56 protein-coding genes and 2 pseudogenes (2 of these 58 only partly in view) are annotated in these 56,324 nt (G+C 72.5%); 23 read left to right on the plus strand and 35 right to left on the minus strand.

Annotated features, from left to right (window positions below; translation table 11 throughout):
• From urtA to AB0H52_RS02295, 3 genes are all read right to left on the minus strand, one after another.
• Positions 1-335: the 5' end (the start) of an urea ABC transporter substrate-binding protein gene (gene urtA / locus AB0H52_RS02285; RefSeq protein ID WP_357944679.1), read on the minus strand. Its footprint begins 910 nt before the window's first position; 335 of the gene's 1,245 nt are visible here — the first part of the coding sequence; its start codon is at positions 333-335; its stop codon lies off the left edge, out of view.
• 165 nt (positions 336-500) lie between these two features.
• Positions 501-683, minus strand: coding sequence for a hypothetical protein (locus AB0H52_RS02290; RefSeq protein ID WP_151491355.1), 183 nt, complete (start codon positions 681-683; stop codon positions 501-503).
• Between the two features lie 64 nt (positions 684-747).
• Entirely contained in the window at positions 748-1,830 is a 1,083-nt protein-coding gene (locus tag AB0H52_RS02295; RefSeq protein ID WP_357944683.1) for a substrate-binding domain-containing protein, read from the minus strand.
• Between the two features lie 96 nt (positions 1,831-1,926).
• Here AB0H52_RS02295 and AB0H52_RS02300 point away from each other — a divergent pair, with 96 nt between their 5' ends.
• Positions 1,927-2,391 (plus strand): MarR family transcriptional regulator, encoded by a 465-nt coding sequence (locus AB0H52_RS02300; protein WP_357944686.1) that lies wholly within the window; start codon positions 1,927-1,929, stop codon positions 2,389-2,391.
• Between the two features lie 174 nt (positions 2,392-2,565).
• Here AB0H52_RS02300 and AB0H52_RS02305 read toward each other — a convergent pair whose 3' ends face one another.
• The 6 genes from AB0H52_RS02305 to AB0H52_RS02330 are packed head-to-tail and all read right to left on the minus strand — an operon-like array spanning position 2,566 to position 7,110.
• On the minus strand, positions 2,566-3,282 hold the full coding sequence (locus tag AB0H52_RS02305) for an urease accessory protein UreD (protein WP_151491358.1): 717 nt from the start codon (positions 3,280-3,282) through the stop codon (positions 2,566-2,568).
• Positions 3,282-4,067, minus strand: a complete 786-nt coding sequence (gene ureG, locus AB0H52_RS02310) for an urease accessory protein UreG (protein WP_225854642.1) — start codon at positions 4,065-4,067, stop codon at positions 3,282-3,284. Before ureG ends, AB0H52_RS02305 begins: the two co-directional genes overlap by 1 nt.
• Positions 4,057-4,773, minus strand: coding sequence for an urease accessory UreF family protein (locus AB0H52_RS02315; RefSeq protein WP_357944690.1), 717 nt, complete (start codon positions 4,771-4,773; stop codon positions 4,057-4,059). Before AB0H52_RS02315 ends, ureG begins: the two co-directional genes overlap by 11 nt.
• A complete protein-coding gene (locus tag AB0H52_RS02320) occupies positions 4,773-6,476 on the minus strand; it encodes an urease subunit alpha (RefSeq protein WP_357944693.1) in 1,704 nt (567 codons plus the stop codon). Before AB0H52_RS02320 ends, AB0H52_RS02315 begins: the two co-directional genes overlap by 1 nt.
• Positions 6,473-6,811, minus strand: coding sequence for an urease subunit beta (locus tag AB0H52_RS02325; protein ID WP_151491364.1), 339 nt, complete (start codon positions 6,809-6,811; stop codon positions 6,473-6,475). The genes AB0H52_RS02320 and AB0H52_RS02325 overlap by 4 nt, the downstream gene beginning before the upstream one ends.
• A complete protein-coding gene (locus AB0H52_RS02330; RefSeq protein WP_357944696.1) occupies positions 6,808-7,110 on the minus strand; it encodes an urease subunit gamma in 303 nt (100 codons plus the stop codon). Before AB0H52_RS02330 ends, AB0H52_RS02325 begins: the two co-directional genes overlap by 4 nt.
• 291 nt (positions 7,111-7,401) lie before the next feature.
• Here AB0H52_RS02330 and AB0H52_RS02335 point away from each other — a divergent pair, with 291 nt between their 5' ends.
• Positions 7,402-7,806 carry a hypothetical protein gene (locus tag AB0H52_RS02335; RefSeq protein ID WP_151491368.1) on the plus strand — a complete coding sequence of 135 codons (405 nt, stop codon included), beginning with the start codon at positions 7,402-7,404 and terminating at the stop codon, positions 7,804-7,806.
• Positions 7,807-7,864: 58 nt separating this feature from the next.
• Here the strand turns inward: AB0H52_RS02335 and AB0H52_RS02340 are convergent, their stop codons facing one another.
• Complete coding sequence (locus tag AB0H52_RS02340) at positions 7,865-8,932, minus strand: LLM class flavin-dependent oxidoreductase (RefSeq protein ID WP_357944699.1); 1,068 nt, start codon at positions 8,930-8,932, stop codon at positions 7,865-7,867.
• Between AB0H52_RS02340 and AB0H52_RS02345 the strand changes: the two genes are divergently transcribed.
• The 5 genes and pseudogenes from AB0H52_RS02345 (at position 8,883) to AB0H52_RS02365 (ending at position 12,869) form a co-directional block, all read left to right on the plus strand.
• Positions 8,883-9,659: an aliphatic sulfonate ABC transporter substrate-binding protein gene (locus tag AB0H52_RS02345; protein ID WP_225854644.1), complete on the plus strand. Its 777-nt coding sequence runs from the start codon at positions 8,883-8,885 to the stop codon at positions 9,657-9,659. The genes AB0H52_RS02340 and AB0H52_RS02345 overlap by 50 nt on opposite strands.
• Positions 9,656-10,474 carry an ABC transporter permease gene (locus tag AB0H52_RS02350; protein WP_151491369.1) on the plus strand — a complete coding sequence of 273 codons (819 nt, stop codon included), beginning with the start codon at positions 9,656-9,658 and terminating at the stop codon, positions 10,472-10,474. Before AB0H52_RS02345 ends, AB0H52_RS02350 begins: the two co-directional genes overlap by 4 nt.
• Positions 10,447-11,151, plus strand: a pseudogene (locus AB0H52_RS02355) (ABC transporter ATP-binding protein); the annotation flags it as partial. The gene AB0H52_RS02350 and the pseudogene AB0H52_RS02355, both read left to right, overlap by 28 nt.
• 411 nt (positions 11,152-11,562) lie before the next feature.
• Positions 11,563-11,856, plus strand: coding sequence for a hypothetical protein (locus AB0H52_RS02360; protein WP_357944702.1), 294 nt, complete (start codon positions 11,563-11,565; stop codon positions 11,854-11,856).
• A complete protein-coding gene (locus AB0H52_RS02365; protein WP_151491373.1) occupies positions 11,853-12,869 on the plus strand; it encodes a methyltransferase in 1,017 nt (338 codons plus the stop codon). Before AB0H52_RS02360 ends, AB0H52_RS02365 begins: the two co-directional genes overlap by 4 nt.
• An 89-nt stretch (positions 12,870-12,958) precedes the next feature.
• Here the strand turns inward: AB0H52_RS02365 and AB0H52_RS02370 are convergent, their stop codons facing one another.
• A complete protein-coding gene (locus tag AB0H52_RS02370; protein ID WP_151491375.1) occupies positions 12,959-13,810 on the minus strand; it encodes an alpha/beta hydrolase in 852 nt (283 codons plus the stop codon).
• A gap of 178 nt (positions 13,811-13,988) precedes the next feature.
• On the opposite strand from AB0H52_RS02370, the gene AB0H52_RS02375 reads away from it, so the two are divergent.
• From AB0H52_RS02375 to AB0H52_RS02385, 3 genes are all read left to right on the plus strand, one after another.
• Entirely contained in the window at positions 13,989-14,309 is a 321-nt protein-coding gene (locus AB0H52_RS02375) for a hypothetical protein (RefSeq protein ID WP_357944706.1), read from the plus strand.
• A gap of 17 nt (positions 14,310-14,326) precedes the next feature.
• Entirely contained in the window at positions 14,327-14,596 is a 270-nt protein-coding gene (locus AB0H52_RS02380; RefSeq protein ID WP_357944709.1) for a hypothetical protein, read from the plus strand.
• Between the two features lie 68 nt (positions 14,597-14,664).
• Positions 14,665-15,537: a metallophosphoesterase gene (locus tag AB0H52_RS02385; RefSeq protein ID WP_151491378.1), complete on the plus strand. Its 873-nt coding sequence runs from the start codon at positions 14,665-14,667 to the stop codon at positions 15,535-15,537.
• Here the strand turns inward: AB0H52_RS02385 and AB0H52_RS02390 are convergent.
• The 11 genes from AB0H52_RS02390 to AB0H52_RS02440 form a co-directional block, all read right to left on the minus strand.
• Positions 15,527-16,804 (minus strand): helix-turn-helix domain-containing protein, encoded by a 1,278-nt coding sequence (locus AB0H52_RS02390; protein WP_357944712.1) that lies wholly within the window; start codon positions 16,802-16,804, stop codon positions 15,527-15,529. The genes AB0H52_RS02385 and AB0H52_RS02390 overlap by 11 nt on opposite strands.
• Entirely contained in the window at positions 16,791-16,952 is a 162-nt protein-coding gene (locus AB0H52_RS02395; RefSeq protein WP_192580483.1) for a hypothetical protein, read from the minus strand. Before AB0H52_RS02395 ends, AB0H52_RS02390 begins: the two co-directional genes overlap by 14 nt.
• 113 nt (positions 16,953-17,065) lie before the next feature.
• The gene (locus AB0H52_RS02400) at positions 17,066-18,208 is read right to left on the minus strand and encodes a helix-turn-helix domain-containing protein (RefSeq protein WP_151492719.1); all 1,143 of its coding nucleotides are present in this window, start codon (positions 18,206-18,208) and stop codon (positions 17,066-17,068) included.
• Positions 18,209-18,632: 424 nt separating this feature from the next.
• A complete protein-coding gene (locus tag AB0H52_RS02405; protein WP_357944717.1) occupies positions 18,633-19,532 on the minus strand; it encodes a discoidin domain-containing protein in 900 nt (299 codons plus the stop codon).
• Positions 19,433-21,010 (minus strand): discoidin domain-containing protein, encoded by a 1,578-nt coding sequence (locus tag AB0H52_RS02410; RefSeq protein WP_357944720.1) that lies wholly within the window; start codon positions 21,008-21,010, stop codon positions 19,433-19,435. Before AB0H52_RS02410 ends, AB0H52_RS02405 begins: the two co-directional genes overlap by 100 nt.
• Before the next feature lie 160 nt (positions 21,011-21,170).
• On the minus strand, positions 21,171-22,439 hold the full coding sequence (locus AB0H52_RS02415) for a putative sulfate exporter family transporter (RefSeq protein ID WP_225854793.1): 1,269 nt from the start codon (positions 22,437-22,439) through the stop codon (positions 21,171-21,173).
• The gene (locus AB0H52_RS02420) at positions 22,439-22,585 is read right to left on the minus strand and encodes a hypothetical protein (RefSeq protein ID WP_192580484.1); all 147 of its coding nucleotides are present in this window, start codon (positions 22,583-22,585) and stop codon (positions 22,439-22,441) included. The genes AB0H52_RS02415 and AB0H52_RS02420 overlap by 1 nt, the downstream gene beginning before the upstream one ends.
• 372 nt (positions 22,586-22,957) lie before the next feature.
• Entirely contained in the window at positions 22,958-24,811 is a 1,854-nt protein-coding gene (locus AB0H52_RS02425) for an adenylyl cyclase (protein WP_357944724.1), read from the minus strand.
• Between the two features lie 164 nt (positions 24,812-24,975).
• On the minus strand, positions 24,976-25,452 hold the full coding sequence (locus AB0H52_RS02430; protein ID WP_151492722.1) for an inositol monophosphatase family protein: 477 nt from the start codon (positions 25,450-25,452) through the stop codon (positions 24,976-24,978).
• 80 nt (positions 25,453-25,532) lie between these two features.
• Positions 25,533-25,805 (minus strand): GlsB/YeaQ/YmgE family stress response membrane protein, encoded by a 273-nt coding sequence (locus AB0H52_RS02435; RefSeq protein WP_151492723.1) that lies wholly within the window; start codon positions 25,803-25,805, stop codon positions 25,533-25,535.
• Between the two features lie 239 nt (positions 25,806-26,044).
• Positions 26,045-26,800, minus strand: a complete 756-nt coding sequence (locus AB0H52_RS02440) for an alpha/beta hydrolase (RefSeq protein ID WP_151489866.1) — start codon at positions 26,798-26,800, stop codon at positions 26,045-26,047.
• A gap of 59 nt (positions 26,801-26,859) precedes the next feature.
• Here AB0H52_RS02440 and AB0H52_RS02445 point away from each other — a divergent pair, with 59 nt between their 5' ends.
• The gene (locus tag AB0H52_RS02445) at positions 26,860-29,901 is read left to right on the plus strand and encodes a BTAD domain-containing putative transcriptional regulator (protein ID WP_357944729.1); all 3,042 of its coding nucleotides are present in this window, start codon (positions 26,860-26,862) and stop codon (positions 29,899-29,901) included.
• Between the two features lie 7 nt (positions 29,902-29,908).
• On the opposite strand, the gene AB0H52_RS02450 is transcribed toward AB0H52_RS02445, so the two are convergent.
• The 5 genes from AB0H52_RS02450 to AB0H52_RS02470 form a co-directional block, all read right to left on the minus strand.
• The gene (locus AB0H52_RS02450) at positions 29,909-30,463 is read right to left on the minus strand and encodes a dihydrofolate reductase family protein (RefSeq protein ID WP_151489869.1); all 555 of its coding nucleotides are present in this window, start codon (positions 30,461-30,463) and stop codon (positions 29,909-29,911) included.
• Between the two features lie 73 nt (positions 30,464-30,536).
• The gene (locus AB0H52_RS02455) at positions 30,537-31,079 is read right to left on the minus strand and encodes a hypothetical protein (RefSeq protein ID WP_225854480.1); all 543 of its coding nucleotides are present in this window, start codon (positions 31,077-31,079) and stop codon (positions 30,537-30,539) included.
• A gap of 17 nt (positions 31,080-31,096) precedes the next feature.
• Complete coding sequence (locus AB0H52_RS02460; protein WP_357944733.1) at positions 31,097-32,944, minus strand: prolyl oligopeptidase family serine peptidase; 1,848 nt, start codon at positions 32,942-32,944, stop codon at positions 31,097-31,099.
• The gene (locus AB0H52_RS02465; RefSeq protein WP_357944736.1) at positions 32,945-34,723 is read right to left on the minus strand and encodes an N-acetylglutaminylglutamine amidotransferase; all 1,779 of its coding nucleotides are present in this window, start codon (positions 34,721-34,723) and stop codon (positions 32,945-32,947) included.
• Positions 34,724-34,822: 99 nt separating this feature from the next.
• Positions 34,823-37,492: a carboxylate--amine ligase/circularly permuted type 2 ATP-grasp protein gene (locus AB0H52_RS02470; protein WP_357944739.1), complete on the minus strand. Its 2,670-nt coding sequence runs from the start codon at positions 37,490-37,492 to the stop codon at positions 34,823-34,825.
• A 197-nt stretch (positions 37,493-37,689) separates the two neighbouring features.
• Here AB0H52_RS02470 and AB0H52_RS02475 point away from each other — a divergent pair, with 197 nt between their 5' ends.
• Entirely contained in the window at positions 37,690-38,343 is a 654-nt protein-coding gene (locus tag AB0H52_RS02475) for a GNAT family N-acetyltransferase (protein WP_357944742.1), read from the plus strand.
• A gap of 9 nt (positions 38,344-38,352) precedes the next feature.
• Here AB0H52_RS02475 and AB0H52_RS02480 read toward each other — a convergent pair whose 3' ends face one another.
• The 3 genes from AB0H52_RS02480 to AB0H52_RS02490 all read right to left on the minus strand — a co-directional run bounded on the left by AB0H52_RS02480 (position 38,353) and on the right by AB0H52_RS02490 (position 40,444).
• Entirely contained in the window at positions 38,353-39,216 is an 864-nt protein-coding gene (locus tag AB0H52_RS02480) for a hypothetical protein (protein ID WP_151489862.1), read from the minus strand.
• A gap of 114 nt (positions 39,217-39,330) precedes the next feature.
• On the minus strand, positions 39,331-39,933 hold the full coding sequence (locus AB0H52_RS02485; protein WP_151489861.1) for a dihydrofolate reductase family protein: 603 nt from the start codon (positions 39,931-39,933) through the stop codon (positions 39,331-39,333).
• 58 nt (positions 39,934-39,991) lie between these two features.
• Complete coding sequence (locus AB0H52_RS02490) at positions 39,992-40,444, minus strand: GNAT family N-acetyltransferase (RefSeq protein ID WP_151489860.1); 453 nt, start codon at positions 40,442-40,444, stop codon at positions 39,992-39,994.
• 300 nt (positions 40,445-40,744) lie between these two features.
• Here AB0H52_RS02490 and AB0H52_RS02495 point away from each other — a divergent pair, with 300 nt between their 5' ends.
• Complete coding sequence (locus AB0H52_RS02495) at positions 40,745-41,722, plus strand: aldo/keto reductase (RefSeq protein WP_151489859.1); 978 nt, start codon at positions 40,745-40,747, stop codon at positions 41,720-41,722.
• Here AB0H52_RS02495 and AB0H52_RS02500 read toward each other — a convergent pair.
• The gene (locus AB0H52_RS02500) at positions 41,716-42,480 is read right to left on the minus strand and encodes a DUF2071 domain-containing protein (RefSeq protein ID WP_357944748.1); all 765 of its coding nucleotides are present in this window, start codon (positions 42,478-42,480) and stop codon (positions 41,716-41,718) included. The two genes, AB0H52_RS02495 and AB0H52_RS02500, sit on opposite strands and share 7 nt — an antisense overlap.
• Positions 42,481-42,629: 149 nt before the next feature.
• Between AB0H52_RS02500 and AB0H52_RS02505 the strand changes: the two genes are divergently transcribed.
• The 3 genes from AB0H52_RS02505 (at position 42,630) to AB0H52_RS02515 (ending at position 45,129) form a co-directional block, all read left to right on the plus strand.
• On the plus strand, positions 42,630-43,553 hold the full coding sequence (locus AB0H52_RS02505) for a sigma-70 family RNA polymerase sigma factor (protein ID WP_151489858.1): 924 nt from the start codon (positions 42,630-42,632) through the stop codon (positions 43,551-43,553).
• A 113-nt stretch (positions 43,554-43,666) separates the two neighbouring features.
• The gene (locus tag AB0H52_RS02510) at positions 43,667-44,551 is read left to right on the plus strand and encodes an alpha/beta hydrolase (protein WP_151489857.1); all 885 of its coding nucleotides are present in this window, start codon (positions 43,667-43,669) and stop codon (positions 44,549-44,551) included.
• A gap of 119 nt (positions 44,552-44,670) precedes the next feature.
• Positions 44,671-45,129 (plus strand): DUF5709 domain-containing protein, encoded by a 459-nt coding sequence (locus tag AB0H52_RS02515; RefSeq protein ID WP_225854470.1) that lies wholly within the window; start codon positions 44,671-44,673, stop codon positions 45,127-45,129.
• A gap of 60 nt (positions 45,130-45,189) precedes the next feature.
• Here AB0H52_RS02515 and AB0H52_RS02520 read toward each other — a convergent pair whose 3' ends face one another.
• Positions 45,190-46,770: a DHA2 family efflux MFS transporter permease subunit gene (locus tag AB0H52_RS02520; protein WP_151489856.1), complete on the minus strand. Its 1,581-nt coding sequence runs from the start codon at positions 46,768-46,770 to the stop codon at positions 45,190-45,192.
• A 296-nt stretch (positions 46,771-47,066) separates the two neighbouring features.
• On the opposite strand from AB0H52_RS02520, the pseudogene AB0H52_RS02525 reads away from it, so the two are divergent.
• Positions 47,067-47,174, plus strand: a pseudogene (locus tag AB0H52_RS02525) (transcriptional regulator); the annotation flags it as partial.
• 165 nt (positions 47,175-47,339) lie between these two features.
• Here the strand turns inward: AB0H52_RS02525 and AB0H52_RS02530 are convergent.
• Positions 47,340-48,143: an AraC family transcriptional regulator gene (locus AB0H52_RS02530; protein WP_151489855.1), complete on the minus strand. Its 804-nt coding sequence runs from the start codon at positions 48,141-48,143 to the stop codon at positions 47,340-47,342.
• 50 nt (positions 48,144-48,193) lie between these two features.
• Between AB0H52_RS02530 and AB0H52_RS02535 the strand changes: the two genes are divergently transcribed.
• Positions 48,194-48,616: a DUF2000 domain-containing protein gene (locus AB0H52_RS02535; RefSeq protein WP_151489854.1), complete on the plus strand. Its 423-nt coding sequence runs from the start codon at positions 48,194-48,196 to the stop codon at positions 48,614-48,616.
• A gap of 8 nt (positions 48,617-48,624) precedes the next feature.
• Positions 48,625-48,891: a hypothetical protein gene (locus tag AB0H52_RS02540; protein WP_225854468.1), complete on the plus strand. Its 267-nt coding sequence runs from the start codon at positions 48,625-48,627 to the stop codon at positions 48,889-48,891.
• A gap of 51 nt (positions 48,892-48,942) precedes the next feature.
• Here the strand turns inward: AB0H52_RS02540 and AB0H52_RS02545 are convergent, their stop codons facing one another.
• Positions 48,943-51,474, minus strand: coding sequence for an ABC transporter permease (locus tag AB0H52_RS02545; RefSeq protein WP_357944755.1), 2,532 nt, complete (start codon positions 51,472-51,474; stop codon positions 48,943-48,945).
• Entirely contained in the window at positions 51,471-52,229 is a 759-nt protein-coding gene (locus tag AB0H52_RS02550) for an ABC transporter ATP-binding protein (protein WP_357944758.1), read from the minus strand. The genes AB0H52_RS02545 and AB0H52_RS02550 overlap by 4 nt, the downstream gene beginning before the upstream one ends.
• A gap of 145 nt (positions 52,230-52,374) precedes the next feature.
• Between AB0H52_RS02550 and AB0H52_RS02555 the strand changes: the two genes are divergently transcribed.
• The 4 genes in view from AB0H52_RS02555 to sthA are tightly spaced (at most 58 nt apart) and all read left to right on the plus strand, a layout consistent with a single transcriptional unit that may run on beyond the window.
• Positions 52,375-53,565 carry a histidine kinase gene (locus tag AB0H52_RS02555; RefSeq protein ID WP_151489851.1) on the plus strand — a complete coding sequence of 397 codons (1,191 nt, stop codon included), beginning with the start codon at positions 52,375-52,377 and terminating at the stop codon, positions 53,563-53,565.
• Positions 53,562-54,200, plus strand: coding sequence for a response regulator transcription factor (locus AB0H52_RS02560; protein WP_151489850.1), 639 nt, complete (start codon positions 53,562-53,564; stop codon positions 54,198-54,200). The genes AB0H52_RS02555 and AB0H52_RS02560 overlap by 4 nt, the downstream gene beginning before the upstream one ends.
• 58 nt (positions 54,201-54,258) lie before the next feature.
• Complete coding sequence (locus AB0H52_RS02565; RefSeq protein ID WP_192580260.1) at positions 54,259-55,029, plus strand: fibronectin type III domain-containing protein; 771 nt, start codon at positions 54,259-54,261, stop codon at positions 55,027-55,029.
• A 53-nt stretch (positions 55,030-55,082) separates the two neighbouring features.
• Positions 55,083-56,324, plus strand: partial view of a Si-specific NAD(P)(+) transhydrogenase gene (sthA, locus tag AB0H52_RS02570; protein ID WP_151489848.1) — the 5' portion only. Its footprint extends 162 nt past the window's final position; 1,242 of the gene's 1,404 nt are visible here — the first part of the coding sequence; it begins with the start codon at positions 55,083-55,085; its stop codon lies off the right edge, out of view.

Genomic DNA, 56,324 nt, shown 5'->3' on the forward strand with positions numbered 1-56,324 from the left:
TCGGAGATGAGTTTCTCGGCCTTCTCCGCGAAGGTGGGCCAGTCCGAGGCGCCGTCCTCACCGACCGGCTGGATCTTCTTGCCGAGCACTCCGCCGGCCGCGTTGATCTCCTCGACGGCGAGCATGATGGAGTCGCGGACGGTGACCTCGCTGATCGCCATGGTGCCCGAGAGCGAGTTGAGCAGGCCCACCTTGACGGTGTCGCCGGAGACGTCGGCGCTGACGCCGGCGGCGCTGCTCTCGTCGGTGGTCTTGCTGCCGCACGCGGTCATCGCGGCCGCGGCGATGAGGGTCATGGCACCCGCCAGGATGCGGCGGCCCCGGAACAGTGACATCTATTCTCCCTGCGGTGCACTCACGTGACGTTTGGACGGTCGGTGCGGTCCGGTGGAGCGGATGTGGCGATGCCGGGGTCGACGGGTGGACGCCGCCCGGGCATCGCATCGGATACGGGCAGGCAAAGCGTCGACCGACATCATCGCGCTCGTGTTTCCCGGTCCTTAATTGACTGTTTCCCGCACCACCGCGACGCGCACGCCAAAGACGGCCGACACCGTCGCGGATAGACGGTGCCGACCGTTGGAGAAATCTCGGGGAAAATTGCCACCACAATGGTCGGCGAACGATTTCGCCGACCATGGACGCGCATTGGTCGCATCCGACCCGGAGGGCAGATACTTCACGCAGGAAGTATCTTAGGGCCGCGTCGGGTGCGGCTGTCAAGGGTCCGACCCACCGGGCCGCTCCTCAGAGCTGCGCGAGCACCGTGAAGTCGAGCCCGTCGGCCTCGGCGAGGTAGATGCGCTGCCGCACGTGCCGGCGCCGTAGCCGCAACCGCCCGCGCGGCCCGTGGTACGCCACGGTGTCCGCGGCCGTCTCGATCGCCCGTACGTCGAGCGTGCGGGCCTGCCCGATCAGCGCGGCGAGCAGCATGACGCCCTCGTAGCAGGACTCCCCCAGGCTGCCCAGAGGCGGCGCCTCCACCCCGAACCGGCGGGCGAACTCGCCGTGGAAGTCGAGGTTCTCCTGGGTCACCAGGCCGGCGAAGAAACCGGCCGGGCTGTACAGCCGACGGGTCGCGCCGGCACCGCTGGCCAGCAGCATGTTCTCGTCCATCAGCGTGCTCAGCCGCAGACACCGCTGGTCCAGACCACTGCGGGCGAACGCCCGGTTGAACCGCACCGCGTCCGCGCCGACCAGGAGCATCACCACGGCATCGGCCTCGCTGCGCTCGATGCGGCCCAACACCTCGTCGAAGTCGTGCGTCTCCAACGGCAGGAACGCCTGACCCACCACCCGTCCACCGCCGCGCAGCGCGTACCGCTGGGCGGCCCGGGCCGTACGCCGGGGCCACACGTAGTCGTTGCCGACCACGAACCAGCGACGCACCGCCTGCTCCCCGGCGAGCAGCCGCATCGCCGGCCACAGCTGGGCGTCCGGCGTCTCGCTGGTCAGATAGACCCCCTCGGTACGCTCACCACCCTCGTACAGGGCCGTGTAGACGTACGGCACGCGGTGCGCCACCCGGGGGGCCAGCGCCTGCCGCACCGAGGAGATGTGCCAGCCGGTCACCCCCTGCACGGCCCCGACCGACACCAGCGCCTCGACCTGCGCGGCGACCTCGGCGGGTGGGGCGCCGCCGTCGACCGGCACGAGGCGTACCTCCCGGCCGAGCACCCCGCCACACCGGTTGATCTCCTCGACCGCGAGCTGGGCGCAGAGCTCGCAGGTGGGCCCGAACATCCCCGCCGGCCCCCGCATCGGGTAGACCAGCGCGATGCTGACCACGGCCCGGTCGACGGTGAGCCACGGGGGTGCCGGCTCGGACATGAGCACATGATTGCCCGGCCCACGACGGAAGACCAGAGCTCACCACGGACCGGGACGACTCGCTACGATGACAGCGCCACCGGACCAGGGAGCTCCATGTCAGACGTGCCCGGGGCGCCAGCCGACCTGCTGCGCTCGCTCACCCGCGCCGAACGGCTGCTCTCCCGCCGTCTGGGCGTCGTACTGGCCGACGACGGGCTGACCATCGAGGCGTGGCGGGTGCTGTGCCTGCTCGCCGACGGGCAGGGCCACCCGATGAGCGAGGTGTCCGCCGAGGCGTCGTTGCCACCGGGCACCCTCACCAAGATGGTCGACCAACTCGTCGACCGTAACCTCGTGTTCCGCCGGATCGATCCGCTCGACCGTCGACGGATCCGCGCGTACCTGACCGCTCGGGGCCGCCGCGAGCACGCCCGCCTGGACGAGCGGGTCCGGGCCAGCCTCGCCGAGTTGGGTGTGCCCCAGGCCGCTGACCTCGTCGTTCAGCTCGACAACCTGATCGCTCGGCTCGACCCGGCCCGCCAACGGGGGCACGCCGACGCGGTCGGTCCAAAGCGCTGACCTGCCGCCCGGCTCGCCCGGGTCTCCCGGCGCGACCTTGGACCTCGAGCGTGATGCCTGTGAGTCATCTTGATGACTCACAGGCATCACGCTCGACAGCAAGACCCGCCGCACGTGCGGCGCGGGTGGCCGAGGTCAGCGCCCAGCACCACGCCAGACCAGCAGGATGGCTTCCTAGACGGTGAGGTGGGCGCGCAAGGTGTGCGCGTCGGGGGCGGTGGCGGTCCACAGTGTCGCCGGACCGCCGGCCAGCGGCAGCCGGGCGACGCTGCCGTCGGCCGTCGCCGCTTCGGGGGGCCGGGACGGGTCGACCACCAGCAGCGACCCGGTGGCCGGCGCGCCGCCGAGCACCGCGGGTCCGGCCCAGCCCGGCGCGTGCGGTCCCACGGCCAGGGACTGGCGCAGCAGCGGCCGGCCCGCGTAGTCGACCTGGGTGTGCACGACCGCGCCGCCGGGCGCCTCGCCGTACCGGCCGCAGATCAGCTCGTCACGCCAGCGCAGGCTCGCCCCGGCGGCCAGCTCGACGCGCGACTCGGCGAGGTGTGCGCAGCCGGCCGCCGCCACCAGCTGCTCGGGCAGCCAGTGCAGCGCCGCCCCGCCGTGCACCACGGCCCGCACCGCCATCCGCGACACGGCGCCGGGCCGGCCGGGGAGGGCCACCGACGCGGCGACGGAGTGCACCCGGACGGCGGCCCCCGGCCCCACCTCGATGTCCAGCCGCAGGTCGTCGCCGGCGAGCGGGCCGGCCGCCCCGCCGACGACGTGCACCGTGGCGACACCACCCTCGCTCGGCGTCTGGCGCAGCAACAGCGGCGTCTCACCGTGCAGCTCCACCAGGACCGTGCCGCCCTGACCGTCGGCGCGGGCCACCAGCCGGGCGAGTGCCCGCATCAGGCCGGGCCGTGCGGCGCGGCGAGCGGATGCAGGGCGGCGTGGTGAGCCAGCTCGTGCCGGATCCACTCCGCGACGCGACCCGCCGTCGGATCGGCCACGATGGACAAGAAGATGGTCGGCAGGTCACCGCGCCGGGCGCGCGCGTCCCGGTCCATCACCCCCAGGTCGGCGCCGACCATGGGGGCCAGGTCAGTCTTGTTGATCACGAGCAGGTCGGCGGCGGTGACCCCCGGCCCGCCCTTGCGGGGCACCTTGTCCCCGCCCGCGACGTCGACCACGAAGATCTGCCGGTCGACCAGACCTCGACTGAAGGTCGCGGTGAGGTTGTCCCCGCCGCTCTCCACCAGCACCAGGTCCAGCGGGCCGACCGTCTCGGCCAGCTCGTCCACGGCGTCGAGGTTGGCGCCGATGTCGTCGCGGATGGCGGTGTGCGGGCAGCAGCCGGTCTCCACGGCGCGGATCCGGGCGGGGTCCAGCACGCCGGCCCGCCGCAGGAAATCGGCGTCCTCGGTCGTGTAGATGTCGTTGGTCACCACCCCGAGCCGCAACTCACCGGCGAAGGCCCGACAGAGCGCCGCCACCAGGGCGGTCTTGCCGGACCCGACCGGGCCGCCGATGCCGACCCGCAGCGCCCGGCCAGCCCGCGCCAGCGGCGGATGCGGGTCCACCCCCGGCTCCGGATGGGTGTGCGGAACGCTCTCGTCGTGCGGCAGAGCGGGCGTTGGCGGTGGGGTCGGGTCGGTCGTGGGCACAGCGGTCGGCACAACAGTGTCAGGACGCAAAGAGACGCACCTCCCAGGTGGCATGAACTTCGGCATGGATGTCGGCGAGCGGAGCGGCGGCGGCCGGGAGCCGCTCCGGAGGGTCGTCGGCGGCCCGGGCCGCGTCGGCGGCGGTGCCGTCGCAGGCGTCGGCGAGCCCGACCAGCAGGGCCTGGACCCGGTACGGGTCGAGGCCGAGCAGGCGTACGCCGGCACTGGCCGCACCGGTCACCGTCGCGTACGCGGAGACCGTGGCGGTCTCGGTGCGGCTCAGCCCGGCGGCCGCGCAGAGCAATCCGAGCACCAGCGGCTGGTGTGCTCCCCCGGGCCCGGTGGGCAGGTCGCCGAACGGGGCGTGCGGCCAGATCTCCCGCCCCGCGCGCAGCAGGGCACGGCCCTGCCGACGGGAGACCGCCCGCAGGGTCGGTGCGGCCGTCCGGGCATCCAGTTCGGCGTCGAGCCGGGCCAGCGCGCGCGATCGTGCGGCGGACCGGGCCGGGTCGGCCGGGTCGACGGCACCGGCGAGCGCCGCCCGGTGCGCCGCCGCCGCGAACGCCGCGCCGACCAGCCCGGCGGTGGCCAGCCGGCCGACCAGGAACGCCTCCAACGACGCCAGGTCGGTGACCCGGCCGGCGGCGACGGCCGCCTCCAGGCCGCCGGAGTGGGCGTGCGCGCCGGCCGGGAAACGCCCGTCGGCCAGCAGCAGGAGCAGGCTGGACGCCGCCATCAGAAGAGGAAGTACCGCTGGGCCATCGGCAGCCGGGTCACCGGATCCGGTTCCACCACCTGGCCGTCGATCCGGACGGTGAACGTGTCCGGGTCCACCTCGATCCGCGGCATCGCGTTGTTCTCCGGCAGGTCGGCCTTGCCCCGCGACCGCACGTCGCTCACCGGCACCACCCGCCGTCGCACGTCCAGGCGCAGCCCGGCGTCCAGGGCCGCCGGCGCCACGAACGCCAGGCTGGTCGCGGCCGCCGCGGCGCCGTACGCGCCGAACATCGGGCGCGGCAGCATCGGCTGCGGTGTGGGGATCGACGCGTTCGCGTCACCCATCTGGGCGTACGCGATCATCCCGCCCTTGAGCACCAGGTGCGGTCGTACGCCGAAGAACGCCGGATCCCAGAGCACCAGGTCGGCGAGCTTGCCCGGCTCGACCGAGCCGATCTCCCGTTCCAGCCCGTTGGCCATCGCCGCGCAGATCGTGTACTTCGCCACGTACCGCCGGGCCCGGTGGTTGTCGGCGGCCCCGTCGCCCGGCAGCGCGCCCACCCGGTCCTTCATCACGTGGGCGCTCTGCCAGGTCCGCAGGATCACCTCGCCGACCCGGCCCATCGCCTGCGCGTCGGAGCCGATGATGGAGATCGCGCCGAGGTCGTGCAGCAGGTCCTCGGCGGCCATGGTGGACGGTCGGATCCGGCTCTCGGCGAAGGCCAGGTCCTCCGGCACGGACGGGTTGAGGTGGTGGCAGACCATCAGCATGTCCAGGTGCTCGGCGAGGGTGTTGGCGGTGTAGGGCCGGGTCGGGTTCGTCGACGACGGGAGCACGTTCGGTTCGCTGGCCACCGTGATGATGTCCGGCGCGTGCCCGCCACCGGCCCCCTCGGTGTGGTACGAGTGGATGGCCCGGCCGCCGATCGCGCGCAGGGTGTCGGCCACGAAACCGGCCTCGTTGAGGGTGTCGGTGTGGATCGACACCTGGACGCCGGACGCGTCGGCCACCCGCAGGCACGCGTCGATCGCCGCCGGCGTGGTGCCCCAGTCCTCGTGCAGCTTGAAACCGCCCGCACCGGCGCGCAACTGCTCCCACAGCGCCTCGCTGGACACGGTGTTGCCCTTGCCGAGCAGCAGCACGTTCACCGGCAGGGTGTCCAGCGCCTCGTGCATGCGGGCCAGGTGCCAGGCGTTCGGGGTGACCGTGGTGGCCCGCGTCCCCTCGGCCGGCCCGGTGCCGCCGCCGACCAGGGTGGTGATGCCGCTGGCCAGCGCCTCGGTGACGATCTGTGGGCAGATGAAGTGCACGTGGGTGTCGACCGCCCCGGCGGTGAGGATCCGACCGTTGCCGGCGATCACCTCGGTGGCCGGGCCGATGACCAGGTCGGGGTGGACACCGGGCATGGTGTCCGGGTTGCCGGCGCGGCCCAGGGCCACGATCCGTCCGTCGCGCAGCCCCACGTCGGCCTTGACCACGCCCCAGTGGTCGAGCACCACGGCGCCGGTGATGACGGTGTCCAGCGCCCCCTCGGCGCGGGTGGCGCGGGACTGCCCCATCGACTCGCGGATCACCTTCCCGCCGCCGAAGACGACCTCGTCGCCACCCACGCAGTGGTCGGTCTCGACCTCGATGAGCAGGTTGGTGTCGGCCAGCCGGATCCGGTCACCGGTGGTGGGCCCGTACAGGTCGATGTAGCGGTCGCGCCGCACGGCGCTCACCGCGCCGGCCCGTCGGCCGTCGGCGCGTCGTCCAGTGGGCCGGCGCACTCCCCGCGCAGCCCCGGCACGATGCGTGCGCCACCGAGCGGTACGAGGTCCACGCTGCGGCTGACCCCCGGCTCGAACCGCACCGAGGTGCCCGCCGGCACCGCGAGGCGCTGCCCCCGGGCGGCGACCCGGTCGAACGACAGCGCCGGGTTGGTCTCGGCGAAGTGGTAGTGCGAACCCACCTGCACCGGCCGGTCGGCGGTGTTGACCACGACCAGGGTCGTGACCGGCCGACCCACGTTGATCTCGACGGGGTCGGCGGCCGGCAGGATCTCCCCCGGAATCACGGGATCGGGTGGTGCACCGTCACCAGCTTGGTGCCGTCCGGGAACGTCGCCTCCACCTCCACCTCCCTCAGCAGCTCGGGGATGCCGTCCTGGACGTCGTCGCGGCCGAGCACGGCCCGGCCGGCCGACATGAGGTCGACCACGGACCGGCCGTCGCGGGCCCCTTCGAGCAGGAAGGCGGTGATCACCGCGACGGCTTCGGGGTAGTTGAGGCGCAGGCCGCGCGCGCGGCGGGCGCGGGCGACATCGGCCGCGACGTGGACGAGCAGGCGGTCCTGCTCGTGCGGGCTGAGGAACACGGGCTCTCCCGGTGGGGATCGGCGTGCCCGGCTCGCCGTCGGCTCCGCACGGAGCCGCGCCGGGCAGCATCACCCGGGGTACGAGCTGGAGTCACACGACCGCCGGGCTCGCCGCCGACGGGGCGTCCCGGGACTCCACCATCCCGGCCCGCGCGACGAGCACCCGGCGGTGTCCGGTCGGATGCGGACCGCACCGCCCACCGCTTGAGCAGACCGTAGAGGATCGCCGCCGGCCGGGGCAACAGGCCGGCCCCCATTCCGGTACGCGGAAACGCGAGGGATGATCGCCGGATGACGGCGACGAGGGGTACGCGCGCACTGCTCGGTGTTCTGTTCCTGGCGGCTGCCACGGTCGGGGCGTGGATCCTCTGGCTGGGCTGGGACACCCGGTACACGGTCGACGCGCAGACCGGTGCGAGCAGCGGCCCGTACGAGCCGTGGCAGGTGGTCGGCTGTGTGGTGACGCTCGTGCTGCTGGCCGCGCTCGCCGGGACGCGGCTCAGCCCGTGGCTGGTGGCGCCGGTGATGACGGTGGCGTTCACGGCGGTGTGGTCGTGGCGGGCCGCAGGGACCGACGACAGCGGCCTGTGGGCGGTCGGGGCGATTCTGGTGCTGGTCGGGATGGCGGTCGGTAGCGCCCTGGTGAGCCTCGCCGGGCGGCGGATCGGCCGGCGGATGGCCGGCCGAGCCGCCTAGGAGCCGATGCGGCGATCGTTGGCAGCTCAGCAGCGCTGCGGGCGGCGTGTCGAGTAGCTCAGCTGCCGACGATCACGGATGCGTGTCGCGGGCGAGGCGTCGGTGTGCCGGCGAACGGGACGTCGACCTGGTTCGCCGTGCCCTGCGGGCCGTCGGGGTGCCGCCACAGCCCTCGGTCCCGCAGGATCGGCAGCACACCCTCGCCGAACCAGTACGCCTCCTCCAGGTGTGGACAGCCGGAGAGGATGAACTCGTCGATGCCGAGCGCGTGGTACTCGGCGATCCGGTCGGCGACCTCCGCGTGGCTGCCGACGAGGGCGGTGCCGGCTCCGCCCCGCACCAGCCCGACCCCGGCCCACAGGTTCGGCGCGACCTCCAGCCCGTCGCGGGAGCCGCCGTGCAGGTCGAGCATCCGGCGCTGCCCCTCGGACTCGCTGCGCCGCAGCCCCTCCTGGACCGCCCGGATGTCGGCCTCGGCGATGCCGTCGAGCAGGCGGCGCGCCTGCGTCCACGCCTGCTCGGCGGTGTCCCGGGGGATGACGTGCAGCCGGATGCCGAAGCGCAGTTCGCGTCCGGCCTCGGCGGCAAGCGCGCGGACCCGGTCCAGCTTGTCGGCGACCAGGGCCGGCGGCTCGCCCCAGGTGAGGTAGACGTCGCTGTGCCGCACCGCCACCGGCAAGGCCGCGGCGGACGACCCACCGAAGTAGACCGGCGGCACCGGATCGGGCAGCCGGTGCAGGCGTGCCTGCTCGACGCGCAGATGGGTGCCGGTGTGGTCGACGGTCTCACCCCGCCACAGCGCGCGCACCACGTGCAGGAACTCGTCGGCTCGCGCGTAGCGGGCGTCCTTGTCCAGAAAGTCACCGTACGCCCGCTGCTCGTGTGACTCGCCGCCGGTGACCACGTTGAGCAGCAGGCGACCGCGGGACAGCCGTTGGAAGGTCGAGGCCATCTGTGCGGCGAGGGTGGGTGCCAGCAGTCCGGGTCGGAAGGCGACCAGGAACTTGAGGCGTTCGGTCACCTCGGTGAGCATCGCCGTACTCAACCAGGCGTCTTCGCACCAGGCACCGGTCGGGGTGAGCGCGCCGACGAAGCCGAGCTGCTCGGCGCTCACCGAGGCGCTCAAGGCCGGCTCCATCGACATCGGACAGGTCGGCGAGGCGCCACCCGTCTTCGCCGCGGCCGGCAAGATCCCGTTCTCCATCATCGGCACCTCGGCGCCCATCCCGCAGGGCGAGGCCGTGCTGGTCAAGGCCGACCGTGGCTTCCGCAGCTTCGCCGACCTCAAGGGCAGGACGGTCGCCCTGAACAAGGGGTCCAACGTGCACTGGCTGCTGGTCCGGCTGCTCGAGGCGAACAACATGACCCTGAAGGACATCCAGGTCAAGTACCTCAAACCCGCGGAGGGGCGGCCCGCGTTCGACAGCGGCCAGGTCGACGCCTGGGTGATCTGGGACCCGTACTTCGCCCTGGCCGAGCAGCCGGGGGTCCAGGTGCTCGCCGACGCCACCGGCCTGGCCAGCAACCGCGAGTACGTCCTGGCCGCCCCCGACGCGGTCAGCAAGCGGTCGGACGACGTCAAGGCCTTCCTTCAGCGCTACCGCGAGGTGACCGACTGGGGCATCGCCAACCCCGAGCAGCGGGCCAGCACCCTCGCACCGGAGTTGAAGATTCCGCAGGACGTCACCAGCCGCGCCCTGGCCCGAAGCGCCAAACCCCTCGCACCGGTCACCCCGGCGATCGGTGACGAACTCCAGGCGATCACCGACAGCTTCATCGCCCTGGACCTCATCCCCGGGCCGGTCGACATCCGATCCCGGGTCGACGACCGGTTCAGTGCGGTCTTCCAGTGAGCCGTACGACATTGGCCGAGGCCCCCGGCGCGGTCGCCGCGCCCCGGCGACCGCGGCCGGCCCGGCGATGGCTGCGGCTGGTCAGCCCGGTGACGCTGGTCCTGGGCTGGGAGTTGGCCGCCCGGACCGGATTGCTCGCGCCGGAGAAGCTGCCGGCGCCGACCGACGTCCTGGCCACCGGTTGGCGGCTGACCCGGGACGGGACGCTCGCCATCCACCTGCTCGACTCCCTCACCCGCGCCGGGGCGGGACTGCTGATCGGTGGCCTCCTGGCCCTCGTCCTGGGCACCGTGGCCGGGCTGCTGCGGCTCGGCGACGACCTGGTCGACCCGCCGGTGCAGATGGCCCGGATGCTGCCGCACCTCGGCCTCGTCCCACTGCTGATCATCTGGGTCGGGATCGGGGAATCGCTCAAGATCAGCCTGGTGGCCCTGGGCGCGTTCTTCCCCATCTACTTCAACACCTACGCCGGCATCCGGGACATCGACGAGCGCCTGGTGGAGGCGGCCCGTACCTGCGGCCTGGGACAGGCCGCGCGGCTGCGCCACGTGGTGCTGCCCGGCGCGTTGCCATCCCTCTTCCTCGGGCTGCGGCTGGCGATCGGGGCGGCCTGGCTCAGCCTGGTCGTCGGCGAACAGGTCAACGCCCAGACCGGAATCGGCTTTCTGATGATGGAGGCGCGCGAGTTCAGCCAGACCGACGTGGTGGTGCTCGGCCTGCTCGTCTACGCCCTGCTCGGGCTGATATCCGACCTTGCGTTGCGGGTGGTGGAGAGGAGGATGTTGACATGGCGTCGCGGACTGCGGGCCACCTGAACCGCGCGGCTCCGGTGCTCACCGCCCACGCGGTGCGCCGGGCGTTCGGGCCGACGGTCGTGCTGGCCGGGGTCGACCTGAGCATCGCCCGCGCCGAGGTCGTCGCCCTGCTCGGCGGCAGCGGTTCCGGCAAGAGCACCCTCCTGCGGATCCTCGCCGGGCTGGACGGCGAGGCCAGCGGCTCGACCGTCCTGCACGGCACCGCCGCGGTCGTCTTCCAGGAGCACCGGCTGCTGCCCTGGAAACGCGTGGCCGACAACGTCGGGCTGGGGCTGTCCGGTACGGACGTCGCCGGGCGGGTCCGGCGTGCACTGGCCGAGGTCGGGCTCTCCGAACGGCACCGCGCCTGGCCCGCCGAGTTGTCCGGCGGGCAGGCGCAACGGGTGGCCGTGGCGCGGGCCCTGGTCCGCGAACCGGACCTGCTGCTGCTCGACGAACCGTTCGGCGCGCTCGACGCGCTGACCCGACTGCGGATGCAGATCCTGCTGCGCCGGCTCCGCGCCGAGCACGGTTTCGCCGCCCTGCTGGTCACCCACGACGTGGAGGAGGCGCTGCTGCTCGCCGACCGCATCCTGCTCCTCGACGAGGGCCGCATCGTCGCGGACCTGCCCGTCGACCTGGCCCCCACCCGTACGCCGGACGATCCGGCCTTCGGCGCGCTGCGCCGCCACCTGGTCGGCGGGGTGCTGCTGGTCGCGTTCGGCCTGTGGCGCCTGCTCTCCGAGCGACACTTCCGTTGGGCGGGGATGCGGCTGTCCGCGGCGCAGCTCGCCGGCTGGTCCTTCCTCATGTCGTCGGCGCACGGCGCGGGGCTGATGCTGCTGCCGGCGCTGGTGGCCGAGCCGGTGCCCGGAGGCCACTCCGGGCACCTGGCCGCCGCCCCGGTGGGTGCGCTGTCCGGGCTCGCCGCGGCCGGGGTGCACACCGTGGCGATGCTCGGCACCGCCCTGGCCGTGGCGATGCTGGTCTACCAGGTGCTCGGGGTCGGGGTGCTGCGTCGGGCGTGGTTCAACGTGGATCGGCTCTGGGCTGGCGTACTGGTGGCCGCCGGGTTGGTGACGCTGATCCGGGCCTGACTGTGGTCGCGGATGTGGGACGGGCAGTACCAGACACAGCGCTACATCGTCGACGCGCTCGCCGACGACGACGACAACGAGTTCGAGGTGTCGGTCGCCACCGGTGCCTGTATCGCGACGGCGACTGCGGCGATCGTGCGCTGGGCCGAAAGCGGTGGCATCGAAGATCTCGACGCTCTGATGGCCGCAGCGCTGCGCACTGTCACGCAATCACCCGACGGGGGTCACCATGGTGAGCGACCGTCCGCTGGCAGATGGGACACGCCTCTGTGGACGGTCCAGGTCTGTGCTTCCATGTCGGCATGATCACTCCGACTCCTCTCATGCGCCTGGTCGCCGGTGTGTGGGGGTTCAAGACTCTCGCCGTCGGCGTCGAACTCGGCCTGTTCACCAGGTTGGCCGGCGGACGGACGATCACCGTCGAGGAGGTCGCCGCCGAGTTCGGGCTGCCCGACCGGCCCGCGGACCTGTTGCTGGCCGCCAGTGCCTCGCTCGGCCTGTTGGAGAAGGCCGGCGACGGCTACCGCAACTCCGAGTTGGCCGAGCAGTTCCTGGTCGAGGGTCGCCCGTACTACTTCGGTGCGCAGGTGCGCTACTCGGATCTGCGCACCTACCTGCCCTGGCACCGCATCGGCGAGGCCCTGCGCACGGATCGGCCGCTGACCTGGGACCCGGAATCCCAACAGTCGATGTTCGACACCGCCGACCCGGAGATGTTGGCGCAGTTCTGGGACGCGATGTTCTCCACGTCCAGCTTCACCGCCAGCGCGCTGGCCGACGCGTACGACTTCTCGGCGCACCGCCGGCTGCTCGACGTCGGCGGCGGGGCCGGCGCGTTCCCGATCGAGTTCTGTCGGCGGCTGCCCGAGCTGCGGGCGACCGTCCTGGACCTGCCGCACGTCTGCGTCCGCGCTCGGGAGCGGATCGCGGAGGCCGGGCTGTCCGGTCGGGTCGACGCGGTGGCCGGTGACTTCCTCGCCGACCCGGCGCTACCGGACGGGCACGACGTCATCCTGCTCAGCATGATCCTGCACGACTGGGACGAGCCGACGAACCGGGCGCTGTTGGCCCGTTGCCACGCGGCGCTGCCGCCGGGCGGGGCGATCGTCGTCTGCGAGCTGCTGCTCAACGACGAGCGCACCGGGCCGCCGGAGGCGGCGCTGATGGGCATGAACATGCTCGTCGAAACCGAGGGAGGGCGGAACTACTCGGGCGCCGAGTACGCGGCCTGGCTCAGCGACGCCGGTTTCGTGGACGTGCGTACCGTGCCGTTCGACGCGCCCGGGGCCAACGGCGCGGTGGTGGCCCGCCGGGCCTGACAGCCGGCGACACCCGGCCCCGGTGCGAACCGCGGGCCGGGTGTCGCAGCGCCGCACGGCGCTGGCGTCCGATCGGCTACCGGTACGGGTCAGGCGCGAGCCTTCGCCGGCTGCTTCATGAAGTCCATGATCGCCTTGTTGACGTCGTCGGCGTGCGTCCACGGGATGCCGTGCGGAGCGCCCTTGAGCGTGATCAGCTGGCCGGTGGGCATCATCGGCCCGAGCCGCTGGCCGGTCACCGGGTAGGGCAGCACGTTGTCCTTGTCACCCTGCACGATCAGCAGCGGCACATCGACCTTCGGCAGGTCGGGGCGGAAGTCCTCCTGCCAGGCGTCCACGCTGTCGTGGGTGCCCTTCGCGGAGGCCATCGCACCAATCTGCCAGTGCGCCCGGTACGCCTCCTCGCTGACCAGCTTGCCCTTGTTCTCGCTGTAGTTGAAGAACGCGTCGCAGAACTGGGTCACGTAGGCGAAGCGGTCCTTGATGATGGCCTGCTGGAAGCCCTTGAAAAGGCTCGTGTCCACGCCCTCCGGGTTGTCCGGGGCCTTGGCCAGCATCGGTTGCAACGGACTGAGCACCACAGCCCGACTGACCCGCTGCGATCCGTAGTTGCCCAGGTAGCGGATGACCTCGCCGGTGCCCATCGAGTGACCGACCAGGGTCGCGTCGCGCAGGTCCAGTTCGGTCATCAGCACGTCGAGATCCGCGGCGAACGTGTTGTAGTCGTACCCGAACGTCGGCTGGGCGGAGTTGCCGTACCCACGCCGATCGTAGGTGATCGTCCGGTATCCGGCGTTGAGCAGCTGGTTGGTCACCTTTTCCCAGGTCGCCCCGTTGAACGGGAAGCCGTGGATCAGCACCACCGGCTTGCCGGATCCGTGATCCTCGTAGTACAGGTCGATGGGCGCGGAGTTTTCCGTCCCCACGGTGACGAAAGGCATGTTTGTCTCCTGCTCCGGTTTCGGGCTGTCGGACGCCACGCGCTTTCCCGTCGGGTTGCCGGATATGCGGGCGGCCGACGTCGCCCGGTCCCAGGCCAGCCGCGCCAGGACCATCGACATTTATCGACCTCGTCGGGAGGGTTGGCGGTAGGAAAGTTTCGGCACCTCGGAGGTGGGCATGCCCCGTCCAATCCGCACCGGGATCGCTGTGTTGGCCGCCGGAGCGGCCACCGCCGCCCTGGGCGCCACGCCGGCCCAGGCCGACCCGGTGGTGCCACGGCACGCCATCGTGGTCTGCCAGAGCGCCAGCTTCTACGCCAACTACGACTCCGCCGGCGGCCCCACCGGCCTGAAGCGCACCCTCGAATACGGCAACAAGATCGGCCACACGCCGGGCGCGCACCCGGTCTACAACGGGTGGGCGGCGTCCTTCGACTTCGGCCCGAACGACTGGGGTTACCTCCGCGCCGAGTGCATCGGCGGGTACGACTCATGGTGAGCCGGCGGAGCACCCGGGTGACCACCTGCCTACTGGCCGGAGTCCTCGCCGCGACGCTCGCCCCGCCGACCCCGGCGCAGGCGGCCAACGGCACGATCGGCGAGCGGGAGACGGTGTGCGCGAGCGACCTGTTCGTCCGCACCCAGCCCAACGGCGCCTGGATGGGCACCCTTTACCAGGGTCAGACGTTCCTCGTCGAGGGTCCGCGCAGCGGCGGCTACGTCTACGGTTTCGCCTACGGGTACATCAACCGGCGCGGCTGGGTGCAGGACGGGTGGTTCTGCTGACGACGCCCGTTGGCGCGGCGAGACGGCAGGACAGAGGGTGTCCCTACCGGGCGACGACGGCCTAACCTCTGAGCGTGAGTCTTCCGCCCCGGCTGCGGGCCGTCAGCGACCTGCACATCAGCCATCCGGAGAACCGCGCGTTCCTTCAGGAGCTGCGCCCGGAGCACGACGGCGACTGGCTGCTCGTGGCCGGCGACGTGGCCGATCGGTACGCCGACATCGAATGGGCGCTCGGGCTGTTGAGCAGCCGGTTCGCGAAGGTCGTCTGGGCGCCGGGCAACCACGAGCTGTGGACGCCGCCGGGCGACCCGGTGGAGCTGCGCGGCGAGGCGCGCTACCGGGAGCTGGTGGGGATGTGCCGGCGGCTGGGGGTGGTCACCCCGGAGGATCCGTACCCGGTGTGGGACGGCGACGGCGGGCCGGCCACCATCGCCCCGCTGTTCGTGCTGTACGACTACACGTTCCGGATGCCCGAGGCGAGCACGAAGCAGGAGTCGCTGGACCTGGCGTACGCGGCCGGAGTGGTGTGCACGGACGAGGCGCTGCTGCACCCCGACCCGTACCCGAGCCGCGAGGCGTGGTGCGACGCCCGGATCGCCGAGACCGAGCGTCGGTTGGCCGAGCGTGATCCGGCCCTGCCGACCGTGCTGGTCAACCACTACCCGCTGGTGCGGGAGCCCACCGACGTGCTGTGGTATCCGCAGTTCGCCCAGTGGTGCGGCACCGTACGCACCCGCGACTGGCACCTGCGTTTCGGTGCGTCGACCGTGGTCTACGGGCACCTGCACATCCCGCGCACCACGTTCTACGACGGGGTGCGGTTCGAGGAGGTCTCGCTGGGCTACCCGCGCGAGTGGCGACGGCGCGGCTCGGTGCCGGACCCGGTGCGCACCATCAACCCGGCAGACGACCTGCGCCGGGGCGCGTCCGTCAGCGGGTGAGGCCAACCAGCGTCGCCAGTCGCGCCACGCCGGCCGGCGCCGGGTTCGCGCGGGCTACATCGGCGATGAGAGTACGCGCCAACGGCCGCCACCGGACCTCGGCGGGCGCGACGCTGTCCGCGTCGACCAGGGCGCGAGCCGCGCCGCGCAGGTCCCCCACGTGCAGGTACGCCCGCGCGACGTCCACCAGGTACGCGCCCCGATACTCGGCCGGCAGCCGTCGCCACGCCTCCCGCCGAACGACGCTTACATGCCGTCGCACCGCCTCGCTCGCGTCACCCCGCTGCGCTGCCAACAGCACCCGCGTCAGCTCGACGGCGACCGACCCGAAGCTGGTGCGGTACTCATCGTCGTACCCTCGCAAGCCGGTGGCGATGCCCGCCGCCCGGTCGGCCAGCTCCTCGGCGCGACGATGCTCGCCACATCCGGCGGCAGCCAGCGCAGCCTGCACCAGCAACGTCCCGCCCACGGCCCACTCCCCCGCCCCCAACCCCCAAGCCCTCCCACCCCCACCCCCACCCGCGCCTTGGTGATCATGAGGTTGACGGGTCATTTGATCTCCCCACGGCCCGTCAACCTCATGATCACCGACCCGGAATGGGGCCACGTCGGTCGGCGGCGGGAGGATGCGGTTCGCGGCGGCGAGCGTCGCGGCCAGGGCGAGGCAGTCGCGGCCCGACGCGCGCAGCGCCTGGCCGACGGAGATAGCCGCTGTCGCCGCGAGAGGCGGATCGTCACCCGCCACTGCCATCGCTCGATCGGCGCTCAGCCACCCGAGGTCGGCCTCACCGAGTTTGACCAGCAACGCGGAGGCGAGCCGGTATGTCTGCACCCGCAACTCCAGTGCCCTTACGCCCTGCACGACATCGAGCAGACTCGGCAACACCCGCACCAACTGCGCGTAGTGCGCATGCTGGTAGGTCAGCCAGGCGTATCCGACCTGCCGTCTCACCTCTTCCGCCGTCTGCTGCGTGACTTCCGGGGTGTCGTAGCGGGCGAGAGCGGCCCGGATGTCGTCCATCCCGTCGAGAGCACCGACCGGCGTCTTCTGCGACTGCTGGCCGAGCAGCACCTCCGGGTCGATCCGCAGCACCTCGGCCAGATCCTGGATCACCGAGTACCGGTCCAGGGCACGCACACCCCGCTCGACCTTGTCCACCCAGCTCTTCGACCTGCACAGCCGGTCGGCGAGCTGCTGCTGCGTCATCGACCGCCGCACCCGCCAGCTCGCCACGCGGCGGCCGATCGGAAGGTCATCGCTGGTCACGCCGCCACCGCCGGTCCGGGACCGCACGGGTCGTGTCCTCCACCGGTACGCGTTCCGCCTCCGCCTGCGCCAGGAGGCGCTGCTTGGCAGCCTCCCGCTCGGCCGCCTCGGCCTGCTCACCCTTGCTCGCCGTCCCATCGCCGCGCATGCCACCTCCGTCAGGCAGTGGGCGCGACGTAGGTCTCCGAACAGCTCTTATCGCCGTCACCCACGGTCATCGTCGGCGCGACAATGGGTGGCCGACCAGGCGAAGCGCGTCCGTTACGGCGTAGCGGACAGCCCAAGCAGATGGACGGCTTCGATGACTTTGTGAGCGAGGTCTTGGGATGCGGTGGCTATGGCGATCGCGTCTGCCATCGCCAGCGTCTCGCGAGCCGCCGCGGTGTCTCCGGCCTGCGCCTGGGCAACGGCCAGGTGGATCAGGTTGTGACCGTGCCACTCCGCGCCGTTGGCCTCCTCGTTGACGCCGGCGACGCCGGCCATCAGCAATCCCAGCGCTCGGTCGTTGGCACGGCTGTCCGTTGCACCGAGATGCCGCAACACACTGCCCTGCTGGATGGCGAAGAACGACGGCGTGTACCAGTAGCCCCACGGAGACAACGGTTCCTCCGCAGCCTGCGCCGACAGGTCCGACGCCTCCGAAAGACACCCGAGCACCGCAGTTGACTCCGCACCGGCCATGGCAAGACCCCTCGCCTCTTGCCCTGCGCAATAGGCCCGCAGAGCGGCAGTCACCGTGTGATCCCTTCTCGACTCCCGCGAAAGCCGAATCATGGTCGGGAGATCACGTCGGCACTCGGCCTGATACCCCTGAAACGACACGACGGTGGCGACCAGATCCGCGTTGCCGGCCTCGCTGGCCCACTGCAACGCCCTCGCGTTCCACACCGTGGCGGCACGCTCCTCGCCCCGCGCGATACTGAGCCAGCCCGCGAACTGTGCCCACTGCCCGGCCAGATCGACCATCCGAGGGCGCACGTCGTCGGGAGCGTCCCTCAGCAGGCTGGTCACGGTACCGAGGTGATCCCGTACCGGCCGCATGATCGGCCCTGATCCGATGGCATCCTCCAACCGACGGTAGCCCGCGAGGAGACCGGCGAGCGCCTCTGCTGTGGCGCGATCGGCCCGCCCTTGATGCGCCCGCACGTAGGCCAGACGATCGCCACCCTGCGGCGCTTCGACGACCAGCGCCGCCAACACGCCGTTTGCGTGCAACGCGTCGTCGAGCCGAACCGTCACGTCGACCGTCGGCTTCGTCTGCCCAGCCTCCAGTTGGTGAATAAGGCTCTTGCCGTGGTTGACAGCGGCGGCAAGTTGCCGCAGCGACAGTCCCCGTGCTTCCCGGAGTCGCCGCAGCTCAGTCGGAAAACGTGGGTCAACGAGTGTGGTCGCGCGTGGGGGCATGGCAGCACTCCTACCTCACGGCTTGACGGCGGCAATAGCGGCAGCCGCCAGTCCTGCAACCATCGACGGTACTCCCGGCCTTATGGTCCGACCTAGCACATCGCTCGCAGCGACAGGCCGCTCGCCCGCGCGGGACCTCCGTCCAGGTCACTTCGATGACGCCAGCGAACGAGCTTCAGATGAGGGCTACTCGTGCTGCTCGGGCGCGGCGGGCCGGGTGGAATTGAAGCAGGTGACCCGGCGGGCCCGTATCGGCCAACGAGGAACGCACCCACCGGGCGGTCAATGAGCTGCTGGGCCAGTAGCTTCCGCCAGTAATGTTGAGGACATCGGGCCAGCCGTTGCCTGCCTGCCGCCCACCAGCTGAGAGCGCGGTGGGATGGGCGGCCGCCGGCCGGCATCCGGCGGCCGTCCCACGCCCGGGTCAGCTGCCGTACACCTCCAGGGTCGACAGCTGACCGGCCGGCCAGCCGGTGTTACCGGTCACGGTGATCCGCACGTAGCGGGTCTGCGCGGCGCTGAAGGTCAGCGTCACCTGGTTACCCGTCGACGGGTCGAACGTCCGCCCCGCCGAACCGACCAGTGTGCCGAAGCTGCCTCCGTCGGTGCTGCCCTGCACGGCGATGGTCTGCGTCCGGGTGGCCCAGGCCGATGACGGCGGCAGCTTCAGCACCACCCGCCCGACCGTGCGGGTCGCGCCCAGGTCGACCTGGACCCACTGGGGGAACGCGTTGTTGGCGCTCTCCCAGTAGCTGTTCGCGTCGCCGTCGACCACGTTGCCCGACCCGTAGCTCTGGACGTGGCTGCTCTCACTGGTGGATCGCCCCCGGGCGAGGTCGGTGTTGGCCGGGGCGTCGGTGGTGACGGTGACCGCGTTCGAGGCCGCCGAGGTGTTGCCGGCGGCGTCGCGTGCGGTGACGGTGAAGGTGTACGAGGTGGACGCGCTGAGCCCACTCACGGTCGCCGTGGTGCCGGTGACGGTGGCGACCACCATGCCGCCCTGGCGTACCTGGTAGCCGGTCACGCCGTTGTCGTCGGTGGACGCCGTCCAGGCCAGGGACACGCTGCTCGCCGTACGGCCGGTCGCCGTGAGGCCGCTCGGCGCGGTCGGCGGGTTGTCCGTGGTGCCGCCGGCGGCGTACACCTCGACCTGGGCGAGCTGGCCCGCCGGCCAGCCGGTGTTGCCGGCGATGCTCAGCCGGATGTGGCGGGCCGTGGTGGTCGTCAGCGTGCGGGTGACGGTGTTGCCGGTCGCCGGGTCGAAGGTGAACGCGGAGGCCCCGGCGATGGTGGAGAAGGAACTGCCGTCGACGCTGCCCTGCACGGTGATGGCCTGGTACGCGCGCCCCAGCCGGACGGCAGTCGCAGCACGAGCCGGTTGACCGGGTGGCTGGCGCCGAGGTCGACCTGCCACCAGTGCGGGAACGCGCCGCCGCCGCTCTCCCAGTAGCTGTTGGCATCGGAGTCGACCGCGTTCGACGCCGGGAACGGGCCGTTCTGACTGCTCGCCGAGGCGGCCCGTCCGGCGGCCAGGTTGCCACCGGTCGGGGGCGGGGTCCCGACCATCGGCGGTGTGGGGCGGACGGGGGTGAGGGCGAGCTGCCCCTTGAGCATCCGGCCGCCGTCGCCGGTGATCCGCAGGTAGTAGTCGGCGGAGCAGGCCACGCCGTCCTCGTCCAGCGCCCGGATGTTCGCACCGGCCGGGGTGGTGGCCTGGGTCTCGGACGTCTTGGCGATCTGGTTGCCCTCGTTGTACTCGTCGAACATGGACACGTAGAGGCCCTGCGAGCCGAGGCGGACCATGTTGTAGATGTGCCGCCAGTAGAAGTCGCCGTGCTTGCGGTGCCCACCGGCGAGGTCACCGGGCATCACGCAGGGCAGGTAGTCGATGCCGCGGGCCGCGCAGTCGGCCATGTCGCCGACGTTGACGTTGTTGTAGTAGGAGTCCAGCTCCTCGACGGTCCTGGCCCGGTAGACCATCCACGGCGAGATCGCGTGGAACGCGTGGTAGACGTCGAGGAAGCCGGGCCGGGAGTCCTCGATCCCCTGGCGCCACCAGGTGGGCACGCCACCGATGACGTAGCAGCCCTGCGCCTTGAACCAGTTGACGACCTCCAGGCAGGGCCCGGGGGTGAAGGGCCGGCTGGGTTCGCTGAAGCCGAAGCCCCAGATGCAGACGACCGGCTTGCCGTTCTGCCGGGCGTACGCGCTGGACGCGGTGTGCGCGGACATCTTCGTCGTCCAGTCGGTCTTGATCTCCGACTGCATGGACAGCCAGTCGGTGACGTCGTACATGATGTAGAACTTGCGGCCGTAGCGTTCGGCGGCCGAGCGGACCTTCTGCGTCATGGCGTCGCGGGTCGGTCCCTCGTCGCCCATCGGGTTGAACCGTTGCAGCGCGGCGGTGTCGCAGCCGTACTCCTGCATCCACCGGAAGTGGGTGTCCACCGTCTGCTGGTCGTAGGACGAGAAGAGGGTGGCCGGCGAGCCGTTGCCGAGGTTGGGGTACGCGGTGGGATAGCTGCGCGTGTACTCCCGCATGTCCGGCCAGGACACGATGGTGGTGTTGGCGGGCGAGGGCGGCTGGAAACGGTCGCGGCTCCAGTGCCACCAGCCGCCGATCGGCGCGGAGTCGCCGGGGGCGCTGAACCAGCCCTGGTAGCCGACCGTCACCTTGCCGACCACGTCCCCGGGAGGGCTCGCGGCGTGCGCGGGGCTGGCGAGGAGTCTGGTGGTGGAGGCGGCGGCGAGGGCGGAGGACGCCAGCACCGACGTGACGAATGTGCGGCGGGAGACCGCCATGGGGACCACTCCTTCGGGACGGAAGGCATTGACGGCCATCGTGGCAGCAGTGGTCGCCGCCCCGCAAGAGTTCGACTGATCGATGAAATTATTCGCCTGCTGCCCGGAAGGAGTCGAGCGCCCCGCCCCGCGCGGACACGGGACGGGGCGCGACGGCGGCTCAGGCCGAGAAGTTGCGGAACAGCAGGGACGCCAGGCCGAGCGCCAGCGCCAGGTTGAACACGGTGGCGCTGGCGAAGACCGCCACGGGCCGCCAGCCGGCCTCCCGCAGCGATGCCACCCGGACCTCCAGGCCGATGCTGACGAAGGCCAGGATGAGGAACCAGACGCGCAGGTCGTTGACGATGGCGATGGTGGCCTTGCCGTCCGCGCCCGCCGCGTCGAGGTACCAGGTGGCGATCACCGAGGCGGCGATGAAGCCCAGGACGAACTTGGGAAACCGCGTCCACAGCTCGCCGAGACCCGGTCGGGCGGCGCCGGGCCGCCGCTCCACCCGCAGGGTGAAGTACGCGGTGAGCGCCACCGCCACCACGCCCATCAACGCGTTCTGGGTGACCTTGACGATGCTGGCGATCTGGAGCGCCTCCTCGCCGGCGAGCGCCCCGGCGGCGGTGACCGCGGCCGTGGTGTCGATGTTGCCGCCGATCCAGGCGCCGGCCACCGCGTCGGAGAGCCCGAACACGTCGGCCAGCCAGGGCAGGATGAAGATGGACGGCAACGCGAAGACGATGACCAGACTCGCCGTGTACGCCAACTGCTCCCGGCGCGCCCGGACGGCCCCCGCGGCGGCGATCGCCGCGCTGACACCGCAGATCGACACCGCCGAGGCGAGCAACGCCCGCAGCTTGTCGTCGAGCCCGAACCTGCCGGCCAGCCACCAGGTGAACAGGAAGACCCCGCTGATCAGCAGGATCGCCTGGGCGATGGCCGGGCCGGCGGCGCTGGCGATGACGGCCAGGTTGATCGACGCCCCGAGCAGCACCAGGCCGGTCTTGATGAAGAACTCGGTCCGGAAGGCGGCGGCGATCCGGTCGCGCCACCCGAGCAGCGTGACGGCGGCGTTGCCGAGCAGGCCGAGCAGGATCGCGTAGACCGGGTATTCGATGGCGGCCCCGATGTCCTCCACGGCGGTGCCCTCGGCCCACGTCGGGACGTTCTGCTCCAGGTAGCGGGTGAGCGCCGCGAGACCGAGCACGACCAGCAGGCCCAGGGCGGTCCAGGCCCAGAACGCGCCACCACGTGCCGCGCTGGTGGGAGCGGTGGGAACGGCGGAATCGGCGGGGTCGGCGGGGTCAGCAGGATCGGCGGTGGTCGACGAACTGCTGGACTCGACCACGTCGGCGGGCGCGTCGTCGACTCCGGTGGCGTCGACTCGGGTGGCGTCGGTCGTGCCGGGCTCGTTGCCCGTGCGGGTCGCGTCGGCGGCCATCAGGGCACCAGCCCGGCGGGGATGGCACCGAGCAGGACCAGAGCGAGCAGGGCCAGGCCGAGGATGGTCGCCACCCAGTCCTCGTTGAACGCGAGCCGGGACTCCCCGGCCGTCGGTGGGGTGGACGATGGCTGGTCGGATGTCATGGCGTACCTCCATGGTTGTGAACCGATCCGGCGGTGCCGGATCGGTCGGAAGGTGCGGTGGCGAGCGGGCCGAGCCGAGCCGGTGAGCACGGGTCACGGGTCGACGCGCGATCCAGCAGTGGGGCCGGAGGAGGAGTGCGGCGGCGAGGCGTTCAGTCGGTGGCCGGTGCCCCCGGACAGAGCTCGCTGGCGGTCCGCATCAGGTCGACGACCCGACGCGAGGTGAGGAGCGGACCAACCGGCATTCACGTACTTTCCTACCAGGACGATAGGAATTCAAGACCGTCGACGCGAAATCTCATCGGACCCGCGCCACGGCCGGCGGGGCCGGAGCCATCACCGGCTCCGGCCCCGTCGGTACGCCCGCGATCCCTACGAGGTCGGGTATCGGGTCAGGTAGACGGGAGCGCCGACCTTGGTCATGTCGGCCGCCTCGCCGACGCCGTTGACCACGTGGTCGATCGTGCCGGCGCTGAGGTTGACGGCCATGATGTGGTGCAGCCGCACACCCGGTCGGTTCGGGACCTCGAAGCCGTTCTCGGTGTGGATCGACGGGTTGTTCTGGTTGAAGACGTAGACCCCACCGCCGTACAGGGTGTGGTGGCGCACCCGGTCACCGACCTTGTACCCGGCCCAACCCTCGACCGCGCCGTTCATCCAGTCGGCCTGCGTCGGCGGGTCGTACGGCAGCTCGTTCTGGTACAGGATCGTGGTGCCGTACTCGCCGTTCCAGACGGTGTTGTACCGCTGGAAGTGCTCGACGAACAGGCCGGTGGCGGTCACGTGGTCGCCGTTGATGACGGCGCCGTAGCGACCGGTGTTGGTGCGCCAGCGGTCGGTGTCACCGTTGACGCCCTCGGTGAAGCCCTCCACGCCGTGGTCGCCACGCCACACCCAGGTGTGGTCGATGAGCACGTTGTCGCTGTTGACCTCCAGGGCGGTGTTCGTCCGGCCGATGTGCGGGCCGCCGACCCGGAAGTACACGTCGGACAGCGTGGTCGGGTTGGTGGGGCTGCTCGCGTCGCGGCCGTGCTGGCGCCCCACCCGCAGCAGCACCGGCGATTCGACGAGGCCCGCGTCGATCGTGACGCCGGCGACGATCACACCGGGGACACCGGCAACGTCCAGCGGGATGGCACCGTCGACCGCGGTGAGCGTCGCGTGCCCGATGCCGAGCACGACGGTGTCGGGCCGGCGCACCTCGATGCTGCGGGCGATGTCGTACGTGCCGGGGGTGAGCAGCAGGTGCTTGCCGCGCGCCAGTTGGCTGTTGATGACACGCACCGGATCGGAGGGCTTGGCGATGAAGAAGTCACCGATCGGAATGGTCCGCCCCGGGGTGATGCCGTCGGCCCAGGAGACGCCCCGGCTGTCGCGCTGGGCGGCGGGCACCCGCACGTTGTAGTGGCCCTTGCCGTCGACGAAGAGGTACGGCTTCTCCCGGCTCACCGGGGTCGCCTCCAGGGTGGTGTACGGCGGGTCGGGGAACGTGGCGTCGTCCGGTGCGCCCTCGACGCCGGCGAAGACCTGGTTCCACACCGCGTTGGACCAGCCGGCGACCTCGCTGTTGCGGGTCAGCCACTGTTGCTGCGAGCCGTTGGTGGTGGCCGGCAGCCGGGAGTCGGCGATGAACCCGCCGCTGGCGTACTGCGGGCCGGCGGTGCAGTAGTCCATCAGCGACAGCCCGCCGCCGGTGATGTCCAGCCGGCGCATCGACACCGCCTGGGACACCGCCCAGAAGTTCGCCGACGACCGGCAGCCGTCCTGGCCGGCGGCGTTGATGGTGAGCGAGAGGTTGGACAGGGTGCGCCAGAAGTTGACCAGCGCGAGGCAGTTGCCGGTGCCGCCGTCGGCCAGGCACCGGTTGTAGACCTCGAGCTTGCCGTTGACGGTGACGTCGGTGGGCGAGGCGCCCAGGCCGGCGACCTCGGTGTAGTAGCCCACCTTGGCCTGCAACGGCTCTTCGGCCGCGCCGTAGGCGCCCGGCTTGAACAGGTAGGCGTGCCGCTCGGTGCCCATCTCGTTGTCGACCTGCCGGGCGTGCGCGGCGTCGAGGGTCTGCTGGATCTCGCCGACCGGCATCGTCGGGTCGAAGATCGTCACGTTCGGGCCGAAGTCGGGTGCGCCGTACGTGGGGCGGCCGGCGGTGGCCGCCGTGCTGGTCGTCGTGACGGCGGTGGTCACCAGAAGGGCGAGGATGAGGATACGACGGGACGGGGTTGTCATGCGGTTCGTCCTCTCCGCTGGCCGGCGGCGTACTCCCGGCACAGCTGGGGCGGTGAGAGCGCTCTCTGATCCCTGCGGCCGAAGGTGGGTCGCGCCGAAGGGGTTGACATGTTTCTACCCGCTGAGCCGGTCGCGCGCCATGACCACGGACGGCGAACTTCGGCTCAGTCCGGCACCGGCGCCACATCGGGGCCGTCCGTACGGACCCGGCAACCCCGGCCACGGCCCGCGTAGATGATCTGCCGGGCCACCGGCTGGTTGATCACGGCGAGAGCCACGCCGTGCTGGTCTTCGAGGGCGAGGTTCGTACCGAAGATGGGGATGCGGTAGGCGAAATACCTGGTGCCGTCAATCGGGTCGATGACCCAGCGCCTGCCCGACGTGCCAGCCGTGGCGCCGGTCTCCTCTCCGCATATCCCGTCGGCGGGGAACCGGTCTGTCAGCTCACCGCGGATCAGCGCCTCGACGGCGAGGTCAGCCTCGGTCACCTCGGTCTCGTCCGCCTTGATCGCGGGCGCGAAGTCCGCCGCGAAGAACCGCTCGGCGACCAGGCTGCCCGCGCGCTCGGACAGGCCGATCGCGAACTCCAACAGATTGTCGTCGAGCCGGGGCGCATCCATCATGCACGGTAGCCGCGTCACCGACCGGTCCACTGTGGCCCAACGGTGCGCCGAGGCCCGCCCTCCTCCGGAGTGCGGGCCTCGGCGATGGTGTGGCGGGGTCAGCGCACCGAACGGCGGCCGTAGGTGCCGGCGACGATCGCCACGCCGACGGCGGCGAAGGCGACCTGCAGGATCAGCTCGATCCAGTCGATCCCGCTGGTGTCGTCGACACCGACGGCGCTGGCGACGAGCGTGCCGAGGATCGCCGCGACCACACCGATGGCCAGTGTCAGCCAGATCGGGATGTTCTGCTTGCCCGGCACGACCAGCCGGCCCAGCACGCCGACGACCAGTCCGATGATGATGGCGGCGAAGAAGCCGGTAATTTCCACGAAAGCCGTCCTTCAGGAGGGGATGTCGTCAACCCGTTGATTGCCCCAAGCAACCATCCGCGAAACACCCTCCGAACCCGGCACGCAAGGCGTGCACCCGAATCCCTCCCCGCTTCGTCGATCATGGAGTTGTGGTGGTGTACGAAACGGCCTTTCGTTGCCAAAACGGCCACCACAAGTCCATGATCGACGCGGTGTGAGGGCGGGGCGGGGTGGGGTGGGGTGGAGCGGGGTGGGCGCTACAGGTCGGTTAGGAACTCGTCGATCATTGGGGCCAGCCAGTCGGCGCGCTGCGGGATCGACGTGTGCGTGGTGCCGGGCAGGACGGCCAACCGGCAGGACGGCAGACCGGTCAGGTCGCCGGGCACCGCGCCGCCGAGCAGCCGGAACATCCGTACCGCGTGCTCGGGCTGGATGATGTCCGCGTCCGCCAGCACGATCATGGTGGGCGCGGCCAGAGCGCGGATCTGCTCGGGTGTCCAGCGCGGCAGGTTCGCGTCCAGCACCTTCATCTTCGTGACCAGGTTGGCCCAGCCCGCCGGGTCCGGCGCGGTCCGCAGGTACTCCTCGTGGAACTCGGAGCCGTGCAGGTGCTCCGGTTGCAGATCCTGGATCCCGTCGAGCAGTCCGGGGTGCAGGCCGTCGTCGTCGAAACTCACCGAGGCGAGCACGAGGCGACCCACCCGGTCGGCGTGGTGGGTGCCGAGGCGCAGCGCGACCGCCGCGCCCATGCTCCAGCCGTACACGTCCGCGCGCGCGACGCCGAGCCGGTCGAGCAGCTCGACGACGTCGGCGGCGAAGTGCTCCACGGTCAGTGGACGGTCCACGTCGGGGGTGTGGCCGTGAGCCTGCAACTCGACGGCGATCACCCGCCGGGTCTTCGCCAGGAACGGCAGGATCGTGCCGAACGAGGTGCCGATGCCGGAGAGCGCGCCGTGGATCAGCACCAGCGGGCGACCCTCAGCATTGCCGTGCGCTTCGTGATAGATGTCCATGCCCCCACGCTGCGCCGACGCGCTTACGGTCCTCTTCAGGTCGCCTTACCGGCGATAGGATGTCCGCCGTGCAGTTCGGGGTGCTCGGGCCGCTCGCCGTGACCACGGACGCCGGCGAGCCGGTGGTGGTGCCCGGCACCAAGGTGCGTGCCCTGCTGGCCGACCTGCTGACCAACCGCAACCAGGTGGTGTCGGCGGACCGGCTCATCGACGACCTGTGGGGTGACGACTCCCCCGCCAACCCGGCCGGCGCCCTCCAGGTGCGGGTGTCCCAGTTGCGCAAGGCGCTCAACGACGCCGAGCCGGGTGCCCGCGAGCTGGTCGAGTCCCGGCCGCCCGGCTACCTGCTGCGGGCCGACGCCGTCGACGCGGACCGGTTCGCCGAGCTGACCCGCAGCACCGACGTCGACCGGTTGACCGACGCCCTCGCGCTGTGGCGTGGTGAGGCGTACGCCGACGTGGCGGACGCCGAGTTCGTCCGCGCCGAGGCGACCCGACTGGCCGAGCAGCGCCTCGCCGCGCACGAGCGGCTGGCCGAGGCGCGGGTGGCCCGGGGTGAGCACGACCTGGTCGCCGCCGACCTGGCGGAGCTGGTCGCCCGGCATCCGCTGCGCGAGGGTCTGCGGGCGGTGCAGTTGCGCGCGCTGTACGCGGCCGGCCGGCAGTCCGAGGCGTTGGACAGCTACGCCGAGCTGCGCGACCGGCTCGCTGACGAGCTGGGCCTCGACCCCGGCCCCGAGCTGGTCGCGCTGCACCGCAGGATCCTCGAACAGGACGCCGGTCTGAGCGCGCCGCCGAAGGCCGCGATCATCCGCAACAGCCTGCCGGCCCAGCTCGACGAACTGGTCGGGCGGGCCGAGGCGGTGGCCGAGCTGCGGGCGTTGCTGCCGCGGCAGCGCCTGGTCACGCTGGTCGGGCCGGGCGGCGTCGGCAAGACCCGGCTGGCCACCGAGGCGGCCCGCACGCGGTCCTGCCCGGACGGCGTACACCTGGTGGAGCTGGCCCCGCTGGCGGCCGGTGACGCGGGCATCGCCGAGCAGGTGCTCGGCGTGCTGGACGCCCGGGAGGCCGCCGGCTCGGCCCTGCCCGCGGTCGACCGTCTCGTCGCTGCGCTGCGGCACCGACACCTGCTGCTGGTGCTGGACAACTGCGAACACGTCATCGAGCCGGTGGCCGCGCTGGTCGCCCGGCTGCTGCGCGACGCGCCCGAGGTGAGCGTGCTGGCCACCAGCCGGGAGCCGCTCGGCCTGACCGGCGAGCTGCTCTGGGAGGTACCCCCGCTGACCGTGCCGGACGGCGGTGACCTGGACACGGTCCGGCGCTCGGCGGCGGCGCGGTTGTTCGCCGCGCGCGCCGCCGCGCAGCACCGCGGTTTCCGCCTCGACGGGCGGACCGCGCCCGCGGTGGCGCAGCTGTGCCGCCGCCTCGACGGCCTGCCGCTGGCGTTGGAGCTGGCCGCGACGCGGGTCCGCGCGCTGGGTCTGCGGGGCGTGGTGGACCGGCTCGACGACCGGTTCCGGCTGCTCAGCACATCGCAGCGGGACGTGCCGACGCGACAACGGACGCTCACCGCGGTGATCGGCTGGAGTTGGGACCTGTTGGACGAGGCCGACCGGATGGTGCTCGCCCGGCTGGCGGTGTTCAGCGACGGCGCCGCGCCGGAGGCCGCCGAACGGGTCTGCGGGACCGACCTGGACGCCCTCGCCCGGCTGGTGGACCGGTCGCTTGTGGTGCTGGACGACACCGGCGAGGGATCGCGCTACCGGCTGCTGGAATCGGTCGCCGCGTTCTGCCTCGACCGCCTGGGCGACGCCGACGAGGTCCGGGCGCGGCACGCCGCGTACTACACCGAGCTGGCCGAGCGCGCCGATCCCGAGCTGCGCGGCCCCGAGCAGCAGCGATGGCTGGCGCTGCTGGACGCGGAGACGGCGAACCTGCGTTCCGCACTGGTCCACGGCGGCGGGCTGCGCCTGGCCGTCGCGCTGAGCTGGTACTGGTACCTGCGCGGCCGGCTCACCGAGGCCCGCCGGGCCCTCGCGACGCCCGGCGACGGGACGCAGGAGTCCCGGGCGGCGCCGTGGCGGGTCGGCTTCGCGCTGCTGCGCGGCGACCCGGTCGTGCCCGCCGAGGTGCGCGCCGCGCTGGCCCCCGACCCGGACGGACGAGGCGCCTGGTTCGCGGCGAACGCGGTGATCGGGCACAGCGAGCTGGCCCTGGCCGCGGAGCTGCTGCCCAGCGCTCCCGCCGACGTCTGGACCGAGGCGGCGGTGCTCGCCTCCCGCGCCATGCTCGCGCACGCCGCCGGGGACCAGACCACCCTGGAGTACGCCTCGACGCGCAGTGCCGCGCTGTTCGCCGACATCGGTGACCGGTGGGGCCGGCTCCAGGCGACTGAGTGGGTGGGTGGGCTGGCCGAGATGCGCGGCGAGCACGAGCGCGCGGTCGCCCTGCACCGCGAAGGGCTGCGCTGGGCCGAGGAACTGGCGCTGTGGCCGCAGGTGTGCACCGAGTTGTCCTGGCTGGCCTGGCTGGCGGTGCAGACCCGCGACTATCCGCAGGGGCGGGAGTTGGCCGAGCGCGCGTACCGGCTGGCGGTGGAGCAGGACGCGCCGGGCGCGCTGGTCTTCGCCGAGATGGGCCTCGGGTTCGCCGCCCGCCGCGACGGCAAGCTCGACCTGGCCGTCACCCACCTCACCCGCCTCGCCGAGCGGGGGCGCGGCGAGACGCAGCCCGCGCTCTACCTGCCGATGATCCTGGTGGAGCTGGGGTACGCCGTCGAGCAGGGCGGCGACCCGGACGCCGCGCTCGCCCTGCACGTCGAGGCGTACGAGGCCGCCGAGGCGATGGCCTCCCCCCGGGACGGGATCGGCGCCCTGGAGGGGATGGCGTCGGCGGTGCGCTCGCCGGAGGCCGCCGCCCGGCTGCTCGGTGCGGCGGCCGCCGCACGGCTGACCCTCGACGCCCCGGCCTCCCCGGCCGAACGCGACGAGACCGATCGGGTGACCGAACGCGTACGGGCGACGCTCGGGCGGGACCGCTTCGAGGCGCTGGTCGCCGAGGGCACGAAGCTGGGCCCGGGCGAGGCCCGGGCCCAGCTCTGAACCGTGCTCAGGCGGCCGTCTTCGGCCGGTACGAGGCGACGATCACGCCGCTCTTGTGCACCCGGGTGTCGACCAGGTCGAACGACGCCTTGAAGTCGGTCAGCGGCACCGTCAGGCTCGCCGCGCCCTCCAGCACGGGGTGGATCCAGAACCGGACCTCGTCCACCAGGCCCGCGGTGATCAGCTGGGCGGTGACCGAGCCGAAGCCGTACTGGATGATGTTCCGGCCCTCCTGGGCCTTGAGCGCGGTGACCGCCTCGACCAGGTCGCCCTGGAGCACCTCCGTGTTGTTCCAGGTGGGGTTGGTGAGGGTGGTCGAGGCGACGTACTTCTTGACGTTGTTGAAGTACGCCGCGCCGGTGGTCGGGTCGCTCTCGTCCTGCTGCGGCCAGGCGACGGACATGCCGTCGTAGGTGGCCCGGCCCATCAGCATCGCGTCCGCCTCGTCGGTCTGCTCGCCGGCGAGGCTGATGGCCTCCTCGTCGAAGTACGGCGCGGTCCACATCGGGTTCTCGATGACGCCGTCGAGGGTGATGTAGGTCGAGTTGATGAGCTTGCGCATCGGAATCTCCTGGGTGTCGGTCGTGTTCTCCGGTGACACCCAGAACTCTGCCGGCGCCCGCTTACGATTCGCTTCAGGTGCCCTTACGCGGCTCGGTCAGCGGGATCGGCAGCGCCGGCGTGGCGACGGTGCCGCCGGCGGCCGAGTGCTCCGGCGCGGGGCGCTCGCTGGTGCGGCTGTGCAGCCGCCCGCGCCCCGCCGGACCGGCGCGCCGGGTCACCTCGACGGTCACCATCCGCACCGGCGGCGGCGGGGCGGTGAAACGCCCGACGCCCCACCGCACCCAGATCGGTATCCGGCCGGCGTCCGCCTCCGCGGTCAACTTCTGCACGGTACGGGCCCGGTCGGTGTGGTCGACCTCCACCACCACCGGCGGCCCGTCCGGGCGGGCGCACGCCACGTCGAGGACCGAGTGCCGCTGCTCCATGGGCGGCGGCAACGGCACGACGCTGGGTGCGCGCCGGTAGACCCGCCAGCCCTGCGCCTGCGCCCACCGCGCCACCTCGTCGATGACCCGCGCGGTGACCTCGTCGGTGTCCAGGTCGACGAAGGTCAGCTCGGCGAGCCGATCGCCCAGGTCGGCGGCCAACCGCTCGCCCTGCGCCATGACGTCCACCGGCGCAGGATAACGCCTCAGCCGACGGCGGTCGTGGTCGCGGCGAGGTGCCGGGTGAGCCAGGCGGTGGTGGCCGTACGCGCTGCCTCGGCGTTGTCGCGGCCCAGGAAGTCGTGCCCCTCCCCGGCCAGCACCAGGTGCCCGTACGGGACGTCGCGGGCGGCGAGGGCCTGCGCCACCTGCGCCGACTCGCCGGCCGGAACATTGGTGTCGTTGGCACCGTGGATGAGCAGCACCGGCACGTCGAGTCGGTCGAGGTGGGTCATCGGCGACAGGTCGCGCAGCAGCTCGGCGTCCCGCACCGGGTCGCCGTACTTGCTGACGGCGGCGGCGGCGATCCACGGCTCGGTGCCGGCGAAGAAGGTGTGGAAGTCGGAGATGCCGCACTCGGCCACCCCGGCGGCGAACAACCCGGGGAAGTTCACCAGCACCGAAAGGACCAGGTAGCCGCCGTAGGAGCGGCCGAGGCAACCGAGCTGGCCGGGGCGGGCGACGCCGCTGTCGACCAGGTGGTCGGCGCACGCCGCCACGTCGGCGATGGCCCCGTACCGGCCGGCGAGGTTGTCGGCGGCCACGAAGGACCGACCGAAGCCCGACGAGCCCCGCACGTTCGGCGCGAACACCGCGACGCCCTGCGCGACGAGAGCCTGGAACAGCGGGTTGTAGGACGGTCGTTCCTGCGCCTCCGGACCGCCGTGCAGGCTGATCGCGGTCGGCCAGGGACCCGGCCCGGCCGGGCGGTAGAGCCACCCGGACAGCGGCAACCCGTCGCGGGCGCGCAGGTCGACGAGTTGCGGCGCGACACCGCCGCCGCCCGTACGCGCGTCGCCGGTGTCCGGTCGCAGCGGGCGTAGCGCCCCGCTCGTCGGGTCGACCAGCCACACCTCCCGGGGCTGCACCGGACCCTGCGCGGTGAGGCAGAGCAGGTCACCGCCAGCGGCGAAGACCGCGTCGTCGAGCACCTCGCCCGGGGCGGCGACGGCCCGCTGCACACCGCTGGCCAGGTCGAACAGGCTCACCTCGCTGCGGCCGCCGTAGGTGTTCCACAGCAGCGCGGCGCGGCGCCCGTCGGCGCTCGCGGCGGCGTGCTCCAGCTCGGCGTCCGGCCGCCCGGCGAGCCGGGCCGGCGTCCGCTCCGGTCGGGTCAGGTCCACCCGCACCAGCGCGGCCAGTTCGGAGAACGCGTCGGTGCGGGCCAGCACGCTCGTCGCGTCGGGGCCGAACCAACCCTGGTCGGTGCTGCCCCGACCGGTGTCCGGCAGCAGCCGACGCCGATCCCCGGTGGCCACGTCGAGCAGTTCCAGCCAGCGGGCGTTGCGCGGGCCGCGGCGCAGCAGGGCGGTGCCGGCGTCCGGGGTGACGTCGAGCAGGGTGAGCAGGTCACCCTCGGCGAGCACCCGCCGGTGCCCGGTGCCCGCGTCGATCAGGACGGCCGTGCCCCGCTCGCCGGTCTCGGTGACCGCCAGGACCGCGCCGCCGAGCAGCCAGCCGGACATCGTCGCGCTGCGGCGACCGAACCCGGCGACCTGACGACGCCCGGTGCCGTCCGGACGCAGCACCCACAGCTCGGTGCGGGGCGCGCCGCCCGGTGCGATGACGCAGGCCAGCCACTGCCCGTCCGGGGACCAACTCACCCGCAGCACCGGTTCGGTGCCGGTGGGCAGCGCGACGGCCGCGCCCGCGCCGACCTCGTGGACCCAGACGCCGGGCGTCCCGGCCCGGTCGGAGAGGAACGCCACCCGGCGGCCGTCCGGGGAGGGGGCGGGCGCGAAGTCCTCGCCGGCAGGCAGCGGTGACGGTGCCGTCCGGCGGCCGGCGGGTCGGGCCCGACGGGTGGTACGCGGCACCTCGGTCCGTACGGTCATCTAAACCCCGATCCGCTGCAACCAGAGCTCCAGCAGCCCGAGCTGCCAGAGCGCGTTGGAGCCCAACGTGGTCCGCCGGGCATTCGGCGCGTCCAGCAACTCCTCCAGGTAGTCCTTGCGGAACAGGCCCCGCTCACGGGCCGGCTGGGCCGTCAACGCGTCGCGGACGTCGTCGAGCAGCGGCCCGGAGAGGTGCCGGATGGCGGGCACCGGGAAGTAGCCCTTCGGCCGGTCGATCACCTCGTCGGGCACGATGCCGCGGCTCGCGGCCTTCAGCACGCCCTTGCCGCCGTGGGCCAGCTTCAGCGCCGGCGGACAGGCGGCCGCCAGCTCGACGACCTCGTGGTCGAGGAACGGCACGCGGGCCTCCAGCCCCCAGGCCATCGTCATGTTGTCGACCCGCTTGACCGGGTCGTCGACCAGCATCACCAGGCTGTCCTGGCGCAGCGCCGCGTCGAGGGCGGTGTCCGCGCCGGGCGCGCCGAAGTGCGCGGCGACGAACTCCAGGCTGGCGTCATGATCGAGCATCCACTCCGGCGCCAGGTGCCCGGCGAGCGCGTCGTGGCGACGGTCGAAGAACACCCGGGCGTACGCCTCGACGGCGTCCTCGCGTGCGACGTTCGCCATCGGCGGGTACCAGTCGTAGCCGGCGAAGATCTCGTCGGCGCCCTGCCCGGACTGCACCACCGTGATCCGCTGCGATACCTCCTCGGAGAGCAGGTGGAAGGCGACGCAGTCGTGGCTGACCATCGGTTCGCTCATCGCCGCGATGGCCTCGTGCACGGCGGGCACGAACCGGGCCGCGCCGATGCGGATCTGCTGGTGGTCGGTGCCGAACTGGCGGGCCACCAGGTCGGAGTAGTGGAACTCGTCGCCGCTCTCCCCCGCCGCCGCCTCGAACCCGATGCTGAAGGTGGCCAGACCGGTCTGGCCCTGCTCGGCCAGCAGGGCGACGATCAGGCTGGAGTCGATGCCGCCGGAGAGCAGCACACCGACCGGCACGTCGGCGACCATGCGCCGGCGTACGGCGGTGCGCAGCGCCGTCATGATCCGTTCCTGCCACTCGCCGGCGGATATCGGCTCGGCGGCGGCGCGGGTGAACTCCGGCCGCCAGTACACGGTGTCGGTGCTCCGGCCGTCGGCGGTGACCACCCGCACGGTGGCGGGCGGGAGTTTGCGGACCCCGGCGAGGATGGTGCGCGGCGGCGGCACCACCGAGTGGAAGCTCATGTAGTGGTGCAGCGCCACCGGATCGAGGTCGGTGTCGACGCCACCGGCGGCGAGCAGAGCCGGCAGGGTCGAGGCGAAACGGATCCGGCCCGGCCCCTCGGCGAGGTAGAGCGGTTTGATGCCGAGCCGGTCGCGGGCCAGCACCAGCGTGTTCGTTGCCAGCTCGACGAGCGCGAAGGCGAACATCCCGTAGAACCGCTCGACGCAGGCCGTCCCCCACCGGTGGTACGCCTTGAGGATCACCTCGGTGTCCGAGGTGGACCGGAAGGAGTAGCCGGCGGCGGTCAGCTCGTCGCGCAGCTCGCGGTAGTTGTAGATGCAGCCGTTGAAGACCAGGGCGAGAGCCAGCTCGGGGTCGACCATCGGCTGGGCGCCCGCGTCGGACAGGTCGATGATGCGCAGCCGGCGGTGCACCAGCGCCGCCGGGCCGTGTTGCCACCGCCCCTCGCCGTCCGGGCCGCGGGAGGCCAGGGCGGGCAACATCCGCTCGACGGCCGCCATGTCCGGTGGCGCCCCGTCGAGGCGGAACTCGCCTCCGATACCGCACATGGCACGCACCTCTCATCGGCTCGGGTCCGCTCGGGCCGCTGACCGGTCCAGGTTTGGCGGACCGGGTTGCGCCCCGATGACGTGTGGGTCAAGCGTGGGTTACGGCGACGTCGGATCGTCTCCGCCGAGCAGCCAGGTGTCCTTCGACCCACCGCCGCGCGACGAGTTGACGATCATGCTGCCGGCCGGCGCGACGCGGGTCAGCGCCACCGGCGCCACCTCGGCGGTCTCGCCGAGGAAGACGAAGGCCCGCAGGTCCACGTGGCGGGGGGCGAGCGCCGTGCCGTCGAAGACCGGGTGCGTGGTGAGCGCCACCATCTCCTGGGCGATCCACCGGTGTGGGGCGGCGAGGATCTGCTCGCGGACGGCGTCCAACTCCTCCGCCTCGGCCCGGGGGCCGATCACCACCCGGTCGCCGCCGTACCCGTCGACCGGCTTGAGCACCAGCTCGTCGAGCCGGCCGAGCACCTCGGCCCGCTGCTCGGGCAACCCGCACAGGTATGTCGGCACGTCCGGAAGCAGGGCCTTCTCCCCCAGGTAGTACTCGATCAGCCGGGGCACGTACGCGTACAGGGCCTTGTCGTCGCCGACACCGTTGCCCAGCGCGTTGGCCAACGTCAGCCGCCCGGCGTGCACCGCCGCGAGCAGCGGCCAGCCCAGGGGCACCCCGTCGGCGCCCGGCGCGTGCAGCAGGGCCTCCTCGTCCATCCGCAGGTAGATCACGTCGACCTGACTGCGGCGGCCTTCCCGGACCAGGTGGACGCGGCCCTCGGAGACCAGCAGGTCACTGCTCCCGGTCAGCGGCACGCCCATCTCGTCGGCGAGCAGCCGATGCTCGAACCAGGCGGGATCACCCGGGCCGCTGCTGAGCACCACCACGGCAGGGTCGGCGGCGGCGGCTGGCGCGGCGGCGACCAGCGCCCGGTACAGCATCGCGGGTGTCTCGTCGGCGGGCAGCAGGTCGTCGGGCACCGGCAACTCGGGCAGCACCGTCCGGGTCAGCCGCCGGTTCTGCACCGCGTAGCCAATGCCCGAGGGCACCCGAAGGTTGTCCTCCAGGACGTACCAGCCGCCGGCGGGATCGCGGACGAGATCAGTTCCGGACACCTGGGCGCGGGTGCCCCGCCGACCCATGAGCGCCCCGGTCGGGCGCAGCCCGGGTGAGGATTCCACCACCCAGGCCGGCACCACGCCGTCGGCGACCGCGGCCCGATCGGCGTAGACGTCGCGCAGGAAGGCGTCGAGGGCGCGGGCGCGCTGCACGAGACCGGCGCGCAGCGCCCGCCAGTCGGCGGCGGGCACCACCCGGGGCACCAGGTCGACCGGGAAGAGTCGGGTGCTCGCCTCGCCGGCCACGCTGAAGGTCACCCCCCGGGCGCGTTGCTCCTCGTCCCGGTCGTGCTCGCGGTGGCGCAGGGCACCGGCGCCGAGGCCGCGCAGGGCGGCCAGCAGCGGACGGTACGCGGGCTCCGGCCCGGCCGGGCCGAAGACCTCGTCGGCGGAGCCGGTGTACGTGGGCAGGGCCGGCGCGGGTGGCGCTCCGGGCAGTGGCCCCTGGATGCGTCCCCGGGTCTCGTCGAGGAGCAGGTCGACCACGTCGGCCAGCCGGCCGCGCCGCTCGTACGCCCGCCGCTGCCGTGCGGCCGAGCTGCCACGCCGCAGCGCATACTCGGTCAGGTCCCGGATCTGCTCCCAGTCGCCGGTCGCCTCCAGCTGCGGGCGCAGGTCGGTCACCAGCCGGCGGACCGCCTCGGCGGCCGGCACCGGTCGGGCCGAGCGGGGCAGGTCGAGCAGGTCGCCTTCCAGCCCGGAGCGGGCGGCCCGCCACACGGCGACACGCAGCACCGGCGGCCGGACGGCGGTGCGCTCCACGCCGGCGCGCAGCGCGGCGACCTCCCGCCGCACCAGCGCCCGGAACAGGCCGGTGAGCAGGACGATGGTCTCCACGTCGGCGTTGGCGTCGGTGATCCGCAGTTCCACGGTGGGCACGTGGGCCGACGGCCGGACATCGAAGTAGATCATGGCCGGGTCGGTGATGGTCTCGGAGGAGATCAGCTCGGCGACCAGTGCCTCGTGGTCCGCCGCGCTGGTCACCTCGCCCGGGTCGCCGGCCGTGGGCCAGCGCTGCCAGACCAGCGACCGGACGCTGGCGTAGCCGCTGTCCTGTCCCATCCAGTACGGCGAGCTGGTGGACAGGGCGAGCAGGACCGGCAGCCACGGTTGGACGCGGCGGGTGACGGCCACCGCCAGGTCCCGGTCGGACACCCCGACGTGCACCTGCGCGCCGCAGATCAACTGCTCCCGGGCGAGCATCTGGTATTCGTCGAGCATCCGCCGGTAGCGGGAGGTGGGAGTGACGCTCGGGTCGCCGTCGGCGCGCAGCGGCACCGTGCCGGCCGCCACGATGCCCAACCCGGCCCGGTCGGCGACTGCGACGGCGGCCTGGCGCAGCCGGGTCAGCTCGGCGCGGATCTCGTCCAGGGTGCGGCAGACCGCGGTGTTGGTCTCCACCACGCTGCGGTGCAGTTCGGCGGTGAACGAGGTCGCCGGCAGCCGGTCGAGCAGTTCCCCGGCGCGGGGCACCAACTCCCGGGTGTGCAGGTCGACGACGTGGAACTCCTCCTCCACGCCGATCGTGGCCAGGTCCGCCGGGTCGCCGTCGTCCAGCGACGGGGCCGGGTTGGGGCGGGGTGCGGGCAGTGCCAGGCCGTTGCCGGACCGGCCCAGCGGCCCGTCGAACGTCGGCGCGTTCGTGGTGTTGTCGGCCATGGTCACCCCGGTTCGCGTGTCGGTGTCTCGACTGTCCGACGAGCGTTCCCAGGGTTGGTACCGGGGGTGTTTCCGGCGCGTTAAGGTGACGCACCGTTCTGCCCGCGCTGCTCAGCGACGGCGGAGCCTGGAGCGGCGTGCTCTCGATGAGGCACAATCGACGAACATGATCAGGCGGATCATCGCGGAGGCACCGCATGACTGACGGCGACGTCCGGATCGTGCCCGCCAACGAGGCGTCGTGGGAGGACCTTCAGGACGTCTTCGGCACGGCCGACGCGGGGCGGTGCCAGTGCCAGTGGTTCAAGGTCAGGGGCTGGCTGTGGCAGGCGTCCACCCCGCAGGGGCGGGTCGCGGCGTTTCGCGAGCAGACCAGGTGTGGTGAGCCGGACGCCAAGGACACCAGCGGGCTGATCGCGTACCTCGACGACCAGCCGGTGGGGTGGCTGGCGGTCGAGCCGCGGACGGCGTACCCGAAGCTGCGCAAGCAACGGGTGCCCTGGCTCGGCCGCGACGAGGACAAGGACGACGACGGCGTCTGGGCGGTGACCTGCCTGGTGGTCCGCAAGGGCTACCGGGGGCGCGGCCTCACGTATCCTCTGGCCCGCGCCGCGGTCGACTTCGCGCGGGAGCGTGGCGCCCGGTCACTGGAGGCGTACCCGATGCTCGCCGAGGCCGGCAAGCAGATCACCTGGGGTGAGGCTCACGTCGGGGTCCGGCAGGTCTTCGAGGAGGCCGGGTTCACCGAGGTCAGCCATCCGACCCTGCGCCGCGTGGTCATGCGGATCGACTTCGCGGACCACCGGCAGGGGTCGGATCAGGGCGAGGGCCCGACGCCGGGTCGGGTGTAGGCAGCCAGGTCAGCGCCGCCGCCACCGGAAGCGCCGCGAACCGGCGGTGGCCTCTTCCCGGCCCAGCAACTCGGCGGCCACGCGCAGGTTCTGGGCGGGCTGCTCGGCCGCCGGCCCCAGCAACTCGACAAGTCGGTTGCCCAGCGCCAGCACCACGGCGGCGCGATCGGTGTCGCCGATCATCGCCAGGCACCGCGCGTACACCCCGTAGGTGTTCGCCATCTCCCACAGGCTGAGCGGACGCGCCGGGTCGAGCAACGCCTGACGCAGCTCGCAGGCCCGTGACGCGGCGAGGGTCGCCTCCCGGACGCCGTCGACCGACGACGGCCGGGTGAGGTGGCGGTGCAGCAAGGCGGTCGCCTGGTTGTGGTACGCCGCCCCCATCGCCTCCCGGGTGCGGGGCCCGGCCGACGGCGGAGCGCCGACGGCGGTCAGACCCACCGCCACCGCCCGGTCCAGCAACTCTCTGCGCGTGGCGGGCTGACCGGCGGCGAACGCGACCTCTGCGAGGTCCACCAACGCGGTGATCAGTTCGGCGAGCGCGTCGTCGCGGGGTGGGGCAGCCACGTTGCCACCCTCGGCCGCCACCGCGTCGTACACCCGCTCGAAGATGGCGACCGCCTCACCGCCCGGCGCCATGCCCTGCCCGGCCCGGCCGCGCGCGGACAGCAGCATCCCGTGCCGCCACAACGCCCGCGCCAACTGCTGCTGGTCGCGGCGGTCCGGCTGCCCCGGGCCGTCCACCGCCCGCCGGTAGGCGTCGATCACCCGCCCCCACATGCGGTCCGCCTCCGCCCAGGTGGCCTGCCGCCGCGACAGCTCCCGTGCCTGCTCGAACAGCTTGCCCCGCTCGTCCGGTCCCACGTCCCGCACCGCCCTCCGTGCCAGCCATCCGCGACACCGCCGCCGCAGACAGTGAACGTCATCGATTCTAGGGCGACCGGCGGCGCATCCCGGCCCACGCCGAGCGGGGCATTTCCCGGGTGCTCAGGCCGATGGGCGTATCCGGTAGGCCAGGTGGGTGACGCCGACGCCCTCGACGACGCTGATCGGGCCCTCCAGCTGCAGTGGCGCGATCTTCAGGCGGGCGAAGAGCGGGATGCCGGCACCGAGCACCACCGGGACGAGGTCGACGTGCACCTCGTCGAGCAGGCCGGACTCGACGACCTGCGCCGCGATGGTGCCGCCATTGACACCGACCTCCTTGGCACCGGCGATCGCCCTGGCCCGGTCAACGGCGCTCTCGATGCCGTCGGTGACAAAGACGAAGGAGTCGCTCTCCGGCTCCCAACCCTCGGGCACGCGGTGCGTGGCAACCACGACGGGCACGTCCAGCGGATGCCGACCACCCCACCCATTGGTCATGTCGAACAGCCGCCGGCCGACGACCAGCGCGCCGGTCCGCTCGGTGAAGTCGCGCAGGTGCCGGGCGCTCGCGGCGGACGTCCGGAACGTCAACTCGGGGTTGGCCGTCGGCGTCTCGACGTCGCCGCCCTCGTACCACTGGAAGAGGTACTCGAAGCCACCGTGGGACGCGTCCGCGATGTAGCCGTCCAACGACATCGTCGCCCGGGTCGTCACCTTCGTCATCGATCCGCTCCTTGTCGGTGCCGTGTCGGCTCGTCGGTGGGGCCGGTGCGCCCGGCCCTCACCCCATGGTCGAAGCCGGAGCCACCCCTCGCGACAGGTCCGGCGAACCACCCATCGGCTTCGTGCAGAGAACGTCGGGCTGGGGCGCGTAGCCCAGCGCCTGCCAGAACCGGAGCGCGGCCGTGTCCTCCGGCAGCACCAGCAGGTTCACCCGTGGGCAACCGAGGGCGGCAAACCGCCGCTCCAACTCGGCGACCAGCAGGGTGGCGATGCCGCGACGGCGGTACGCCGGGTCGACGGCCAGCCGCAGGATCATCCCCCGGCGGCCGTCGTAGGTGCCCAGCACCACCGCCGCGACGGTGGCGTCCACGTCGGCGACCAGGAAGAGCTGCGGATCCCGCGTCAGTGTGGCGGTCAGCTCGGCGCGGGGCAGCACGCCCCGTCCGGTGGCGGTCCACAGAGCCACGACGCGGTCGTAGTCGGACCAGACGAACTCACGAACGCGGATCAAGCGCGACTCCTACAGGACGGTGCCGTAGGCGGGCTGACCCGCCACCTCGTACGCGGCGTAGACGACACCCGCCTTGGTGGTGCGCGACCCGGTCAGCCGCAGCCCCGCCGGGCCCGCCGGGGCCCTGCATCACACCGTCCAGGGACAGGAACGTCCCCACCACCAGTTTGCTCGCCATGTCGCGGCTCCCTCCGGTCGCAGGCAGCGACAGTCGTCACCACGACGGACCCTACGGGGCCGTGACCCTGCGTGCATTCCGGCCGCGCCGGCCTTCTCGCGATCCGGCGTAGCGTGGGGTGCATGCGAAGCACCACGCTGGGCAGCACCGGCCCCGAGGTTGGCGTCATCGGTCTCGGGTGCATGGGCATGACCCACGGATACGACATCAGTGGCCCCCGCGACGACGACACCTCGATCTCGGTCATCCACCAGGCCCTCGATCTGGGCGCCACCCTGATCGACACGTCGGACGTGTACGGGCCGTACACCAATGAGGAACTGGTCGGGCGGGCGCTGGCCGGCGGGCGACGGGAGCGGGCCGTCCTGGCGACCAAGGCCGGCCTGGTGGCCACCGCGTCCACCGGTGGCCCCGGCAACTCCCCCACGATCGGCAACAACGGCCGCCCGGAGCACATTCGTGCGGCGATCGACGCCAGCCTGCGGCGGCTCGGCACCGACCACGTCGACCTCTACCAGTTGCACCGGGTCGACCCGGAGGTGCCCATCGAGGAGTCCTGGGGTGCGATGGCGGAGGTCGTGAAGACGGGCAAGGCACGGCAGATCGGGCTGTCCGAGGTGACGGTGACCCAGATCGTGCGAGCCCAGGCGGTGCACCCGGTGGCGTCGGTGCAGTCCGAGTTGTCGCTGTGGACCCGCGACCCGTTGACCGAGGTGCTGCCGTACTGCGCCGAGCAGGGCATCGCCTTCCTGCCGTTCTCGCCGCTGGGCCGCGGGTTCCTCACCGGCCGGTTCACCTCGTTCGACGACCTGCCCGCCGACGACTTCCGCCGTGGCCTGCCGCGTTTCCAACAGGACGCGTTGCGGGCCAACCTGGCCATCGTGGCCCGGGTCCGCGAGATCGCCGACCGGGCGGGCCTCAGCCCCGCGCAGGTCGCCCTCGCGTGGGTCGTCGCCCAGGGCCCCCACGTCATACCGATCCCCGGCACCAAGACCCCGAAGTACCTGGTGGACAACTGCGCGGCCGGCGACGTGCGGCTCGCCGCGGAGGACCTGGCCGACCTGGACGCGCTGCCCGCGCCCGAGGGAAGCCGCTACTGAGGCGCCGGCGGCCCGGCGCCGCCGCGCCGGGCCGCCACCGGCGTACCGAACCGCACCCCGACACCGGGCGAGTACAGCACGCTGACCGGCGGGTCGACCGGCGCCGGCAGACCGGCGGCGGCGACCAACTCGTCGTCCAGGTGCAGCACCTCGGCCCGGTGCAGCGGCCAGCGCGGATGCCAGTTCGGCAGGTGCAGCGTGCGCCCGTACACCCGGGTGTGCAGCCCCCACCGGGCGGTGACGAAGTGCTCAAGGGGTGTCGGGTCGTCGATCCGCTCCCCCACCCGCACGGTCATCCGGCTCGTCGTACCGGCCGGGCCGGGCCAGCGCCGCCGGCACCGGTAGGTACGGCGGTCACCGTCGCGGTCCAGGCGCATCGACGACCAGAGGTACGGCAGACCCAACGTCACCCGCGCCACCAGCACCGGCACGAGGCGGGACGCGTCGAGCGAGCGGAACACGACCGCCCGCCGGCCGGTGTCGTCGACCGAGTAGAGCCGGACGTTGGTCTCCCAGAAGGTGCCGAGGTAGGGCACCCCGGGGCCGCGACCGAAGCCCAACCGCACCATCCGGAAGGCGATCAGCCCGACGTAACTGACGCCGCCCAGCGTGTCCGGGCGTGTTCCGGCGGGCAGCAGCGGTGCGACGAGTTCCGGGGCGACGGCCCAGTGCAGGAAGGTGAGGTCCTCCCAGCGCTGGCGCAGAAGCGACCAGGGGAACGCCTGCCGGGGCTCGTGGTCGACCGGTTCGATGTCCACCCCCTCATCCTGGCTCAGGCGATGGCGACACGGCGGGCACGCTACGACCGGGGTGGGACAGCCGGCGCGACGTGGAGCGGCTGCGTGACCGCCGTACGCTTGATGAGGGCGCCGGATCCCCACGAAGTCGATTCTGGGAGGAACCGCGCGTGACGCACGGTGACGCCGATCTGGTACTGCTCGCGCAGGCCGGAGACGCGGGGGCGCTGGGCGTGCTGCTGGCCCGTCACGAGGCCGGGATGCGGGCCGTCGCGTTGAGCATGCTCGGCTACGGCCCGGACGCCGAGGATGCGGTGCAGGACGCCATGGTGGTGGCGCTGCGGCGCATCGGTGAGGTCCGCGACCCGGCGGCGGTCGGCCCGTGGCTGCGCACCATCGTCCGCAACAACGCCCGGATGACGCTGCGTGGCCCCCGGCCGTTCCCGGTCGCCGAACCGGAGTGGTTCACCCTGCCCGCCGCCACCCCCACCCCGGAGGAGGCACTGGACCAGGGCGTCCTGCGTGACTGGGTGTGGCACGCCATCGACCGACTGTCCGAGCCCGACCGGCTGGTCACCCTGCTGCGGTACTTCAGCGACGCCTCCTCGTACGACCAGATCGCCGCCGTGTGCGGCGTGCCGGTCGGCACCGTCCGCAGCCGCCTCAGCCACGCCCGTCGCACGCTCGCCGGCGGCCTCCGGGCCTCGGCCACCGCGGCGCACACCGACCTCGGCGCGGTCAACGCCGCCCGCTGGCGGGAGGGCCGCGACATGATCGCCACGGCGATGCGGGGCGACTTCGACCGGGTCGTGCGGGACAGTTGGTGGCCGGACGCCGAGATGATCGTGCCGGGCCGCCGGCGCGGAGGCCCCGACCTGGCGATCGGCGGCATGACCAGCGACCTGGAAGCCGGGGTACGCCAGCGGCTGCGCAACGTGGTGGCCAGCGGCGACGTGCTGATCTGGGAGACCGACCTGATCAGCCCGCCCCACGATCCGGAGCACTGCCCACCCGCGGCCCTGTGGTTGCAGCAACTGCGCGGCGGACGGGTGGGCCGGTTCACCCTCTTCCACCCCGTTCCGGCGCTGGTCTGAGAAAAGTTTCCGGACCGAGCGAACTTCGCGACCGGCCCGCGCATCTGGTCCGTGTCAGTCACCAGTCGCGCGGCGACACACGGCGCGCGGGTCCACGGATCGGGAGATAGCACATGGGTTCCACCAGCCACGACGTCGGCACGCTCAGCCCGGGTGCGCACACCTTCACCGTCGACGGTGTCCGGCAGGTCTACCACGTCGCGGGCACCGGCCCGGTGTGCGTGGCGCACTCCGGCGGCCCCGGCATCGAGTGGGCCTACCTGCGGACGCCCGGCCTCGAGGAACACTTCACGATGGTGTACGTCGAGCCGGTCGGCACGGGTGCCTCGGGGCGGCTCGACAACCCCGACGACTACCGTCTCGCGACGTATGTCCGGTTCCTCGACGCGGTGGTCGAGCACCTCGGCGAGCCCCGGGTGTACCTCCTGGGCCACTCGCACGGCGGTTTCGTCGTCCAGCGGTACGCGCTGGACCACCCGGACCGGGTCGCCGGCCTCGTCCTGTACGACACCTCACCCGTCACCGGCGCCGAGTTCTGGGCCGAGGCGATGGCCAACCTCGCCGCGTACCCGCAGCGGCACCCCGACCGGCCGGAGGCGACGGACGTCCCGCACGCTTTCGAACGCTACGGTGTCGCCGCCGACGACGAGGCCCTGGCGACCGCCCTGCGCGCCGCCATCCCGGTGTACTTCGCGGACTTCTGGGGTCGGCAGGCCGAGTTCGCCCCGCTCCAGGCGGCCGTACGGGTCTGGATGACGCCGGCCCGTTCGAACGACCCCACGCCGTTCGACGTGCGGGACAGGCTCGGTGAGATCACCGCGCCGGCCGTGGTGATCGTGGGCGCGCACGACTTCATCTGCGGCCCCCGTTACGCCGAGGAACTGCACGCGGGCCTCAAGGACTCGCGCCTGGTGGTGCTGGAGCAGAGCGGGCACTTCGCGCACGTCGAGCAGCCGGCGGAGTTCACCGAGGCCGTGGTGGAGTTGCTGACCCGCTGACCCGCCCGCGCGCCGCGCCCCGAGGTCCGTTCGTCACAGCGGGCAGCCCTCGGGGTGCGGCGACGTTGAGTGGTCATAGGCTTGGCACTTCGCTGCGCCGTGACGAAGGAGAGACCGCCGTGAGCCAGACCGAGCGGATGGATTCCGTCGACGAGTGGAACGTGGCCGAGGACGATGGCGTCCTGGACGCCTCCGACACCCTGGATGACGGGGTCGGCGACCCCCTCGACACCGGCATCGTCGCCGAGGACCACTGGACGGCGGCGAACCGGTTCGGCACCACCCCCGCCGAGGAGCGGGCCGGGGAGTCCCTGGACCAGTACCTCGCCCAGGAGGAACCGGACATCGACCCGTACGCCGAGGGCGGCGACGACGAGGACGAGCTGACCCGCCGGGGGTACGAGGCCGAGGGCCGCGCGGGCCGTCTCGTCGCGTACGACGAGGGTGTCCGCGAGGACGACGAGGCCGACTCGGTGGCGTGGGACGCCGGGATCGACGCGGGCGCCGCCAGCGCGGAGGAAGCGGCGGTCCACCTGGTCGACGACCCGAACGGGCCGGGCGACGGTCCGTTGCGCTGACGCCGTATCCGCCGCCGCGCTCGACTCCCCGTAGGGACGCCGAGCGCGGCGGCGGCGTACTCAGTGGATGACGACCGGCGTCTTGACCTGCTCGCCCTGCTGGTCGTCGAGCTGCGCCGGCTGACGTCGGCGCGGCAGCAGGGCGGCCGGGATGAACGTGAGCACGACCAGCGCGAACGCGACCCAGAACGTGGTGGCGAACGACTTGGCGGCGAAGTCGAGCCCGCGCTCGATGATCGACGGGTCGACCGGCATCTGCTGGAGCAGCTCCGGACGCTGCTGGGAGGCGATGGCCAGCCCGGCCTCGGTGACCGGCTTGCCACTCTCGTCCACCAGGCCGGGGATCGGCCGGGAGCCGTTCAGCTCGTTGGTGAGGATCACCGACATCACGGCGGCGCCGACCGACCCGCCGATCTGCTGGAGGATGTTGACCAGCGTCGAGCCACGGGCCACCTCCTGGGCCTGCAACGTCCGCAGCGCGGAGGTCATGATCGGCATCATCGTGCCGCCCATGCCCAGACCCATCACGAACAGCGACCCGCCGAGCAGCCAGTACGAGGTCTGCGGGTCGACCTGGGTGAACCCGAAGAAACCGACGACGATGAGCCCCAGCGCGAACGGCACGGTACGCCCGATCGGCACCCGGTCGGCCAGCGTGCCGGCGATCGGCATGGTGATCATCGCGCCGATGCCCTGCGGGGCCATCAGCAGGCCGGCGGCCAACGTCGACTCGCCGCGCACCTGCAGGAAGTAGCTCGGGAACAGCAGGCCGGCGCCCATGAACGCGATGATGAACACGAACAGCGTCAGCGAGGCGATGGTCAGACTGCGGTTGCGGAACAGCCGCAGGTCGAGCAGCGGGTGCCGGGGCTTGAACGAGTAGAGCACGAACGCCACCACCAGCGCGCCGCCGACCAGCATCGGCGCCCACACCTTCGCCTCGGCGAACGTGCCCGCCTCCGGCAGCGACGAGACGCCGTAGAGGAACAGGGCGAGACCCGGCGAGAGCATGAGCATACCGACGAAGTCGAACGACTCGGACGGCTCGGGCGCGTCCTTCGGCAGCGCGAACTGCGCGTAGATCAGCGCGACGACACCGATCGGCAGGTTGATCAGGAAGATCCAGTGCCAGCTCGCGGTGTCGATCAGCCAGCCGCCGAGGATCGGGCCGCCGATCGGGCCGAGCAGCATCGGAATGCCGAGGACGGCCATCAGTCGGCCGATCCGGTGCGGCCCGGCCGCGCGGGTCATGATGGTCATGCCCAGCGGCATGAGCATGCCGCCGCCGAGGCCCTGCAACACGCGGTAGCCGATCAGCTCGCCGATGCTGTCGGCGGTGGCGCAGAGACCGGACCCGATCGTGAACAGCGCCAACGCCACCATGTAGAGACGTTTGGTGCCGAACCGGTCGGCCGCCCAGCCGCTGAGCGGGATCACGGTGGCCAGGGCGAGGGTGTAGCCGGTCATCGTCCACGCGACGCGGGCGTAGGACGCGTCGAACTCAGTCTGGAATGTGGGCAGCGCCACGCTGACCACCGTCACGTCGAGGATCGACATGATCGCGCCGAGGACCACGACGCCGGCCACCTTGAGCACTGCGGCGTCGAGTTTGTCCGATGTCGCGACGGATTGCTGTGTCACAAACTCTCCTGAAGTCGGTTGAGCCGGCCGATGGTGGGCGGTGGCGGCGATGCCGCGCCGACCAGGCGCGGGGCGCGGCGTACCAGGACGACGACGCGCCGAGGAAGACTAACCGCCAGTTGTGACGATTCGCCGCCGGATTTCGTGACCGTCCGGTGGCGCATCCGAACGGCCGTCCATTTACAGCCGCTCGTCGGGGTGGCGATCAGCCAGCAGAACCACCGGCCACGCCGTTCCGCGCCACGCGGTGCGGGCCGACCACGTGAACCCGGGGAATGATGCGGATCCTCGACCGGATGCACGACACCCCGGCCCAGGTGGTGAACCACCTCGGCGAAACCCTGGCGCAGACCGCGCCGGCCATTGCCCTACTCGGTGACGAGACCCGGTACAGCGGGTTGGCGCACAGCGCGCACCACCGCTGGTTCACCGACCCAACGGCACGGCAGCTGCACCCGGAGTCGCCTGCTCGTGGCACACCTGCACGCGGCGTACACCCCGCGACGGGCGCGGCTCGCGGGCCGCCGCGCTCGTCGCCGTCATCGGCGGCCAGCTCGTCTGACCGCCGATCAGCTCCGGGCCGGGTAGCGGGTCGGGCTGACGCCCAGATACCGCCGGAAGTGACGGGTCAGGTGCGCCTGGTCGAAGAACCCGGCGGCCGCGGCGACCTCGGCGGGACGCTGCCCCGCGAGGAGCAGGCGACGGGCCAGCTCGACCCGCCGACCGGTCAGGTACGCGTGCGGCGGCAGCCCGTGCAGGTGGCTGAACGCCCGGACCAGGTGCGTCGGGTGGGCGTGCAGCAGCTCGGCGGCCTCGCGCAGGGTGACACCCTCGACGGTCCGGGCGTCCAGCAGCTCCCGTAGTCGGACCGCGAGGCCACGCGCGGGCGGCGGGACACCGGCCGGGGCACGCGCGCCGAGTTGCTGGCGCAGTCGGTCCAGGATGAGCGCGAGCCGGCTCTCCGCCTCGAACTCGTCCCCCGCGTCGCCGAGCGCCTGATGCAGGTGGTGGATCCGGTCTCGCAGGCGCGGATCGGCCAGGTCCGGTTGGTCGACCGCCCGGCCGACCAACGCGGCGTCGAGCGCCGAGGTGTCGAGGTACAGGACCCGCTTGCGGAAACCGTTCGCCGTGGCGGAGCGGCCGTCGTGCGGCACGTACGGCGGCAGCAGCGTGACCGATGTGCGCAGCGCGCCGTGCCGGTGCCGGTCGAGGTCGAAACGGACCGCGCCGTCGTCGACGATCAGCAGCGTCCACACGTCGTGGACGTGCCGCGGGTACGCGTGGTCCACGAAATGGGCGTGGAAGACCTCGGCGACCCCGGCGACGGCGGGTCGCCAGGCGCTGACCTGGGAGCCGGCCGGGCGGGTGGCCACGCTAAGAACGTACAAGACCGGTCGGTGTCGGGGCGGGCAGGCTCGACGCCATGACCGAACCGATCCGCTTTCCCACCAAGATCGCCGTACTGCTCCGTAACGACCTGGCCGGCTGGCAGCGGCTGAACGTCACGGCCTTCCTGGTCAGTGGCATCGCGAACGCCGAGCCGGTGCTGCTGGGTGAGGAGTACCGCGACGCGGACGGCACCGGGTATCTGCCGATGTTCCGCCAGCCGGTGCTGGTGTTCGCCGGCGACCGGGCGACGCTGGCCGGCGCGCACTCGCGTGCGCTCGCCCGTGGGCTGCGGCTCGCGGTCTTCACGTCCGAGCTGTTCGCCACCGGCAACGACCGGGACAACCGCGCCGCCGTGCAGGCGGTCGGCCGGGACAAGCTGGACCTGGTGGGGCTGGCTCTGCACGCGGGGCGCACCGTGGTGGACAAGGTGCTCAAGGGCGCGTCCATGCACCCGTAACGGCATTCGTGGCGGCGAAGACATTGCGGCTGCGGCAGGCGCTCGGCTTCCACTCCCGCTACCAGCTCGGCGAGGCCGCGCCCTCCTGGCTCTGCGGTGGCAGCCTCACCCGGGGCCTCGGCCCGATCACCGAGGTCGGCTTCAACGCGATGAGCACCCGGCTGGGCAACGTCATGACCAACACGCAGACCCTCACGCTGCACCAGCGGCCGGCCGGCAGCAACACCCTCTTCGTGGCGTGGGAGACGCTGACCCACGCCAACAACCCCAACTGAACAGGCCACCGTGGGTCGGCGCCGTCCTCGACGCCGACCCACGGTGCGGGGTCAGCCGTCGAGCCCCAGCGCCACCACCGGGCTGACCCGGGACGCCCGCCGCGCCGGCAGCACCCCGGCCAGCGCGGTCGACGCGACAAGCGCCACGAACAGCCCGACCAGCGGCAGCACCGGCACGGTCAACGGTGCGTCGATCCCGAGCGTCTGGACCGCCAACCAGGCGTACGGGACGCCGAGGAGCAGACCGATGGTCGCACCGATCACCCCGTACAGGCCGGACTCGGCGGTCAGCATGGTGCGCAGGCCGGTCCGGGACAGGCCGATGGCGCGGAGCAGGCCGGACTCGCGTACCCGCTCCACGACCGAGAGCGCGGTGGTGGAGCCGACCCCGACGACCGCGATCAGCACGGTGAGACCGACCAGGCCGACCGCGATCCAGACCAGGGTGCTCAGCAGCGCGTCGTTGCGGTCGCGTTCGTCGGCGAGCACCGCGAGCCCCACCCCCTCGCTGCCGCCGATCGCCTGCCGCAGCGCGCGTACCCCGGCGGTGCGGCCGTCCTCGCCGGCATCGGCCGCGTCGGCCAGCAGACCGGTGTACGCCGCCGGCACGCCGAGCCGGTCGAGGTCGGCCGGGTCGACGAGGATGCCGGCGTGCAGCGGGCCGTCGCCGGGCAGCACCGCGGCCACCCGCACGTCGACCCTGCCCGTGGCGCGGGCGAGGGTGGCGGTGTCGCCGGCCCGCAGTCCGGTGTCCCGGGCCACCCAGCTGTTCAGCACGATCCGGCCGGGCCCACGGTCGGCCAGGCTGCCCTGGGCCACGTCCAGGTCACCGGTGGTCGGCAACGCCGCCACGTCGAGGTCGTTCGTCGGGTAACCGGACTCGACGTCACCGAGCCGGTCGGTGCCACGCAGCACCGTGACGTCGGCGACGCGCCGGTACGGCACCACCCGGTCGAGTGCCTGTGCCACCTCCGCGCCGGTCACCACCGCCGCCGGCAGCGTCCCGTCGCTGGTGGTGACCTCGAAGTCGGTCGGCGCCGAGAGCGCCATCTCACGGTCGGCGAGGACCCGCATCGACGCGCCCCCGATGACCACCCCGGAGATCAGGGTCACGCCCAGCGCGACCACGACGGACACCGCCGCGGCCCGACGAGGCGTCCCGCCGACCCCGCCGACCGCCAGCCGCCCGTGCGGGCCGAGCTGCCTCAACGGCCAGCCCAGGACGGCCAGCACCGGACGTACCAGCAGCGGCCCGAGGGCCACCAGCGCGAAGAACGCCAGCGCGCCGGACCCGACCAGCAGGAGCAGGGGCATCGTCGGGTCGTAGGACTCCTGCTCCGGCGTGGGCAGCTGGCGGATCGTCGCGACGGCGGCGAGCACCGCGCCCGCGGCCAGCAGCAGCCCGCACACCAGACGCGGGACGCCGACGCCGCGCCGGCCGGCGGTGGTGCTCGCCGTACGCAGCGCCTCCAGCGGGGAGACCCGCGCGGCGGAGAGCGCCGGGGCCAGCACGGCCAGGACGGTGATCATGACGGCGCCGGCCACCACCGCGACGGACGCGGTCAGCGGCAGGCCGGGCGACGAGACCGCCCGGCCGGAGGCCCGCAGCACCGCCGGCAGGGCGTACCCGAGGGCGAGTGCGCCGGCGACACCGACCACGCCGGCGACCAGCCCGGTCAGGGCTCCCTCGGCGGTCAACGCCCCCACCAGGGTGCCCCGCCCCGCGCCGACCGCCCGCAGCAGCGCGAGCTGCCGCATCCGCTGCGCGAAGACGATGCGGAAGGTCGAGGTGACCACCAGCGCCGCGGCGATGACCGCGATCGCGACGAACACGCCGACCAGGACGAACAGTCTCCCGACCTGCTCGGCGGCCGCGTTGGCCTCGGTCTGGCGCACCTCGGCGCCGGAGCGCACCGGCTGCGTGGCGCCGACCAGCGCGGTCACCGCCTCGCGGACGGACTCCGGCGACGTGCCGGGTGTCACCCGTACGTCGATGCGCTCCACGGTGGTCAGGTGCGCCCACGCCGTCACGACGTTGTCCGGGGCGTACGCGTCGGAGCCGCCGTCGGCGTCGGTCTCGACCACGCCGGTGACGGTGAGTTGGGTGGGCGCGGTCAGCTCGCCGCCCGTCCCGCTGGTCGCGGTGCCGACCGCGAGTCCGAGTCGTTCGGCGGTACGCGGGGTGATCGCGATCTCCCCGGGTCGCGTCGGATAGCTGCCCCGGATCACGCGGACCGTGGCCAGTGGGCCACTGCCCGGGTCGGCCTGCAGGTTGAGGTAACCCTCGCCGAGTAAGACCCCGATCTCCGACCGGCCGACCGCCTCGGCCACCCCGGTCAGGGCGCGGACGCGTGGCAGCTGCGCCGCGGTGGGTGACGGCTGCTCCGGGTCACCGATCACCAGGTCGGTGGCGGCCGGGGTGCCGCTGAGGTTGTCCCGCACGGTCCGTTCGGTGATCTCCTGCACGAGCACCGTGCCGAAGACGACGAACGCCGCGACCAGGATGGCCAGGCCGGTCAGGATCAGCCGGCCGGGGCGGCGGGCGGCGACGCTCACCTGGGTACGCAGCACGGTCGCCCTCATGCGCCGGCCGCCAGATCGCGCAGCGCGTCGGTCACGGAGCCCTGGTCCGGTTTGTCGATCTCGCCGGCCACCCGGCCGTCGGCGAGCAGCACCACCCGGTCGGCGTACGCGGCGGCGATCGGGTCGTGGGTGACCATGACGACGGTCTGGCCGAGGTCGCGGACCGAGTCGCGCAGGATGGTGAGCACCTCCGCCCCGGAGCGGGAGTCCAGGTTGCCGGTCGGCTCGTCGGCGAAGACCACCTCGGGACGCGACACCAGCGCCCGCGCCAGCGCCACCCGCTGCTGCTGGCCACCGGACAGCTCGCTGGGCCGGTGGCCCAGACGGTCACCGAGGCCCAGCACCCGCACCAGGTGCTCCAGCAGGTGACCGTCGGGCTCCCGGCCGGCGAGGTCCAGCGGCAGGGTGATGTTCTGCGCGGCCGTGAGCTGCGGCAGCAGGTTGAACGACTGGAAGACGAACCCGATCCGGTCGCGGCGTACCCGGGTCAGCGTCCGGTCCGACTGACCGGTGAGGTCCGTGCCGCCGAGCAGGACGCTACCGGAGGTGGCCGTGTCCAGGCCGGCGAGACAGTGCATGAGGGTCGACTTGCCGGACCCGGACGAGCCCATGATCGCGGTGAACTCGGCCCGGCCGAAGCCGACCGAGACCCCGTCCAGCGCACGGACCGCGGTGTCACCGCTGCCGTACACCTTCGCCAGGTCGACCGCGGCGACCGCCGCGTGGCTGGTTTGCGGCGGGGCGTGGGTTGTCATTGTTCCTCCAGTGGCTGCGATGTGACCCGGGAAGCGTCGCCGCCGTCAACCGGTGGGCACATCGGCCCGGGGCCGGGTATCGCCGCCGCCGGGTCTGCCTTTCGGCCGATCTACCGCTCCCGCCACCTGGCTACGCTGGGTCACCATGAGCGCGGCGGCTTTCTCGACATGGTGGGTACGGCTGGGCCAGCTCGCGGGCCTGGCGGCGCTGGGTCTGCTGGGCCTCTTCGACCTGCGCTTCGGCCTGTTCACCGGCATGAGCCCGACGTTCGCCCTGCTTCTGGTGGTGCGCACGGGGCTCGCGGTGGCGACCGTGCCGGTCTGGCTGCCCGTGCACCGGCAGGGGTCGCGGGCATTGCCCGTCGCGGCGCTCCTGCTCGGCACCGCCTCGCTGGCCGTCACCTTCGGTATCACGGTGCTCAGCTCGGGCAGAGGACTTCTGGTCGGCGGCAGCTGGGGGCTGGCCGAGTCCGCCGGGCTGTTGGCAGTCGTCTTCGTGGTGACCCGGCGGGGCGCGGCCCGACTGGCGCCGTGGGCGGCGGCGGTCACCGCGCTCGCCGCCGCCGCGATGCCGCTGCGCGCCGGCACCGACAACGTACTCGTGATCTTCGGGCTGCTCCAGGCGCTCGCGGCGGTCGGCGCCGCCGCGGTCGGCATCTACCTGCGCGTCGTCGCGGCCGGACGGGAGCGGGCGATCGCGCTGGTCCGGGCCGAGCAGCGCGCCGAGTTCGCCCGCGATCTGCACGACTTCATCGCCCACCACGTGACCGGCATCGTGGTGCAGGCGCAGGGCGCCCGGTTCGTCGCCGAGCAGGATCCGCAGCGGGTGATCGTCGCCCTGGAGCAGATCGAACGCGCCGGCGCGGAGACGATGGCCTCGATGCGACGGATGGTCGGTGTCCTGCGCAATCCGGACGCCCCGCTCGCCCCGCTGGCCGGCGTGGCCGACCTGGCGCCGCTGGTGCAGGGCCACAACGGCACGGCGACCGTACCGGCCCGGCTGCACGTCGACGGCCCGCTGGACGGGCTGCCGGTGGAGGTCTCCACGTCGGCGTACCGGGTGGTGATGGAGGGGCTGACCAACACCCGCCAGCACGCACCGGACGCCCGGTCGGTGCACGTCGCGGTGCGCCGTACCCCGGACTGGCTGCTGGTCCGGGTCGCCGACGACGGCACGTCCGGGCGCACCGCGCCGGCCCGGGGGCACGGCTTCGGTCTGATCGGCCTCACCGAGCGGGTACGCGCCCTCGGCGGCACGATCACCGCCGGGCCGGGCATCGCCGGCGGCTGGGTGCTCGACGCGGCGCTGCCGCTGCATCCGGCGGTGGCGCGGTGATCCGGGTGCTGCTCGCCGACGACCAGGCGATGGTCCGGACCGGCTTCGGCATGATCATCGGGGCGCAGTCGGACATGACGGTGGTCGGCGAGGCCGCGGACGGGGTCGCCGCCGTCGAGCTGGCCCGGCGTCTGCGACCGGACGTCGTGCTGCTGGACATCCGGATGCCCCGCCTCGACGGCCTCGAGGCGCTGCGGCTGCTCGCCGGGCCGGGCGTCGCCGACCCGGTCCGGGTGGTCGTGGTGACCACCTTCGACCTCGACGAGTACGTGCACACCGCACTGTCCAACGGCGCCTGCGGTTTCCTGCTCAAGGACTCCGGCCCGGCGCTGCTGGTGGAGGCGGTCCGCGCGGCCGTGTCCGGGGACGCGCTGATCAGCCCGTCCATCACGGTGCGGCTGCTGGAGCATCTCAGCTCGCCGACACCCGCGTACGACGACGCCGGGCTCTCACCACGGGAACTCGACGTCGTGAAGCTCGTCGCCCGGGGCCTGACCAACGCCGAGATCGCCGCCCGGCTCTTCATCGCGGTCGGCACGGTCAAGACCCATCTGGCCAGCGTGCAGATGAAGCTCCCGGCCCGGAACCGGGTGGAGATCGCCGCCTGGGCCTGGGAACGCCGCCTCGTCGCCTAGGTCCCTCGCGGCGACCGCGTCCGGGCGGATGGGGCTGGGTGCGGCGCCTTCGGAGTTGATGCCGGGCCGCGCTGCACGCCGACATGGAGGTCTGCGGTCGCCGGTCGCCGCGCTGCTCGCGGCCGCCCTGGTCGCGGTGGGCGCGACCCCGGCGTACGCCGCCGACGACACCGAGCGCCCCACCACCCCCGGCCCGATCACGGTCGTCGCCGTCGACACGACCTGGGTCGAGCTGACCTGGGCAGCCTCGACCGACAACGTGGGGGTGGTCCGCTATCCGGTCTCCGCGCGGTTCGAGGACTCCGGCGCCATGTACTCGACCGACACCACCAGCATCCGGATCACCGGGCTGCGGCCGTCCCGCACGTACACGTTCAGCGTCTCGGCGGTGGACGCGGCCGGCAACAGCTCCCTGTCGAACCCGACGCTGCGGCTGACCATGCCACCGGGCGACGACCAGTCGCCGAGCGCGCCGGGCCAACCGATGGCGTACGACGTGGCCGCCACCCTGGTGTGGCTGCGGTGGGCCCCCTCGGTCGAGAACGTCGCGCTCGACCGGTACGAGGTGTTCCGGGTCAACGCCGACGGCACCCTCACCCGGGTCAGCGAGGTGTACCAGTACCCGCCGGGGCGCAACAGCACCCAGATCAGCGGGTTGACCCCCACCACCACGTACACCTTCGTGGTGCAGGCCCGCGACGAGGTCGGCCACCTGTCACCCCTGTCCGAACCGGTCACCGTGACCACGCTGCCGCCGCCACCGAGCTGCGCGGTCCGGTCCGTCGTGCGGCAGTGGTCGGACGGCGCCTGCGTGGCGGCGGACGAATAACGCTCGCGTCCCAGCTCTGGCGCACACCGCGACATCTTGCGACGCTAACGCTCGTGTATGACTACGACCTGGTGGTGCTGGGCTCCGGACCCAGCGGTCAGAAGGCGGCGATCGCCGCCGCCAAACTGGGCAGGCGGGTCGGCATCGTGGACCGCCGCGACATGATCGGTGGGGTGTGCATCAACACCGGCACCGTCCCGTCCAAGACGCTGCGCGAGGCCGTGCTCTACCTGACCGGCCTGAGCCAGCGCGACCTGTACGGCAGCAGCTACCGGGTCAAGGAGGAGATCACGGTCAGCGACCTGGCCGCCCGGACCCAGCACGTGATCACCCGGCAGACCGACGTCATCCGCAACCAGCTCGCCCGCAACCGGGTCGCGATGATCACCGGTACGGGCCGGTTCGCCGACGCGCACACCATCTGGGTCGACGGCGGCTCCGGCCGCGAGTCCCGGGTGACCTTCGACAAAATCATCATCGCGGCCGGCACCCGCCCGGCCCGCCCGGACAGCGTCGACTTCGACGACCGCACGATCGTCGACTCCGACGGCGTCATCAACCTGCAGGCCGTACCTCGCAGCATGGTGGTGGTCGGCGCCGGCGTGATCGGCATGGAGTACGCGTCGATGTTCGCGGCCCTCGGCACGAAGGTGACGGTCGTGGAACGCCGCGACCGGATGCTCGACTTCTGCGACGACGAGGTCGTCGAGTCACTCAAGTACCACCTGCGCGACCTGTCCGTGGCGTTCCGCTTCGGCGAGGAGGTCGCCGCGGTGGAGAAACACCAGACGGCGGCGTTGTGCATCCTCAAGAGCGGCAAGAAGATCGTCGCGGACACCGTCATGTACTCGGCCGGCCGGCAGGGCCAGACCGACGATCTGGCGCTGGAGGCGGCCGGGTTGGAGGCGGACCGGCGGGGCCGGATCACGGTCGACGCCAACTACCGCACCTCGGTGGACAACATCTACGCCGTCGGTGACGTGATCGGCTTCCCGGCGCTCGCGTCCACCTCGATGGAGCAGGGCCGGCTGGCCGCGCAGCACGCCTGCGGCGAACCGATCCGCGAGATGCACGGCCTGCAACCCATCGGCATCTACACGATCCCGGAGATCAGCTTCGTCGGGCAGACCGAGGCGCAGCTCACCGAAGCGTCGACGCCGTTCGAGGTGGGCATCGCCCGCTACCGGGAGCTGGCCCGGGGCCAGATCGTGGGTGACTCGTACGGCATGCTGAAGCTGCTCGTCTCCCCCGACGACGGCCGGCTGCTCGGGGTGCACGTGTTCGGCACCGCCGCC

It is taken from the genome of Micromonospora sp. NPDC050695 (assembly GCF_040654415.1).
Lineage (GTDB): Bacteria > Actinomycetota > Actinomycetes > Mycobacteriales > Micromonosporaceae > Micromonospora.

Coding starts and splice junctions, on each gene's coding strand:
- AB0H52_RS02295 (WP_357944683.1), bottom strand. CDS start 1,830: ATGTCCGAGCCGGCACCCCCGTGGCTCACCGTCGACCGGGCCGTGGTC.
- AB0H52_RS02300 (WP_357944686.1), top strand. CDS start 1,927: ATGTCAGACGTGCCCGGGGCGCCAGCCGACCTGCTGCGCTCGCTCACC.
- AB0H52_RS02305 (WP_151491358.1), bottom strand. CDS start 3,282: ATGCGGGCACTCGCCCGGCTGGTGGCCCGCGCCGACGGTCAGGGCGGC.
- AB0H52_RS02315 (WP_357944690.1), bottom strand. CDS start 4,773: ATGGCGGCGTCCAGCCTGCTCCTGCTGCTGGCCGACGGGCGTTTCCCG.
- AB0H52_RS02335 (WP_151491368.1), top strand. CDS start 7,402: ATGACGGCGACGAGGGGTACGCGCGCACTGCTCGGTGTTCTGTTCCTG.
- AB0H52_RS02360 (WP_357944702.1), top strand. CDS start 11,563: ATGTGGGACGGGCAGTACCAGACACAGCGCTACATCGTCGACGCGCTC.
- AB0H52_RS02365 (WP_151491373.1), top strand. CDS start 11,853: ATGATCACTCCGACTCCTCTCATGCGCCTGGTCGCCGGTGTGTGGGGG.
- AB0H52_RS02370 (WP_151491375.1), bottom strand. CDS start 13,810: ATGCCTTTCGTCACCGTGGGGACGGAAAACTCCGCGCCCATCGACCTG.
- AB0H52_RS02375 (WP_357944706.1), top strand. CDS start 13,989: ATGCCCCGTCCAATCCGCACCGGGATCGCTGTGTTGGCCGCCGGAGCG.
- AB0H52_RS02395 (WP_192580483.1), bottom strand. CDS start 16,952: ATGCGCGGCGATGGGACGGCGAGCAAGGGTGAGCAGGCCGAGGCGGCC.
- AB0H52_RS02400 (WP_151492719.1), bottom strand. CDS start 18,208: ATGCCCCCACGCGCGACCACACTCGTTGACCCACGTTTTCCGACTGAG.
- AB0H52_RS02410 (WP_357944720.1), bottom strand. CDS start 21,010: ATGGCGGTCTCCCGCCGCACATTCGTCACGTCGGTGCTGGCGTCCTCC.
- AB0H52_RS02415 (WP_225854793.1), bottom strand. CDS start 22,439: ATGGCCGCCGACGCGACCCGCACGGGCAACGAGCCCGGCACGACCGAC.
- AB0H52_RS02420 (WP_192580484.1), bottom strand. CDS start 22,585: ATGACATCCGACCAGCCATCGTCCACCCCACCGACGGCCGGGGAGTCC.
- AB0H52_RS02425 (WP_357944724.1), bottom strand. CDS start 24,811: ATGACAACCCCGTCCCGTCGTATCCTCATCCTCGCCCTTCTGGTGACC.
- AB0H52_RS02440 (WP_151489866.1), bottom strand. CDS start 26,800: ATGGACATCTATCACGAAGCGCACGGCAATGCTGAGGGTCGCCCGCTG.
- AB0H52_RS02445 (WP_357944729.1), top strand. CDS start 26,860: ATGTCCGCCGTGCAGTTCGGGGTGCTCGGGCCGCTCGCCGTGACCACG.
- AB0H52_RS02450 (WP_151489869.1), bottom strand. CDS start 30,463: ATGCGCAAGCTCATCAACTCGACCTACATCACCCTCGACGGCGTCATC.
- AB0H52_RS02460 (WP_357944733.1), bottom strand. CDS start 32,944: ATGACCGTACGGACCGAGGTGCCGCGTACCACCCGTCGGGCCCGACCC.
- AB0H52_RS02465 (WP_357944736.1), bottom strand. CDS start 34,723: ATGTGCGGTATCGGAGGCGAGTTCCGCCTCGACGGGGCGCCACCGGAC.
- AB0H52_RS02470 (WP_357944739.1), bottom strand. CDS start 37,492: ATGGCCGACAACACCACGAACGCGCCGACGTTCGACGGGCCGCTGGGC.
- AB0H52_RS02475 (WP_357944742.1), top strand. CDS start 37,690: ATGACTGACGGCGACGTCCGGATCGTGCCCGCCAACGAGGCGTCGTGG.
- AB0H52_RS02485 (WP_151489861.1), bottom strand. CDS start 39,933: ATGACGAAGGTGACGACCCGGGCGACGATGTCGTTGGACGGCTACATC.
- AB0H52_RS02495 (WP_151489859.1), top strand. CDS start 40,745: ATGCGAAGCACCACGCTGGGCAGCACCGGCCCCGAGGTTGGCGTCATC.
- AB0H52_RS02510 (WP_151489857.1), top strand. CDS start 43,667: ATGGGTTCCACCAGCCACGACGTCGGCACGCTCAGCCCGGGTGCGCAC.
- AB0H52_RS02535 (WP_151489854.1), top strand. CDS start 48,194: ATGACCGAACCGATCCGCTTTCCCACCAAGATCGCCGTACTGCTCCGT.
- AB0H52_RS02545 (WP_357944755.1), bottom strand. CDS start 51,474: ATGAGGGCGACCGTGCTGCGTACCCAGGTGAGCGTCGCCGCCCGCCGC.
- AB0H52_RS02550 (WP_357944758.1), bottom strand. CDS start 52,229: ATGACAACCCACGCCCCGCCGCAAACCAGCCACGCGGCGGTCGCCGCG.
- AB0H52_RS02555 (WP_151489851.1), top strand. CDS start 52,375: ATGAGCGCGGCGGCTTTCTCGACATGGTGGGTACGGCTGGGCCAGCTC.
- AB0H52_RS02565 (WP_192580260.1), top strand. CDS start 54,259: ATGCCGGGCCGCGCTGCACGCCGACATGGAGGTCTGCGGTCGCCGGTC.